Raw genomic sequence first — 57,267 nt, 5'->3', positions numbered from 1 at the left:
CCGCAATATGTTTATGATGCTCGCCCCAATTAATGACAAAAAGTAATAGGAGGAAATAATTATGCCAAAAATGAAAACTCATAAAGGTTCTGCAAAGCGTTTCAGAAGAACTGGTACTGGAAAATTAAAGAGAGCTCATGCTTATACAAGCCATATGTTTGCTCATAAATCCCAAAAGCAAAAACGCAAACTTCGCAAAGGCGCATTAGTGTCTTCCGGAGATTTCAAACGCATCAAATCGATGCTTCCTAAGTAAGAAAAAAATACATGGAAACAGATCGTAAACGTAATTAGGAGGGAATTATTATGCCACGAGTTAAAGGTGGAACAGTAACACGCAGACGTCGTAAGCGCGTCCTTAAATTAGCTAAAGGATATTACGGTTCGAAACGAACTTTATTTAAAACAGCAAAACAGCAAGTGATTAAGTCCGGTCAGTATGCCTACCGTGACCGCCGTCAAAGAAAACGTGACTTCCGCAAACTTTGGATTGCCCGTATTAATGCGGCTGCACGTTTAAACGACATTTCTTACAGCAAGCTAATGCACGGCTTGAAGCTGGCAGGCATTGACATTAACCGGAAAATGCTGTCTGACCTTGCAGTAAATGACGAAAAAGCATTTGCTCAATTAGTGGAAAAAGCAAAAGAAGCGTTAAAATAAACAGGAAAGGGTGAAATCGAATTCGATTTCACCTTTTTCTTCTTACAGGAGAGATTGGAATGGAATCTATCTTTGTCTATTTACTTGGAGTGAACGGAATCGTTTTCTTTCTTATGTATATTGATAAGCAAAAGGCAATCAACGGCCAATTTCGCATTCCGGAACGCACCTTTTGGCTGCTTGCCCTCCTTGGCGGAGCTGTCGGCGCATATATCGGGATGAACGTCTTTCGCCATAAAACGAAGCATCCATCTTTTCGCATCGGGATGCCTGTTCTAATCATTCTGCAATTGGTCCTTTTCTTATTTTTGTCATAATAGCTCGTCTCATGTCATATAGATGTTAAAGCGGTAGCATAAAAGGAAGGAGGGGACGCATGGAATTTCTCGAACAGTACATCATGACGGTCATCGAATGGGGAGGAATTCTTGCACCGCTATTATTTATTTGTTTTCATCTCATCCGCCCTTTGCTTTTTCTGCCTGTCGTCTTCATTTGTATTTCTGGCGGTGTGTTGTTTGGACCGATTCTCGGAACGATATATTCCATCATCGGAATAACGCTGTCGAGCATCATCTTTTACCGTTTAATTCATATCATGCCGAGGCAGCTGCAGCGGTTCCTGAAATTAAAGCAAAAATGTTTAGGCAAATATACCGAGCTTAGTGCAGCCCAGATTGCCATGTTGCGGCTGATTCCCTTTATCCACTTTCACCTGCTGTCCCTTTGTCTCGTCGAAATTACAAGCAACATGAAGGACTACACGAAACTTTCATTTCTTTCAAATATTCCCCTCGCATTAATCTATACATCCATCGGCGGCTGGATTTCCAATTTATCTCCCGTTTCCGTTACCGGCATGCTACTCATCATCCTTATTATGATTTACCTGTTGCGCAGGAAGGAAATAAGGATTAAGTGGGAAGATTTTTTCCAAATGAGTACGTAAATCAGAAAAGCGAAAGGTGTTTCAAAGCATTTATACTTGAAACACCTTTCGTTTTATTCTTCAATATGCGTTAAAAGCAATTGATTAATCGGATGATTCCATTTGATTTTTGCATGGGGATAGCGAATCAAAATTTCCCGTTCAAGGAAATAAAGATCTTCCCGGGTCAATCCGGCCAATTCCATCGGGTTGCGAACAGAAATATGAATATCTACTACTTCAAAGGCTTGTTCCGTCGTTCCTACATATTTCTCCCCGTCAAATAGACAGCCTTTATAAACGAAGTGCAAATTCTTTTTGCTGTTGTCCGGCTCGTCTAAAAAGTAAAATCCGTTCGTTTCTTTCGCTATTTTTAAACGCCGCTCCGGATTCCGCAAATAGGAAATAAGGGTGTAAAAGAGGAGAACTATGGCGATTATAATCAGTATGCGAAATAATATGATAATCATATTTATCGTCTCCCTGTCTATTATTACTAACCATACGAATGAAAACAATGTATGGTTTCACTATTTTTTAAAAAACATGCTACAATTTATATAAATTAAGAAAACAACAGGAAAAGAGGAGTTAAATCGTGGACTGGAACGAGCTATTTCAGATGCAGAAAGAACTGGACAGGCATATTGAAGAAAAACACGGCTTAAAAAGCAGGGATTTATTTGAAGAAAAGTATTTAGCTTTGCTTGTCGAACTTGGCGAATTGGCGAATGAAACCCGCTGTTTCAAGTTTTGGAGCAAGAAAGAGAGAAGCAGTCAGCCGGTCATCTTAGAAGAATATGTCGACGGCATCCATTTTCTCCTTTCGCTGGGTCTGGAAAAAAATTTCCGCTTCCAAGGAATGAAAGATAATGAAGGGAAAGAGCCAATCACGGAAACGGAGCAATTTAATAAAGTATTTGCCTTATGTCAGAAGTTTAAAGAAAATCCTGCTCCTGACACGTATGAAGCATTATTTTCCTCCTACCTCCTATTAGGGGAGTTATTGGGCTTTCAAGAAAGCGATGTAAGAGAGGCGTATAAAAAGAAGAATGAAGTGAACTATGAAAGGCAAAATAAAGGATATTAATGGAAAATAACGATATAATGAAAAAGAGAGAAAAGGAGGCATACATATGAAACTGGATGAAACATTGACGATGCTGAAAGATTTGACCGATGCTAGAGGGATTCCCGGTAATGAAAAGGAAGTGCGGGAAGTATTTGAACGATATATTTCTCCATATGCCGATGAAGTGATGAACGATAATTTAGGCAGTTCCATCGCGAAAAAAGTCGGAGATGAGAACGGTCCAAAAATTATGATTGCAGGGCACCTGGATGAAGTCGGGTTTATGGTTACCCGCATAGATGATAAAGGATTTGTCTATTTCCAAACGGTCGGCGGCTGGTGGAATCAGGTTATGCTCGCCCAGCGGGTAACGATTGTCACTGCCAAAGGAGATGTAACCGGAGTGATCGGCTCGAAGCCTCCCCATGTTTTATCTCCAGAGGCGCGGAAGAAACCGTACGATATAAAAGATATGTTTATTGACATCGGTGCCTCCAGCAAAGAGGAAGCGGAAGAGTTCGGGGTAAAACCGGGAGATATGATTGTGCCGTATTTTGAATTTACTCCAATGAAGAATGAAAAAATGCTGCTAGCCAAAGCTTGGGATAACCGGATAGGACTTGCCATTGCGATTGAGGTACTAAAACAGTTAAAGGATACGGACCATCCTAATATCGTTTATAGTGTCGGGGATGTCCAAGAAGAGGTAGGATTGCGCGGAGCTAAAACGGCAGCGCATAAAATACAGCCGGATATCGGTTTTGCCGTCGACGTTGGAATCGCTGGCGACACGCCAGGAATTAAATCCCATGAAGCAGACAGCAAACTCGGCAAAGGGCCGCAAATCATTCTTTATGATGCTTCGATGGTTTCCCATAAAGGCTTAAGAGATTTAGTCGTGGAAACAGCAGAAGAAAATAACATCCCGTTCCAATATGCTTCCATTGCCGGAGGAGGAACAGATTCCGGGTCAATCCATGTAACAGGAAATGGGGTTCCTTCCTTGTCCATTACCGTGGCAACCCGCTACATTCATTCCCATGCAGGCATCCTGCACCGGGATGACTTCGAAAATGCGGTAAAACTTCTTGTTGCTGTTATCAAAAAATTGGATAGAGAAAAGGTGCAGCAATTGATCTTAGCATAAGAAAGAGGGATTCCAGCAATTTTTGGAATCCCTCTTTTTTCTTGCCGTTATGCCATGTAGGATTGGATTACTTTATGAACATATTGTTGAGTCTCTTTAAACGGCGGTATTCCTTGATATTTGTCCACATTGCCCGGTCCGGCGTTGTATGCTGCCAAAGCCAGTGTAATGTTACCGTTATAACGGTCCAGCAATTGGCGCAAATATTTCGTGCCGCCCTCGATATTTTGTGCCGGGTCTAAAGGATTTTCCACGCCCAGGCTTTTTGCCGTTTTCGGCATCAGTTGCATCAGACCTAATGCTCCGGCAGAACTTCTTGCCGCTGCCCGATAATTGGATTCCGCCTGAATCACCGCGTGAATCAGCTTTTCATCCACTCCGTACTTTGCGCTGGCAGATTTTATGTAAGCATCATATGCCGAATTGGCCGGCAACAGCGGGGCAGACGGTTGCATACGGTAGGAAGGAAATATTCCTGCGTCATAAGCGCTGCTCTTATTATAGTTGTTGTTCGTTAACATCATCGCCCGGTTAATTTTTTCCTGCAATAGGAGCCGGAAAGTATCATCCTGAACCGAACCTGAACTTGCCGGTTTTCCTGATGCAAGTATAGACATAGCCTGAAATTGGATCATTTGCTGCAAATCACGAATTTCCATGTTCGTCCACCTTCTTCTGTCATTACCTTTATTGTAGCCTCACTTTTGCTAGGAATCAATCGGGAATTGCTAGAAATGGAATGGGAGATTCGTGAAAAATATTTTTATAGAAAGGGTCTTTGCCGATACATAAGACTCTATCGCATAGGGATCTTAATTCATCCATATCATGGGAAGTATAAATAATCATTTTGCCTTGGGAAGCCAACTGCTTTAAGTAGCGGCCGATTTCCGTACGGGACTTTAAATCAATTCCTGCAGTCGGTTCGTCCAATAGCAGCAAATGCGGATCATGGATTAGGCTAATCGCAATATTCAGTTTCCGCTTCATTCCCCCGGATAACGATTTTACCGGCTCGTCCCATTTTTCCAGCTGCATTTGCAGACATAACTCTTTCAGTTCCGCCATGTCTTTTTTTACCCAAGAGAGCTGCGCAAAAAACTGCATATTTTCTTTAACGGATAACTGTTCCCAAATGGCCAAATCTTGGGGCACAAAGCCAATTTGCCGGCGCAGCTCCTTTTTATCCGTTTGGTAACATTGATGATTAAGGGTAATCGTACCAGCATCGGCTTTTTGCACCATTGCTAAAATAGACAGCAAAGTAGATTTTCCCGCTCCATTTTCCCCGACAAGACCGACAATTTCCCCGGGATGGACGTTAAAGGATAGATTGTCAAAAATCATATTTTTTCCGTAAGATTTGGATAGTTTTTCCACGATAAGCATCATCTGTACATCCTTTCCTTTTCAATTAAAGCAGCACAAGTTGTGAAAGTGTTAAAAATATTTTTGCTTCCGTTGCGTAACGAGGAACAGGCCAAGGAACAAAATAACGAGCGGATGGAAATATTTTTCTTGCACTAGAGGGTAAACAGGGTGGACGAGCGAAATGACAGGATATGCTGATACGATTCCATCCGTTGGGATAATGACTCCGCTCGTAATGAGATAGACGCCGCTAATTAAAAGAACAGTCCAGTAATAAACATAGACAGAGCGATAGACGGCAGAAAGAATACTGGCAGCAAGACTAAGGGTAATCGTATACATCACCATACTCCATAGGAGAGAAAAAGTGATTTTTTCTTCATATAACATATGGAACATTGCTGCGGATAACAGACAAATGGAGACGAACATGAAAGTATAAACAGCAGTATGGAAGAAAACATATTGCTGGTAAGAGTATTTCATCATTGCATAACGGGAGAGAATCGCTGTTTTTTTCTCTTTAATTTGCCAGTCAAAGAGAAAGAAAATGCTGATGAACATGAAATAGCCCCATATTTCCCATAAGTTTCTGTTTCGCTCCTCATTTGTTGCATTCCCGGCAATTGAATTTAAATGGAACGTAGTCTCCAGCAACTGCTGCTCTGTCTGGATATCGCTAATTTTTTCTGTAACTTCTTCCCATGTCCATTTTCCGCCAGCCATTTGGTCGACAGTATAATATGTTTTTGCCTGGGCAGTTAAAGTTTGTACATAGGAAACAAGCATTTCTTTAATAGGTGTATAGGCAAAAGATCCATGATTGGAATATCCGGTAATAAGGCGGTTTCTTGCTCCGCTTTTAATCTTTTCGGCAAATCCGCTGTCAATGACAAATACGCTGTCCAATTCATGGCGCTCTAATTTTATGAGCGCTTCCTTTTCGGAAAGATTGAAAAGCCGAATATACGGCAAATCCGCTGCGGCTTCATAGAGCGAATCAGCCATAGGGGAGTCTTCTTTTTTTACGATGGCAATCGGCACCTTGCTGTCTTCCTGAATATTGGTGAAGAGCGTCATGGTGATAATCGTTGCAACGACGGGAAGGAAAAGAAATAAACTATTTGCCAGCCAATGTTTTTTCCAAAGGATCCATCGGGATTTAATTATTGATATCAAGATTGCAACCGCTCCTTCCACGAGGAAATGCCAAAAAGGATGATGTTGCCGCCGATTGTCATGCAAAGAAGGCAGAGAAAAGAAACAAATTTTCGTCCATAGAACACGATTTCCCTTACCCAATAAAATGCTTCATAAGAAAAGGAATAGGATGCCAATTCTTGCAGCCATATAGGAAAATAGATTGCCGGTATAATTGCCCCGCTAAAAAGAGAAATAACGACAAACGTGATTAACTGCAGGAACAGCTGTACCTTTTCCTGCGAAAACACGATTTCGATTATACATATACAGCAAAGGAAAAGCAGGCCGTGGAGGAAATAAATGACAAATATTTTCAGAAAATCTATCATTCCAAGCTCAAAGTCCAATAACAAATGGAGCGGTATAAATAATATTCCTGTCCAACTAATTGCAATGAAGAGGGACCAGATCATTCGCGACAATAAAAAGCTTAATTTTGTTACCCCATACAATCTCATTCTTTGGACTAACGGTTCATCTATTTCCCGGTATAGGTATAAGTAAACAAGCCAAAGCCAGCTCGTATAAATAATAAACAGTCCTCCAATGGAGAAATAGTTCATAGGAGAAGAAGTGGCTTCATTATTGGCAGTTTTTTCATGGATTACTTGTCCCGAACTTAATGTATAGAACACAAAATCTGTAAATTGCTGGAAGAGAAGATCTTGTAATTTTTCTTCATTTTTTCCCAATTCCGATGCGAAGTGATGGATGGTTAATATATTCGCCTGGGAGGAGCGAATATGTCTTGCGATGCTTTCTACTATTTCATAGATTAAGTGACTTTCCATTTGCTTATTCGGGTTGCCGATAACAGGCAAAACGGCAGATTTTCCTTCGTATAAATTGGCGGTAAAGTCTTTAGGCAGGATAATATAGGCGCTGATCTCACCTTGTTCCATCAGCTGTTCCGCTTCACTTTCCGACATTTCTTTAATACGGAACAAGCTGTTCATTTCTTCCGACTGTGCAAAAAGCCGGACGATGCCCTCGGTTTCCGGTGTATCGTCATGGTCAATTAATCCGACGGTGATCCTATTCTTTTCCTGCGGATGAATCAAGAAGGCAATCAGTATGGCAGAGAGAAGCGTAAACAGAACCGGAAACAGGAAAAGAAGAGGAAGGCTTCGCCATTTCCTCTTAATGTTTTTCCCGTCCAATTGTAAAAATAAGAGCAGCTGTTTTCCCATATGTCTTGTCCTTCCATTATTATTTTTCTCTGTTAAAAGGAACTGCCGGTTAAATGATTAAAAATCCATTGCTGAAATTTTGCCATAAAGTCCTTTTCCCAAAATTCTTTCCGTTCTTCCGGCTCCATGTTTCCGATATCAATAGTATTCGGAAAAGAGGGAATGACGACTTCGGAAATTTCCTTTGCCTTTTGATCCACCGTTATCCCAAACCATTGCTGCTCCGTTTTGTTATCCTTCATCGCAATCGTATATTCTCCTTCCATCCGATCCGCATCATAATGAGCTGTACCTTCCCAGGAAAGAGTTTGGCTCGTATTGCCATCTTCTATTGTAAAATTGCGTACAAATTCCTTTTCTCCGTCTGTGCTTTTTTCTTCCCCTTGATAAGCAAGCAAATACGGTCCAAACTGCATTTGCATGTCGTCTTCAGCTTTCCCCTCTTTCCAGGATAAGCTGCCGTTTAGCTCGATCGTTCCAACGGAATAGGCATCGCCAAAGTCGAATACGTAGTCCATCGTTTGTTCTTCCTTCGTCCAGTTTTGCGTTCCTTCCAGCGTTAAATAAAGATATTGTTTCGTTTCCGGAGCATATTCAAATTGAAGCTTTCTTTTGACAATGAGATTGTCTTTCGTCCAAATGGTGGAAGTAAATCCTTCCGGCATCTTCCAATTTGGCAGCATTTGAAGCCATTCTTCCAGCACTGTGTCCATATCTGTCTTTTTGCCGTCAGCTGCATAAAGGGAAGAAAATTGTTTTTCAGCCCATTGTTTAAATGCTTCGTCTTCCTTCATTTGCTGCAGCAGATAGGTGAAAACATCGATGACTTGCTTCTCCGTTAACCGAAGCTCAATTTTTTCTGTGTTTATCGAATTTCCATTCATATCAATCGTTTCATCGGTTAAAGTGAATGCTTCCTCCGGCAATTTTTCGTATAACAACGTTCCATATTTATGGAGGTATTGTGTTCCTTCGAGCGCATTTTTTCCAAATAAATCGCCAAATTCAAACGTTTCCTCCCCGGTAAAGATGAGGGGATCCAGCTGGTGCAAAACGGTTCCTGTATCTTCATATTGAAGCTGCACGGTTTCATCCATAAACGGGAAGTTCATATTCATCATTTCTTCATTTAAATACAGCTGAAAACCTTCCACCTTCATTCCTGCGACATTCAATTGCAAATCCGCCGCCATTTTTTCCTGCTCCAAATCGGTTTGGGCTGTTATCGTCAATGCAGAATGGCTTAATAGTTGTGCAGGATTGAAGCTTGCATTTGGCTCAGTTGTTAGGGGAAGGGAGAAATCTGCTCCTACCATTATCGTTTGCTCCGTCGGTTTTGTTTGCTGCATTTCATTCCAGTGGATTTCTTCTTTATAGCGGTCGGATAAAGCTTCATTCAATATGTTGAACGTTTCTTTTTCCGCTAAAAAATATGCCTCTTTAGGGGAATTCGAAGTTAATACAAGAGCTGCCACTCCGCCTCCGATTACAAATACAAACAGCAACAGGATGGTTAGCACCCGATTTTTTATGTTGCTTTTATGGCGGAAAGAATATGTCATGTTTGTCCTCCTCTCAACGGTACACAATGCATGTCCTTCATACTGATACATGTATATTATGAAAGGAGATAAAAGATTCACGGATTCTTTTTGAGGCAGCAAAAAACGCAAGCATGGCTTGTCATGCTTGCGTTCCGATAAAACAGTCCATTATTTTATGAATTTGTAGCCTCTTTTACCCCTTGTTCCAGCGCTTCGACCATTTCTTCCCTTTCCTGTTCATTCGACTGATTCCAAATTAATTCAAATAATACGCCAAGACCCGGGAGCATCTTTTCTTCTCCTGCCTCGATTGCATCGACGATAGTTGCCCGCAGCTGCTCCTGGTCATTTGTTTGCAAATTGTGCAAAATTGCTTTTCGAATATTTAAATCCAATTGTCCAGCTCCTTTCGAAAAAATCACATTTCATAAACTATCGATAGTTTGACCAATTTATGTGAAAATATGTATGATAAGAAAAGAAATGAAACGAAGGATGGACAAAATGATTACTTCGACGAAAAATGAAAAAGTAAAATATTGGAAAAAATTGCAAACGAAAAAAGGCAGAATGAAAGAAGGGAAATTTTTTATCGAAGGTTACCACTTAGTGGAAGAGGTGGTAAGCAGTGATTGGAACGTAGAAGAGCTGATTTTTGCTGAAGGCACGCCAATTCCTGACTGGGGCAAGAGTTTACCGATTCAGCACGTTCATGGAGCGGTATTCAATCATCTTTCCCAGACGAAAACGCCTCAAGGAATTGCAGCAGTCGTACATATCCGGGAGGAGCCGGAGATTGTTGGAGCCCCGCTATTGTTAATTGATGCGATTCAAGACCCGGGAAATTTAGGGACGATTATCCGTACGGCAGATGCAGCCGGTTTTTCCGGCATTATTCTCGGCAAGGGAACGGTGGATGTTTTCAACGATAAAGTCATTCGTTCGACCCAAGGCTCTCTTTTTCATATTCCGATAATGCAAGGAGATTTGGAGGAAGCCATTCCGAAGTTAAAAGCGGAAGGTTACTCCGTTTGGGCCAGCGCATTGGAAGGGGCGGAAATTTACAATACCGTCTCTCCTGATGGGAAACTCGCCCTTATTTTAGGCAATGAAGGAAGCGGAATACAAAAGCCGCTTCTAAAGCTTGCAGACAAAATTGTGAAAATCCCGATCTATGGCAAGGCGGAATCGCTCAATGTCAGCATTGCCGCAGGAATTTTAATGTATTACATGAAAGGATAGTTGCAACTTTATTTTAAATTCAATATAATGTATTCTAAATGGAAAATATAGCAAAAGCGAAGAACGAGCCGGATAGTATGAATCATTCGGTTAAGGGAGAAAATGTCATAGACTGGGAGCATTTTCACCGAATCCATACTGTCATTTCACTCGGGAGCTGGCACTTGGACCTTAAGAAAATGGATTGTCCAGTTCTTAAGTAAAGGTGTACCGGAAACATTTCCGTTATCTGAATGAAGTTGGGCATGTTTTGCCAACAAGGGTGGTATCGCGATGAAACCTCGTCCCTTATATTGGGATGGGGTTTTTTATTTTAGCTGAAGGAGGAAGTAAAGTTGAAGGAGCAATTGGAACAAATTCAAAAGGAAGCGTTGGAGAAAATTGCCGCTGCGGAAACGATGAATGAATTACAGGAAATCCGCATTGCTTATTTAGGAAAAAAAGGTTCCCTGACGGCTGTATTAAAAGGAATGGGAAAATTATCGAAAGAAGAGCGGCCGATTGTCGGGGAAGCGGCAAATAACGTCAGACAATCGATAACCGCTTCATTGGAAGAGAAAACCGCACAATTGGAAGAAAAAATGATGGAAAAGCAATTGGAAGAAGAATCCATCGATGTGACCCTTCCGGGAAGACCTGTACGAGTTGGGGGTCCTCACCTGTTAACGAGCATTGTAGAAGAAATTGAAGACCTGTTTATCGGCATGGGGTATGAAGTGAAAGAGGGACCGGAAGTCGAAACAGATTATTTTAATTTTGAAGCATTGAATTTGCCGAAAAATCATCCGGCTCGGGACATGCAAGATTCCTTTTATATCACGAATGAAATTTTGCTGAGAACCCATACATCCCCGATGCAAGCGAGGACGATGCTGGAATATAAAGGGGTTAAACCGGTGAAAATGATTTGTCCTGGGAAAGTGTATCGCCGGGATACGGATGATGCAACCCATTCCCACCAGTTTACCCAAATCGAAGGACTGTACGTCGACAAAAATGTGCGAATGAGCGATTTGAAGGGTACGTTAAGTATTTTCGCCAAAAAAATGTTTGGCGAAGACCGGGAAATCCGTCTCCGTCCAAGTTACTTCCCGTTTACCGAGCCTTCCGTGGAAATGGATATTTCCTGTAAAGTATGCCACGGCAAAGGCTGTAACGTATGTAAAGGCACCGGGTGGATTGAAATATTAGGCGCAGGAATGGTTCATCCGAAAGTGTTATCCATGGCCGGATATGATCCGGAAGTGTATTCCGGCTTTGCATTTGGAATGGGGCCGGAACGGATTGCCATGCTGAAATACGGAATTGATGATATTCGCCGTTTTTACACGAACGACATTCGCTTTTTAAAACAATTTCACCATGCGTAAAGGAGTGGGAATCGTATGCTAGTATCGATGAATTGGTTGAGGAAATATGTCGATTTAGGGGATATTACGCCAGAGGAACTGGCAGAAAAAATAACGAAATCGGGAATTGAAGTAGAAGGAATCGAATATGTAGCCGGGAAACCAGAGAACGTTGTTGTCGGTTATGTAGCATCCTGTGAACAGCATCCGAATGCGGATAAACTAAAACTTTGCCAGGTGGACGTCGGTGACGAAACGCTGCAAATTATTTGCGGCGCTCCGAATGTTGCCAAAGGACAAAAAGTGGCCGTTGCCAAGCCGGGGGCTGTCCTTCCAGGCGGCATGAAAATTAAAAAAGTAAAACTGCGGGGAGTGGAATCGAATGGTATGATCTGTTCCTTGCAGGAATTAGGATTCGACGAAAAGTTTATCCCGCAAGATGCGGCAAAAGGAATATTTATCTTTCCAGAAGATACCCCGGTTGGGGAAAGCGTTATTCCGTTATTAAATATGGATGATGCCATATTGGAACTGGATGTTCTGGCGAACCGCAGCGATGCGCTAAGCATGCTTGGTGTCGCCTACGAAGTTGCAGCAATTTTAAATAAGGAAGTGACGCTGCCAGACGAATCCGTCGCTTTTGCGGAAGAAAAAGCGACAGATTATATTTCTGTCAACGTGGACGCTCACGATCTGAATCCATACTATGCCGCATTTATGATTAAAGACGTGGAAATAAAGCCGTCGCCATTATGGATGCAAAATTACTTAATGGCAGCAGGAGTAAGGCCGATTAACAATGTTGTCGACATAACCAACTTTGTTTTAATGGAATATGGTCAGCCTCTCCATGCTTTTGACTATGACCGTTTTGGATCAAAAGAAATTCTAGTCCGCCGTGCCCGTGACGGGGAAACGATGGTAACGCTGGATGATCAGGAAAGAAAGTTAACCGAAGAACAGCTTGTCATTACAAATGGCGCCGAGCCGACAGCTTTAGCAGGGGTTATGGGCGGCGCCAACTCGGAAGTGCACGATGGAACGAAAAATGTGCTCTTGGAAGCAGCTTATTTTGACGGGGCTTCGGTACGGAATACGGTAAAAATGACCGGACTCCGCAGCGAATCGAGCACACGGTTTGAAAAGGGTGTGGATCCGAACCGGGTGAAAAATGCAGGTCTTCGGGCATGTCATCTCCTGGCGAAATATGCAGGAGGAACGGTACTCGCCAATGCAGCTGAGTTTGATCAGCTGGATCGTTCGGAAAAGACAGTAACAGTAGCAACGGAGGCCGTGAATGAACGGTTAGGCACAAATATTAGCGACGAAGAGATCGGAGAAATTTTACAACGGCTTCGTTTTCCATATACGAAAGACGGTTCCGTCTTTACGGTTCAAGTGCCGACCCGCCGCCGGGATATTGAAATTTTTGAAGATATGCTGGAAGAAATTGCCCGGATGTACGGTTATGATAAATTGCCGTATACGCTTCCTGCAGGTTCTTCCCAGGCAGGAGGATTAACAGATGAGCAGCAATTAAAACGCAAAATCAATCAATTTTTGCAAGGCATTGGCTTGATGGAAACCCGCACTTATTCGCTGACGAATGATGACCGGATTCATCTATTGCTGAGCCCGGAAGTAAAAGAACAAAATCCGGTCCCAGTACAGCTGCATATGCCGATGAGTGAGGATCATAAATATTTGCGTTTAAGCTTGCTGCCGGAAATTCTGGCGTCCGTGTCCTACAATTTGGCGAGAAACCAGCAAGATATTGCCTATTATGAAATCGGGTCTGTCTTTATTTCTGATGAAGAGAAATTAACAAAACAGCCGAAAGAACAATTGCGTCTGGCTGGAGCAATAACCGGAAAATGGGTTGATCAGCCTTGGCAGCAAGAAGTGAAGAAAGTTGATTTTTATGTTGTGAAAGGGATAGTCGAAGGGTTAAGCGAACTGTTGCAAGTGCCCGTATCCTTCCATCAAGACAAAGTGGATGGGATGCATCCGGGCAGAACCGCCTTACTGAAAATCGGGGAAAAGCCTGTCGGGTTTATCGGACAAGTCCATCCATTGCTCGCGCGAAAGATGGACTTGAAGGAAACGTATGTATTTGACATTAATCTGGAAGAAGTTTTCACAGCTTACGCGAAGCAATTAGCCTACCATTCGATTCCGAAATATCCTTCCATTACAAGGGATATTGCCTTTATAATGGATAAGGAAGTGCAGGCTGGGGCGGTACTGAATTATATCGAAAGTGTCGGGGCGCCATTAGTGAAACAAGTGCGCATTTTCGACGTGTACGAAGGCGAAAATCTGCCGGAGGGCAAAAAGTCGGTCGCTTACAGCCTGTTATTCCAGGACCCGGAAAAAACGCTGAAAGATGACGAAGTGGAAGAACGTTATAAAGAAATCGTCGAAAAAGTCAACGGTCAATTTAACACCTATGTCCGATCCTGACGGAAAAAGGGCACTCCTTTTGGAGGCCCTTTTTTCATGGTCATGTTATAAATATTTGTTTGCTTTTTCCGTATTGGCAAAGTGGATTTTCCCGCAATAATGTAATGTTTCTTTTCCTTTGTTACGGATAATTTCGGCAATCGCCCGATCTACCTTTTCCGACGCGCCTTTCGGCAATGGAATCCCAACTTCTTTCGATAAACGTTCCATCTCTTCCACAAACTTCGCTCTTGCGATAATCGAACTGGCTGCAACGGCAAGGGAGTAACTTTCTGCTTTCGTAACAAAGTAAGTATGCTCCAGTAACCGCTCGCCTTCAGAATGAATATACCTCTCAAATACTTGCGGCGTGCAAAATTGGTCGATGACGATGCCGTCATAGCGTTGGTTCCCGATTTTTTTCTTTAATTTTTTTATCGCATGGTGGTGAAGCATCGCTTTCATTTTCCCTTGGGACCATCCTTGGCGCTGCAGGCGGTTATATTTTTCATTCGGCAAAACGAGCAGGGAGTAAGGAATTTCTTCTTCCATCAGTTTTAGCGCCAATTGGGAAATTTTATCGTCGGACAATGTTTTCGAATCTTTAATCCCAATTTCTTGCAGCAAGTTAATGTTCGCTTCATTCATATATACCGCGCTCACTGTAATCGGCCCGAAGTAGTCCCCGGTTCCTGCTTCATCAGAGCCTATATGGGAGCTTAAATATAAGCTGTTTTTCGGAGTAAAGGGGGACGGCTCGTTCCGTTCATGTTTTTCCGTCGTTTTACTTTCTCCTTGGGGCCACTTCTCTATTTCTGCTTCCGGATGTCTGCCTTGAAAAAGCACCTTGCCGGACTTATAGGCCGTGATGACCGCATCGGGTGTTTGCGCACTAAAAATCGCTCCTTGCGGCTTGCTGCGCAAACTATCCTGATAGTGCCGTTCCATTTTACGGATTGTCTCCAATGGAAACTGGCAAACAATTTGTCCCATATAAAACACACTTCCCTCAAAATTCGTTAAGACGACTATAGCAGATTATTATTTAAAAAGAAATATTTCTTTTTAAAATAACCACTTCATGGTAAGATAAATGATAGAATTTTTTAGCGGGGGGCTTTTTCCGTGAGTGAAGAGAAGAAACAGCGAGTAACCGTTGAAATACATAACCGAACATATACTATCGTTGGAGAAGAGCCGGCCAGCCATGTAAGACTTGTTGCCAGTCTTGTTGATCAGAAAATGAAAGAAATTCAGGATGCAAATAAACATCTGGATATGGCCAGCCTTGCTGTACTTACAGCTGTCAATACGATGAACGATTATTTAAAACTAAAAGAAGATTATGCCAGATTACTAGGTTCCGTAAAGAGAGAGGACAGATAAATGATTGATCTTTTCTTATTTTTCATCTTGTTATTTGGATTTTTAATCGGATTAAAACGGGGATTTATTTTGCAGCTGCTCCATTTAGTCGGGTTTATCATTGCTTTTATTGCCGCTGCTGCCTATTACGATGACGTTGCATCCCATATCGCTCTTTGGATTCCGTATCCAGAACTTGCTGACGACAGCGCTTGGGCCATATTTTTACAAGCGTTGCCATTGGAAAAAGCTTTCTATAACGGAATTAGCTTTGTCTTAATTTTCTTAGGGGTGAAGATTATACTGCAAATCGTTGCCTCCATGTTGGACATTGTTGCATCGATTCCCTTGCTGAAAACGGTCAATAAGCTGCTCGGTGCGGTTTTAGGCTTTTTAGAAGTGTATTTAATTATTTTTATTCTTGTTTACATATTCGCCCTTGTCCCGGTAGCAACGGTACAGGAGTATATTAATGATTCCAGCATTGCCCTCTTTATGCTGGAGAAAACACCATATTTTTCGGAGAAAATTTTACAGCTATGGTTTTAAGGCTGATTCAAGTTAGTAGTTATACGATTGTAAGTTTTGTACAATAGTATTAACTGCTTAAGAATCAGCCCTTTTTTTGATGATAGATGAAAGCAAGGTGAAGCAAATGGAAGTGAATAAGAAAGATGTTATTCGGCTGTTGGAGAAAATTGCTGTTTACTTAGAATTAAAAGGGGAAAATCCGTTTAAAATAGCAGCCTACCGCCGGGCGGCACAAGCTTTGGAGCGGGACGTCCGTTCTTTGCAGGAGATAGACGACTTTACTGGAATAAAGGGGATCGGCAAAGGAACAGGGGAAGTAATTACGGAATATGTCGAAAGCGGCCAATCCTCGCTGTTAAAGCAGCTGGAAGAGGAAATTCCTCCTGGATTAGTTTCCTTGCTCAATGTTCCTGGTTTAGGCGGTAAGAAACTGGCCAAGTTATATCAAGAATTACACGTTACCAATGCCCAAACATTAAAGGAAGCGTGTGAAAGCGGGAAGGTGGAACAGCTTCCTGGATTCGGCAAAAAAACAGCGGAAAAAATTTTGCAAGCTTTAAAGGAAGCGGGAAACCGGCCAGAACGGCTGCCGGTAGCCTCTGTCCTTCCTCTTGCAGAAAACCTGGAAAGTGCCCTTTCGCAAATGGAATATGTGGAACAGTATTCCCGGGCAGGCAGCTTGCGGAGAATGGAAGAGTTCGTAAAGGACCTCGATTTTCTTATTGCAACAAGCCGTCCGGAAAAGGTGAAGGAAGAACTTTTAAGTCTTCCGAACATAAAGGAAGTAATCGCCAAAGGAGATACAAAAGTATCGGTAACGATGGAAGACGTATACAATGTGAACGTCGATTTTCGGCTCGTGTCACCGGATGCCTTTGCAACTGCTTTGCACCACTTTACCGGATCAAAGGAGCATAACGTCCGCATGCGGCAATTGGCAAAGGAAAGAGGAGAAAAAATTAGCGAATACGGTGTTGAGGTGGAAGAAACAGGGGAAGTGCGCACCTTTTCGTCGGAAAAGGAGTTTTTCCGCCATTTTGGCTTGCATTTTATCCCTCCGGAAGTGCGGGTGGATAAAGGAGAAGTCGAAGCATTTAAGGAGGATATATCCTTAATCAGCGCAAAGGATATAAAAGGCGATTTGCATATGCATACGACGTGGAGTGACGGGGCTCAGTCGCTGGAAGAAATGGTGCTGAAGTGCCGGGATAAAGGATATCAATATATGGCGATTACCGATCACTCCAAGTTTTTGCGGGTTGCCGGGGGCTTAGATGAAACAAGGCTTCGGAAACAGCGGGAAGAAATAGCGTTGCTTAACGAAAAATATAAAGATATCCACATTTTTTCCGGCGTGGAAATGGACATTTTGCCCGACGGCCGGCTTGACTTTGCTGATGACTTTCTACAGGAACTGGATTTTGTTATTGCGTCGATTCATTCCGGTTTTCAACAATCGGAGGACCAAATTATGAAACGACTCTTTAACGCGATGGAAAATCCTTACGTTACAATCATTGCCCATCCGACCGGCAGGCTCATCGGCAGAAGAAACGGATATGCGGTGAATTTGGAAAAGGTGATTCAAAAAGCGAAGGAAACGAATACGGTATTGGAAATAAACGCAAATCCGAATCGGCTTGATTTAGCTGCAGACTGGGCAAAGCTCGCCCAAAGCGAAGGGGTTTTCCTGGCGATTAACACCGATGCCCATAGTTTTCATATGCTTAAACATATGGAATATGGCGTAAAGACGGCGAGAAAAGGCTGGATTAAGAAAGAGACGGTCATCAATACGTGGGATGCAGAAAAATTGCAACGTTTCTTTCAATCCGGCAAAAAATAATTAAATCGATCGGAACGAACATACATCCACGGTCTACCTCATCCATAAAGGAGCATAAATTCATGAATAAACGAGTTTTAAAAGTACTTGAGTTTGATAAAGTGCGAAATCGGCTGGAAGCTCATGCATCTACTTCATTAGGGAAAGAATTGGTGCAAAGTTTAGAGCCTTCCTCGGACTATGACGAAGTATTACAACGGCAACAGGAAACCGATGAGGCGGCACAAATTGTCCGACTGGATCGCCATCTCCCGCTTGGCGGAATATCCGATATCCGTCCAAGCATCAAGCGGAGCCAAATCGGGGGAGTGCTGTCGGCAAAGGAATGCTTAGACGTTGCCAATACGATATATGGCGGACGACAAGTGAAGAAATTTTTCGAACAGCTGGAACTGAATCTCCCGTACTTAAAGTCATTAGCCGAGCAGATTACTCCATTAAGGGAATTGGAACAAAGGATAAAACATTGCATTGATGACCAGGGGAATGTGGCCGATGAAGCTTCGATGACCTTAAGAACGATCCGCAGAGAAATCCGTTCGCTGGAGGATCGGATTCGCAGCCGCCTTGAACAATATACAAGAACAAACAGCAAATATTTATCCGATGCGATTGTAACGATACGCAATGACCGTTATGTCCTCCCGGTAAAACAGGAATACCGCAGCATCATTGGCGGGGTTGTTCATGACCAGTCTGCCTCGGGTCAAACGTTATTTATGGAACCGAAGGCAGTTGTGGAACTGAACAATCAGCTGCAGGAAAAAGTGATGAAAGAAGCAGAAGAAATAGAGCGGATTTTAAGGGAATTGAGCAGAGACATCGGGGAAGCTGCAACATTATTGACAGAAAATGTGGCGGCATTGGCGCAAATCGATTTTATTTATGCCCGGGCACTGTTCGGCAGGGAAATGCGGGCGGTAACCCCAAATATAAACAATGAAGGCGTCATTAAAATGCAGCTGGCACGTCATCCTTTAATTCCGTTAGAAGAAGTTGTCGCCAATGATATTGCCATTGGGGAAGATTATACGGCCATTGTCATTACCGGGCCTAATACCGGCGGGAAGACGGTCACGCTGAAAATGGTAGGTCTATGTACGCTTATGGCCCAAGCCGGACTGCAAGTCCCAGCCTTGGACGGCTGCACGATTTCCGTATTTAAAGAAGTGTTTGCCGATATCGGGGATGAACAGTCGATTGAACAAAATTTAAGCACCTTTTCTTCCCATATGACGAACATTGTCGATATTATCGGCCGTGTCAACCATGAGTCCCTCGTCCTCTTTGACGAGCTCGGATCTGGAACCGACCCGAGCGAAGGGGCAGCCCTTGCGATGGCAATTCTCGATGAGGTAATAGACAGAGGCGCCCGGGTTATCGCAACAACCCATTATCCCGAATTAAAAGCATACGGGTACAATCGGAAACAAGTAGTAAACGCATCCGTAGAATTTGATGTGGAAACATTGCAGCCGACGTATCGGCTCATGATCGGAATTCCGGGCAGGAGCAATGCCTTTGAGATTTCCCAACGGCTTGGATTGGACGAACGTATTATCCAGCGGGCGAAAGGACTTATCGGCCTCGATTCAAAAAATGTGGAAAACATGATCGCTTCGTTGGAACAATCTAAGCTGCAGGCGGAAAAAGATTACGAAAAAGCCCACGAGATTCTTGCTGAAAGTGAACAGCTGCGGGAGGAATTGCTGAAGGCGTGGAACCAATTCCAGCATGAAAAAGAAATTCTCTACAAGAAGGCGGAAGAAAAGGCTGAAAAGGCAGTACAAAAAGCAAGAGAAGAAGCGGAAAAGATTGTTGCTGACTTACGAAATAGGCAACACCAAGCCCAATTTAAGGAACATGAATGGATTGAAAGGAAAAAATTGCTGGATGAACTGGCACCGGATTTAACGGATAAACAAGAAAATACAGAGACAAGACGAACTGAACAAAGGGAGCTTCACCCGGGTGATGAAATTATTCTTACAACCGTTAATCAGAAGGGCGAAGTGCTGAAAAAGGTAAGCGACAATGAGTATATCGTTCAAGTAGGAATTATGAAAGTAAAAGTGGAACGGAAAAACCTTCAGTTTGTCGGCAAGAAAAAGCAAGAAACCGAAAATCCGATCGCAACAATTAAAGGCGCAAACTACCATGTCCCTCTCGAACTGGATTTGCGCGGGGAAAGGTATGAAGATGCGCTGCGAAAACTGGAGAAATACATTGATGACAGTTTGCTTGCCGGTTATCCGAAAGTAACGATTATCCACGGAAAAGGAACCGGCGCCTTGAGAAAAGGGGTACAAGAATTCGTAAAAAGCCATCCGTCCATCGCAGCTTTCCGGCCGGGAGGCAGCGGAGAAGGCGGCAGCGGCGTTACCGTTATTGAATTTAAATAATATCCGATGCATTCAGTATTCTTTCTGAATGCATCACACTTACATGGAGGAAAGGGAGATCGCCATGTCAGGATTTTGGGAAAATATCATCGTCATTACAGCAGCAAGATATAGTGTTGTTATTCTTTGCACTTTAGTTTTCTTAGCAATATTTGAACTCGTAACTTCCTATAAAAATTGGGAAGAAATTCGGAAAGGCAATTTTGCCGTTGCCATGGCTACGGGCGGAAAATTGTTTGGCATCGCTACGATTTTCCGGTTTTCCATCGAGCATAATGATACGATTTTGCAAAGTATCGGCTGGGGCGCATACGGGTTTCTCTTATTATTGATCGGCTATTTTATTTTTGAATTTTTAACGCCAAACATTAACGTAGATGAAGAAATCGGAAAAGGAAATAAGGCAGTAGGGTTTATATCCATGCTGATTTCCATCGGTCTATCCTTCGTCATCGGAGCAAATATCAAGTAGAACGTTGTACATGAAGGGAGAAAACATCGTGGTATTTGAAAGATTAGCAAAGATTCTTATTGTAGTAGCCATTTTATTTATTATTGCCGGGATTTTATATTTTCTCTGAAAAAAATAATTAAATAAAATTTCAAAAAATAGAAATTAATCGGTATAATGGTTATAGTATAGATATAAAGGAGGAGATGCAATGGAAAAAAAACCCTGGCATAACCATTATCCGAAACAAATCCCGACGAGCATCAATTACTCGGAAAAGCCGCTTCATTATTTTTTGGCCGAAACCGCTGAAAAGAACGGGGAATTGAAAGCGCTTCATTTCATGGGCAAGGAACTGACCTATAAGGAACTATTTACGCAGGCAAGAAAAATGGCGAGTTACCTCCAATCCCTCGGCTTGCAAAAAGGGGACAAAGTCGCCATTATGCTGCCGAACTGCCCGCAATCGGTCATTAGCTATTACGGGGCGCTAATGGCTGGAGGAATTGTCGTCCAAACGAATCCGCTTTATACGGAACGGGAACTGGAATTCCAGCTGTTGGATTCGGAAGCGAAATTTATCGTTTGTTTAGACATTTTGCTGCCGCGGGTATCGAAGGTACGGGACCGGACGGATGTAAAGCATACGATTGTTACCGGAATTAAGGACTACTTGCCTTTTCCGAAAAATTTAATTTATCCTTTTATCCAAAAACGGCAATACAATATGGTTGTGAAAGTAGAGCAAACAGAAAATCAGCACGTCTGGACGAGGATAATGGAACAGGCAGGGACCGATTATGTTGAGCATGACATCGACCCGGTGGAAGATCTCGCCTTATTGCAATATACGGGAGGCACGACCGGGAATCCGAAAGGCGTAATGCTCACCCACTATAATTTAGTTTCCAATGTGGAAATGTGCGATGCCTGGTTATATAAAACGAAAGCTAAGCCCCAGTCGGTATTGGCCGTATTGCCATTTTTCCACGTCTATGGCATGACGGCTGTCATGAATCTTTCCGTCATGAACGGATCGAAAATGATTCTAATGCCTAAATTTGATGCCCAAGATGTGCTGAAAACAATTGAAAAGGAACGTCCGACGCTATTCCCTGGCGCACCTACGATTTATATCGGCTTGCTGAAACATCCGGATATTAAAAAATATGATCTGTCCTCCATTGAAGCTTGTATTAGCGGATCTGCCCCGCTTCCGGTAGAAGTGCAGGAGCAGTTTGAAAAAGTAACGGGAGGCCGCCTCGTGGAAGGGTACGGATTAACAGAATCGTCACCGGTCACCCATGCTAATTTCGTATGGGATAAACGAGTGAACGGCAGTATCGGTGTGCCGTGGCCAGATACGGATGCGAAAATTTTTAAAATGGACGGAGACATGGAAGAAGCAGCAGCGGGAGAAATCGGCGAATTGGCGGTAAAAGGTCCGCAAGTGATGAAAGGTTACTGGAAGAATCCGGAAGAAACGGACCGAGTGCTAAAGGACGGATGGCTTTTTACCGGGGATTTAGGCTACATGGATGAAGATGGGTATTTCTATGTCGTTGACCGCAGAAAAGACATGATTATTGCAGGCGGCTACAATATTTATCCGAGAGAAGTGGAAGAGGTGCTCTACGAACATGAAGCAATTCAGGAAGTAGTCGTTGCCGGCGTGCCGGATCCATATCGCGGGGAAACGGTGAAAGCTTATGTCGTGTTAAAAGAAGGAGCAAACGTGACGGAGGAAGAGTTAAACACCTTTGCGAGAAAACATTTGGCAGCCTATAAAGTGCCGCGAATTTATGAATTCCGTGACGAATTGCCGAAAACTGCCGTCGGGAAAATTTTGCGGAGAAAGTTAGTCGAAGAAGAAAAGGAGATTACTTCCGTATAGAAGGAAAGGGTTAAAAAAGAGATAAACGGAGAATTATATTGACAACGAATGTTGTTATCCTTTATCATCAATAATGAATGATGATTCATTCATTATTGATGTTTTTTTATTATTGTTAAGAAATGAAGGAGATTAAAATGAAAAATAGACCAAAATATCGAAAAATTATTGAAGCAGCAGTTCAAGTCATCGCGGAAAATGGCTTTCACGGCTCCCAAGTGTCCAAAATTGCAAAGGCAGCCGGGGTGGCCGATGGGACAATTTATCTTTATTTCAAAAATAAAGAAGATATTCTTGTCACCGTGTTTCAAGAAAAAATGGGTCAGTTTATCGAAAAAATTAAAGAAGAAACCGAACGGAAAACGTCTGCCGATGAAAAGCTATATACATTAATTGAAATGCATTTTAGCCAATTGTCGAATAATCCCCATTTGGCGATTGTTACCCAATTGGAATTAAGACAATCAAACTATGAGCTGCGCAGGCAGATCAATCAAGTGTTAAAGCCATACTTGAACATAATTGATCAAATTGTCCAGGAAGGAATGGAGCAAAAACTGTTCCGGGAGCAATTAATGATACCGGTTGTCAGACAGATGATTTTCGGAACATTGGACGAAATTGTGACAAATTGGGTAATGAAGGAAAGGAAATACGATTTGATGGAGCAAGTACCCCAAGTACACCAGCTATTACTAGACGGAATATCGGGAATTAAGAAATAAGTTTAAATTTTTGATAATTTCCGCTATAATGAAAATAAAGGAGGGATAGGATGACGACGGTTGCGTACCATTTGGAAAATAACGTCGCATATGTAACGATTCAAAGTCCTCCGGCAAATGCGCTTTCGACGAAAATCATACAGGAATTAGGCGAGATTTTGGATCGGATAGAACAAGAAAAGGCGGCGAAAGCAATTGTTCTCTCGGGAGAGGGGAGATTTTTTTCCGCAGGAGCAGATATTAAAGAATTTGTATCCTTGCAGGAATCATCGGATTACAGGAAGTTAGCCGAAAATGGCCAAAACTTGTTTCTGCGCCTGGAAAATTTCCCGGTTCCAGTGATTGCTGCAATACACGGTGCAGCATTGGGCGGCGGCCTGGAGCTGGCGATGGCATGCCATATTCGCATCGTGACGGAAAATGCGAAGCTTGGTCTTCCTGAATTAACATTAGGAATTATTCCCGGATTTGCCGGAACCCAAAGACTGCCTCGCTATGTAGGAAAAGATAAGGCGTACGAAATGATACTTACCGGGAATCCGATCACAGGCAAGGAAGCCTATCACTATGGCCTTGCTACAAAAGTAGTGGAAGAAAATGAGTTACATAATGTGGCCAAGGCAATGGCGGAACGGATTGCCTCCATGAGCAAGCCGGCAGTTCAGCGTGTGATGCGATTAGTTGCATTAACAGAAAACGAACCGATTGAAAAAGGGATGACGGAAGAAGCGATTGCCTTTAGTGAAGTTTTTGGCAACGAGGATGCAAAAGAAGGGGTACAAGCATTTTTAGAAAAGCGGAAGCCAGTATTTCAAGATAAATAAACAGTGGGAGGTTTACAGATGGATATTTACGTTTTAATGAAGAAAACATTTGATACCGAAGAAAAAATCAACGTATCCGGCGGCAGAGTTGAAGATGACGGTGCGGAATATATCATCAATCCGTACGATGAATACGCCATTGAAGAGGCCATTAAGCAGCGGGATGAGCATGGCGGGGAAGTAACCGTTGTCACCATCGGCGATGAAGATTCGGAAAAGCAGCTTCGTACTGCTTTGGCCATGGGTGCAGATAAAGCGGTCCTGATCAATACCGAGGACGATTTGGAAGATGGAGACCAGTATACGACGGCGAAAATTTTGGAAGCGTTTTTTGAAGATAAAGAGCCAGACTTAATTCTTGCAGGAAATGTCGCCATTGATGAAGCAAGCGGACAAGTCGGGCCGCGTGTGGCGGACTTGCTGGGAATTCCTTACGTAACGACGATTACCGGATTAAAAATTGATGGGGATAAGGTAACGATTGAAAAGGACGTAGAGGGAGACGTAGAAATCATTGAAACTACGCTGCCGCTATTGGTTACTTGCCAGCAAGGATTGAACGAACCACGATATCCGTCCCTTCCAGGAATTATGAAAGCGAAGAAAAAGCCGTTGGAAGAATTGGAGCTGGATGATTTAGACCTCGATGAAGACGATGTGGAAGCGAAAACGGAAACGGTGGAAGTGTTTTTGCCGCCTGAAAAACAAGCGGGACGAATTTTGGAAGGGGAACTGAAAGAGCAAGTGAAAGAATTAGTTGCCCTATTAAAAGATGAAGCGAAAGTACTATAAGGTGCAGGCAGAAGGGAGAGAATAAAATGAGTAAAATTTTAGTCGTTGCAGAAAGAAAAGATAATGAACTGAGAAATGTTTCCTTTGAAGCAATTGCTGCTGCGAAAAAGATTGATGCGGATGCCGAAGTAGTCGGAGTTGTTTGCGGTGAGGACGACTTAGAAAGTCTTGCCAATGATTTAATCTATCATGGCGCAGACCGGGCCGTAACTGTGAAACACGACAATTTGAAAACGTATACTTCGGAAGGGTACAGCCAAGCAATACTAGCAGTTATTGAACAGGAATCTCCGGATGGCATTGTCATGGGCCACACATCCATTGGCAAAGATTTATCACCGAAGCTTGCCAGCCGTCTCAATACGGGACTCGTCTCGGATGTCGTAGATATTGAAAAAGATGGGGATCAGCCTGTCTTTATTCGCCCGATCTATTCCGGAAAAGCATTTGAAAAGAAAGTAATTAAAGACGGGTTAACTTTTGTTACCATTCGTCCAAACAACATTGCGAAATTGGAAGAAGATCCATCCCGCAGCGGTGAAATTCGTTCCGTAGATGTGGATGTGAAAGATTTAAAAACGATCGTGAAAGAAGTTATTAAGAAAGCGTCTGACGGGGTCGATTTATCCGAAGCAAAAGTGGTTGTTGCCGGCGGACGCGGAGTGAAAAGCAAAGAAGGATTCAAGCCGCTTTACGAATTGGCCGAGGTTTTAGGCGGTGCGGTCGGGGCATCCCGCGGAGCATGTGATGCGGAATACTGTGACTATTCGCTGCAAATTGGACAGACAGGGAAAGTCGTAACTCCGGATTTATATATTGCGGTGGGAATTTCCGGCGCGATTCAGCATTTAGCAGGAATGTCCAACTCGAAAGTTATCGTTGCGATTAATAAAGATCCGGAGGCTAATATTTTCAATATTGCCGATTACGGCATCGTCGGCGACTTATTCGAAGTAGTGCCAATGCTGATTGAAGAATTGAAAAAAGTAAAAGTTGGGTAAGGAATGGCGGCCTTTTACGAGGCCGTCTTTTATCGTGAAAAAATAATCGCTGCCTTTGGAATAAGCAAAGTATTAGGAAGTACATAATAATGGTGATATACTAGATTTAAATATTTTATCTTTTATTCGAGGAGGGTATAACGTTGGCAATTGAAAATGTTACAGATCAAAATTTTGCAGAGCAAACATCAAAAGGGTTAGTATTAGCCGATTTCTGGGCACCATGGTGCGGCCCCTGTAAAATGATTGCACCTATTTTGGAAGAAATTGACCAGGAAATGGGTGAAAAAGTAAAAATCGTCAAGCTGGATGTAGACGAAAATCAGGAAACAGCAAGCAAATTTGGTGTGATGAGCATTCCTACCTTGTTGCTATTTAAGGATGGAAATGTCGTTGACCAGGCAATTGGCTATCAGCCGAAAGAAGTGTTAGTCGATTTAATTAACAAACATGCATAAAAGCAGAACAATCCCTTGTTACATTGGTGACAGGGGATTTTCTAAAGTTTAGCAATTTAAAGGAATGGAACATAATGAATAAAATCATTCAGGAAAAACTCGCCATTTTGCCAGCGCAGCCGGGCTGTTATTTAATGAAGGATAAACACGGAACGGTCATCTATGTCGGCAAATCGAAGACATTGCGCAACCGTGTCCGTTCTTATTTTACCGGGGCCCATGACAAGAAAACCCAAAGGCTCGTCCAGGAAACTGCTGATTTTGAATATATGGTCACGTCTTCGGAAGCGGAAGCACTCATATTGGAAATGAATTTGATCAAAAAATACGATCCGAAATACAATGTCATGCTAAAAGATGACAAATCTTATCCTTATTTAAAGATTACGACCGAACGTCATCCGAGATTGCTCATAACGAGGAAAGTTAAAAAAGATAAAGGGAAATATTTTGGACCTTATCCGAATGTGCTCGCTGCAAAGGAAACGAAGAAACTGCTGGACCGTCTTTACCCGTTGCGGAAGTGCAATAATCCTCCCGGCAGGCCTTGTCTTTATTATCATATGAACCAATGCTTGGCCTGCAGTGAAACGCCGCCGTCCAAAGAGGAATACCAGGCCATCGTTCAAGAAATTACGTCCTTTCTTCAAGGGGGCTATAAAGAAATTAAAAAGACCCTTGAGAAAAAAATGTACGAAGCAAGCGAGGAAATGAATTTTGAACGGGCGAAAGAACTGCGGGATCAGATTCAGCATATTGAAGCGGTAATGGAACGCCAGAAAATGACGTTAAACGACGAAGTGGACCGGGACATTTTTGGGTACAGCTATGATAAAGGCTGGATGTGCGTTCAAGTGTTTTTCGTCCGGCAAGGGAAATTAATCGAACGGGACGTTTCCATCTTCCCGTTTTTCGACGATGCGGACGAAGCCTTTCTCAGTTTTATTGGCGCATTTTATTTGCATAAGCAGCATATTAAACCGAAGCAAATTCTCGTGCCAATCGGTACGAATGTCGACTTGATTAAAAAATTGCTCCATGTCGATGTCCATACCCCTTTTCGCGGCAGAAAGAAAGACTTAGTTGAATTGGCGATGAAAAACGCGAAAATAGCTTTGGAAGAAAAGTTCCATCTGATTGAGCGGGATGAGGAAAGAACGATTCTCGCTGTGGAAAAATTAGGGGAAGCGATGAATATAGAAACCCCGCATCGGATTGAAGCATTTGACAACTCTAATATCCAAGGAACAGATCCGGTATCGGCCATGGTCGTTTTTATTGATGGAAAACCGAGCAAAAAGGACTATCGAAAATATAAAATAAGATTAGTAGAAGGTCCTGATGATTATGAAACGATGCGAGAAGTCATCCGCCGCCGGTATACGAGGGTATTAAAGGAAAACCTTCCATTGCCGGATTTAATCGTCGTTGACGGGGGAAAAGGGCAAATGAATGCTGCATTAGACGTGCTGGAAAACGAATTGAATTTAGATATCCCTGTTTGCGGATTAGCAAAAGATGACCGGCACCGGACGAGCGAATTGTTATATGGGAATCCGCCCCAACCGGTGCCATTGGCCCGAAATTCTCAGGAATTCTATTTAGTCCAGCGCATACAGGATGAGGTGCACCGCTTTGCCATCAGCTTTCACCGGCAGCTGCGGGGAAAACACGCCTTCCAGTCTGAATTGGACAAAATCCCGGGGGTAGGGGAAAAGCGAAGAAAATTACTTTTTACCCATTTTCAGTCTATTGAAGAAATAAAAAAAGCTAGTGTGGAAAATATTACGAAACTGGGAATTCCTAAAAATGTCGCTGAAAATATTATTGACCATTTAAATCAGCCTAAAAACTAAGCAAGCTGCTTTTTCCGTCAGGAAGAGCAGCTTTTTTATGTCATTCTATATAGAAGCAATCAAACTTCACTTGATGAATCCGTTTATGTATTTCTTCTTGGCATTCGCATTCTCTCTCCGTAATTCGTTGTACCGCTTCTGCCAGAAATCCAGCTTCCAGGCGAAAATCAACGTCCAGCGGTCCCTTTAGGCGCAAAACGATGGAATCATCCAATAGGTGAAAGGTAAGCTGTTTCTTCTTTTCCTTTACTAGTTCCAGCCGGCCCCATCCAAGAATGGAGAAAATAGAATAAATATCTTCCAATGTTTCAATCTCGAACTTTCTTGCCAGACTTTTTCCCATGAAATAAAGCATCGTATCCCGTTCTTTTCCTAATATATCAGGCAAACCGATATATCGGATCATATCGTAACCCGCTCCGGAGGCGTGCAATTGTTTCAAATCATCTATTTTCAATAACTTTGTTGACACCAATGTTCATCCCCTTCAGTTCAAGCTGTCAGTACATAATATTATCTAATTAATTCCAATTTTAATCAAGATTCCTAGTCTTGATTGTTTGTTCAGAAGGGTGGTACTTATTTGATTATTTTCCTATAAACAATATAGTGAATGTTTTCAGATATTTGCGGGAAAATTGCCCGGGGTCTCCTTGACGCTTTATGGAGTTAGAAGTACAATAAAGTTGTTTAAGAAATGTTCAATTTTTTAAAAGAAGTCTTGATAAAAGCGCTTTACTTAAAAAATTGAACAGGGAAGACTATAATTCTACTAGAGGGGGGATACATGGTGCAGAATCGTGAATTCTTCAACAGAAGACTACATTCTTTATTAGGTGTTGTTCCGATTGGAATCTTTTTGGTACAGCATTTATTCATCAACCATTTTGCCGTGTATGGTGAGGAAAGTTTTAATAAGGCGGCCGGCTTTATGGCGAACCTTCCATTTGTATTGCTGCTGGAAATTTTCGTCATTTATTTGCCGCTCTTGTACCATGCAATATTAGGGGTATATATTGCATTTACAGCAAAAAACAATACGAAACGATTTAGCTTTTTCCGTAACTGGATGTTCCGCTTGCAGCGCCTAACCGGGATTATTACGTTAGTATTTATCGTTTGGCACGTTTGGGAAACTCGTGTCCAAGTAGCCTTAGGCAATGCGGAAGTGAATTACAGCTTAATGGAAGGCATCCTGTCGAATCCAATTATGTTCTGGTTTTATATTATTGGGGTTATATCTGCTGTATTCCACTTAGCCAACGGCTTATGGGGCTTCCTCGTATCCTGGGGAATTACACAAACGCCAAAATCGCAGCGGGTTGCTACGTATGCAACATTGATCGTATTTTTAGTAGTGAGCTATTTAGGCGTTCGGACATTAATTCAATTTGCTTACGGAGTATAATTGACTGACAGAGAAGGAGAGTGAGTACTATGTTGAAGAAGCGTAAAATTGCTGTTGTCGGTGGTGGGTTGGCAGGACTGATGGCAACCTTGAAAGCTGCTGAAGCAGGTGTAAGCGTAGATCTATTTTCTATTGTTCCAGTAAAACGATCTCACTCTGTATGTGCTCAAGGTGGTATTAACGGTGCGGTTAATACGAAGGGGGAAGGGGACTCTCCTTGGATTCACTTTGATGATACGGTGTATGGCGGAGACTTCTTGGCAAACCAGCCGCCAGTGAAAGCAATGTGTGAAGCAGCGCCTGGAATAATACATATGTTTGACCGGATGGGAGTAATGTTTAACCGTACTCCGGAAGGGTTGCTAGACTTCCGCCGTTTTGGAGGGACTCAGCATCACCGTACTGCATTTGCAGGAGCAACGACAGGACAGCAATTACTATATGCATTGGACGAACAAGTTCGCCGATATGAGGTAGAAGGACTTGTCACGAAATATGAAGGCTGGGAATTTATCGGGGCCGTACTCGATGAAGACGGAGTATCCCGCGGAATCGTCGTTCAAAATTTAAAATCCCACGAGATTCGAGCATTCCGTTCTGATGCGACGATTTTTGCAACAGGCGGACCTGGAATTATCTTCGGCAAGTCCACAAACTCGATGATTAATACCGGATCTGCTGCCAGCATCCTTTATCAGCAAGGGGCAAAATATGCAAACGGCGAATTTATCCAAATTCATCCGACGGCAATTCCAGGGGACGACAAACTGCGTCTCATGAGTGAATCTGCCCGTGGAGAAGGCGGCCGCATCTGGACGTATAAAGACGGGGAACCATGGTATTTCTTGGAGGAGAAATATCCTGCTTACGGTAACTTGGTGCCTCGGGATATTGCTACCCGGGAAATTTTTGATGTCTGTGTAAATCAAAAACTCGGAATTAACGGGGAAAACATGGTATATTTGGATCTTTCCCATAAGGATCCGGAAGAGCTGGATGTTAAACTTGGCGGTATTATTGAAATTTATGAAAAATTCGTGGGTGAAGATCCGCGTAAAGTTCCGATGAAGATCTTCCCGGCTGTGCATTATTCGATGGGCGGATTATGGATTGATTACGATCAAATGACGAATATACCGGGAATTTTTGCTGCTGGAGAATGTGACTACTCGCAGCATGGAGCAAACCGTCTCGGTGCCAACTCCTTGTTATCTGCCATTTACGGCGGTTCTGTTGCTGGTCCGAAAGCAATTGAATATATAGAAGGACTGGAAAAACATGCAGAAGACTTCTCCTCTCAATTATTTGATAGTCGCGTACGTGAAGAGGAAGAGAAATTTGAGCAAATGCTGAAGATGGATGGCAATGAAAATGCTTACCAGCTGCACCAGGAGCTTGGACAATGGATGACGGACAACGTCACCGTAGTACGGGAAAATCCGAAACTGCTGAAGACAGACGAGAAAATTCAAGAGCTGTTGGAACGCTGGGAAAATATTAACGTCAACGATACATCCCGCTGGAGCAACCAAGGGGTAATGTTTACCCGTCAATTGAAGAACATGCTTCATTTAGCACGGGTTATCACATTAGGTGCATATCATCGGGACGAAAGCCGCGGGGCACATTATAAACCGGAATTCCCTGAACGTAATGATGAAGAATGGCTGAAGACAACAATCGCTGAATTTGATGCTGAGAATGAAGCGCCTAAATTCAGCTATGAAGATGTAGATGTTTCCTTAATTAAGCCGAGGGTACGTGACTATACAAAAAAACATTAATACAGGGGGGAGCAAAGGAAAATGGCTGAACAGCAAAAGACAGTAACGTTTATTATAACACGGCAAGACAGTCCGGATTCAGAACCATACGAAGAAACGTTTGAAGTTCCTTACCGGAAAAATATGAACGTTATTTCCGGATTGATGGAAATCCAAAAAAACCCGGTAAATGCTAAGGGAGAAAAGACTACTCCGGTAGCATGGGATATGAACTGTTTGGAAGAAGTGTGCGGAGCTTGTTCCATGGTCATTAACGGGGTTCCGAGACAGGCTTGTGCGGCTCTTGTAGATCAATTAGAGCATCCAATTCGCCTGGAGCCGATGTCCACCTTCCCAGTAGTCCGTGACTTAGTCATTGACCGGGAAAGAATGTTCGATGCGCTGAAACAAGTTAAAGCTTGGATTCCGATTGACGGAACCCATAACTTAGGACCTGGCCCGCGGATGCCGGAGAAGAAACGTCAGTGGGCATACGAATTGTCCAAGTGTATGACTTGCGGAGTTTGTCTCGAAGCATGTCCGAATGTGAACGATAAATCCAACTTTATCGGACCTGCTGCTATTTCTCAAGTGCGGCTCTTTAATGCCCATCCGACTGGAGAAATGTATGCAAGCGAACGGTTAGAAGGACTCATGCAAGACGGCGGAATTACCGGCTGCGGCAACTCCCAAAACTGTGTTCAAGTTTGTCCAAAAGGAATTCCATTGACGACATCGATTGCAGCGATGAACCGTGCGACAAATATTCAAGCATTTAAAAACTTCTTCGGAAGCGATAATGCCCATTAAGAAAAATAGCCCTTTCCTTTCAGGTAAGGGCTGTTTTTATATTTACTAACCGAATCAATTGTCAGGAGTGGAGACGTTGAAAAAAATACCATATATTGAAGACTTTGAACAATGGAAAAAGGAATTTCATTTTTTTATTCCGATTAAAGTACGGTTTTCGGAAACGGATATGTATCAGCACGTCAATAATGTCTCGGCCTTTATTTATTTCGAAGAGGCGAGAATTGATTTTCTTCAGCACATCGGATTTATGGAAGAAATGGCAATCCATGAAGGAGCAGTTATCGTTGCCGATTTGCAATGTGATTATCATCGGCAAATGTTTTTTAACGAGAAATTAAAGGTTTTTGTCAAAACGAATTCTGTCGGTCGTACATCCTTTGATTTGCATTACATGACAACAAACGAAAAAGAGGAAATTACTTTAACCGGAAGAGGACGTGTCGTCTTTATTGACGCTCTGACCGGAAAGCCAAAACCGCTCACTGAATCGATGAAAGAAAAATTAAAAGAGAAATGAGGAAAAACCGGTTAATTTTACCGGTTTTTCTGTATACATGCCGCCAAGCCGTAGAACGGACCAGTGTTACACAAACCATACGTAAAAGAGGAGTACGGTGAACTGATCCTAGAGCTTTAACTCACCCATGCGGAGTAGCTCTACAACGGCTTGTGAACGCCCCTTCACTCCTAATTTTTGCATAGCATTTGATATGTGGTTACGGACTGTTTTTTCTGATATAAACAATTCCTGGGCAATTTCTTTTGTTGTTTTGTCTTGTACCAACAGTTCGAATACTTCTTTTTCGCGTTTAGTCAATAATTGCTTCGGTTTATACTCGTTGTCCTTCAAATGTTAACCCCTCCTTGCTCTCCATAGAGCTGCATGTGTTGAGGGAAATTATTTAGTCAATATTAGCTTATGTCGGGGAAAGAAATAAGTGCGGATATTTGTCACAAAATAAGCTTTATTTGTACATATTTCCCTTGATTTATTATTGATGGCAATGTGATTGGGACAATAGCCATTTTTCAAAGCACTAAACCGTTATTGATAACAAAAATTATAGCTTTTCATAGGCACAAAATCATGTTATCTATGATATGATATTCCATAAAGAATGGTGTGGGGGGAAAGTCTTTTGCATAAACAAAGTGTTTCATCAGAAATTGTTACGATAGAAAAACGATTACGCTATATATCTGGAATGCTTAAGCGGAATGGAAGAAAAATTCTCCATCATTATCCGATTACTTCCCCCCAATTTGTCGCACTGCAGTGGCTCTTGGAAGAAGGAGATCTGACCATCGGCGAACTGTCCAAAAGAATCGGGCTTGCGTTTAGCACGACGACGGATTTAGTGGACCGAATGGAGAAAAATGCATTAGTGGAGCGAATTCGGGATGATAGTGACCGGCGGGTCGTCCGAATTCATTTATTGGAGAAAGGGAAAGTCATTATCCATGAGGTGATCGAAAAAAGACAGCAATTTCTCGACAGTGTGCTCGACTATTTTTCTGAAGAGGATGTAAATGAGTTAAACCGTTTACTGGAAAAGTTATACGTGCAGATGAAAAAAGTGAGTGAAGAGAACACCAAGAAGAAAGGAACAGACATCAGTGAAGAAAGCAATCGGAATCATTGATTCAGGCGTAGGAGGGTTAACCGTCGCCCACGAATTTATGCGCCAGCTACCGAAGGAAAATCTCCTATATGTTGGAGATACGGCCCGGTGCCCCTATGGCCCCCGGCCGCGGGAGGAAGTAATCGACTATACGTGGGAAATGGTCGAATTTCTTCTCGATAAAGATATTAAAATGTTGATTATTGCCTGCAATACGGCAACTGCTTTTGCGCTGGACCAGCTGAAACGAGAACTTTCAATTCCGGTTATCGGCGTCATTCAGCCCGGTGCCAGGGCAGCAATTAAAGTAACCCGAAATAATCATGTCGGAGTCATCGGAACCGAAGGAACAATTTATAGCGGTGCATATGAAAAAGAGCTGCAGAAAATAAAGAGCGATATTCATTATTACGGCTTGCCTTGTCCTCCATTTGTTCCGATGGTGGAAAAAGGAATCATTTCAGGCAACGAGGCATTGAAAATTGTCGATACCGTGCTGGAGCCGCTTAAAGAACAAGAAGACTTGGATACGTTGATTTTAGGCTGTACCCATTATCCCATTATCAAGCCGATCATTCAGGAAATAATGGGTAATGAAATTAGCATTATTTCTTCCGGCGAAGAGACGGCGAGAGAAGCAAGTACAATCTTAGATATGCAGCATCTATTAAATGATGATGAGGGAACGCCGGAGCACAAATTTTACGCAACGGGGGAAAGGCATGTTTTTGCGCAAATGATTCATCGTCTATTCTGTCAATTTCCCGACAAGCAAATTCAAATTATGCAAACGAAGCTGGCAAAAAGGATGTATTGATTTACATCCTTTTTTTATGTCCATACTTGGTCTATTTTTCCTTAAGGCTCGTATACATAATAGTACAAACCATCGTAGGAGGTATGGACATGAAAAAGAAAATATTTGTACTTGGCGGTACAATTATCCTTTCCCTTTCGCTCGCAGGATGTTTCCAAGGAGAACAGTCTATGGATGAAATGGATCCGCCGCGGGAAAATGCGGAACCGGTGAATAATTTAGAAGAGATCCCGTCAGATAAAACGGAAGAAAATAAAGAGGCGGAGGAAAGCAGTACAGCAACAGTAGAAAGGGAACTATATTTATTGGATAAAAACGGGATGGTAGCAGCTCAGACGCTGCAATTGCCGGAAACGGATCAAGTAGCGTCCCAAGTGCTGGAATATTTGATAAAGGACGGTCCGGTAACGGAACTTTTGCCTAACGGTTTCCAGGCAGTGTTGCCTGCAGGAACGGAAATTTTAGGAATGAATTTGCTGGAAGACGGGACATTGATTGTTGATTTATCCGAGGAATTTAAAGACTATCAGCCGGAAGAAGAAGTGCAAATATTAGAAGCAATGACGTTTACGTTAACCCAATTTGAAAACGTAGATCGGGTACAGCTGTGGATAAACGGCCATCATCAGGAAGCGATGCCTGTTGCGGGAACCCCGATCGGAAAAGGATACTCCAGAGAGATGGGAATCAATGTAATGGCGTCGAACACGCCGGATTTATTAACGAGTGAGCCGGTGACAATGTATTATCCGCAAGAACAAAACGAAAACCGGTATTACGTTCCGGTAACCCAATATATTGAAGAAAAGGACGGCAACTTATACCGGGGAATTATCGAGACGCTTTTAGACGGTCCGGGATATAGCGCCAACGTGAAACACGTATTTAATACGAATGCACAGCTATTGGCTGACCCGGTGCTGGAAGATGGGGTTTTAAGTGTCCTGTTTAATGAAGGAATTTTAAAAGACAGCGAGAAAGCAGTTATTTCCGATGACGTGATGGAGACGATCGTCCGTACGCTGACGGAACAAGAGGGAATCGAAGCAGTAGATATTAAGGTGGAAAGCATCGAACAGCTCGTAAACGAAGACGGAGAAGTATATGAGGAGCCAGTGTCCAAACAATATTTCACCCCGACCGAACAATTATAAATTATAATGATAAGGAGAACTTGGCGTTTGCTAAGTTCTTTTTTCTTCTGTTCCTATAATTCATGGCAAAACGGGATTAACGTGTTGATTTTGCAGAAAATATGGTAAGCTAATGATGAAAATAAGGAGGAATTATGATGCGAAAAGAAAATAGGGAAAATAATGGGCTCAGACCCATTTCAATCATACCGGATTACATTATCCATCCGGAAGGCTCTGTATTAATTACGGTCGGCAATACGAAAGTAATTTGCAATGCAAGTATCGAAGACCGGGTACCGCCATTTATGCGGGGACAGCAGAAAGGCTGGATTACGGCAGAATATGCCATGCTGCCAAGAGCAACAGCCCAGAGAAACATTCGGGAGTCCTCCAAAGGAAAAGTGAGCGGAAGAACGATGGAAATTCAGCGTTTAATCGGAAGAGCACTCCGCTCCGTCGTCAATTTAGACGTCATCGGCGAGCGGACAGTATGGGTTGATTGTGATGTTATTCAGGCGGATGGCGGAACAAGGACGGCGTCCATTACCGGAGCTTTTGTTGCGGTAGTACTTGCTTTCGGCAAGCTTCTCGAAAACAAAGTAATTGATAAAATGCCTGTTCTTGATTATCTCGCTGCAACGTCCGTTGGCATTTTAGCTGATGGAACGCCAATTTTGGATTTAGATTACGAAGAAGATTCCCAGGCAAATGTTGACATGAACATCGTCATGACCGGCTCTGGCAAATATGTGGAAATTCAGGGGACAGGAGAAGAAGCGACCTTTACCCCGGAAGAGTTGCAGACGATGCTGCAGCTTGCAAATAGCGGGATTAAAGAAATAATTGAGGTGCAAAAATCGGCTTTAGGTCCTTTAGCAGCAAGAATCGGGGAATTGCGTGAAGAAAACAGTTGAGGTGAAGAATGAAATGGATGAATTAATCATTGCAACGAAAAATGCGGGAAAAGCAAAAGAGTTTCAGCAATTTTTTGCCCAATTACATATTCGCGTCAAATCTTTATTAGATTTTGACGATCTTCCTGAAGTGGAAGAAACAGGGACAACTTTTGCGGAAAATGCCAGGTTAAAAGCAGAAACGATTGCGGAACTTTTGAATATGCCTGTGCTGGCAGATGATTCGGGATTAGAAATCGATGCGTTACAAGGAAGACCGGGAATTTATTCGGCCCGATATGCCGGAGAAGATAAAGATGATGAGGCAAATATCCGAAAAGTATTAGAAGAAATGCAATCAGTCCCGATGGAAAATCGCACCGCCAGATTTGTCTGCGTATTGGCGTTGGCGGAAAAAGGAAAGGAAACGGTCATTACGGAAGGGTATTGCGAAGGGAAAATTGCTCTTCATCCTGCCGGAGAGAACGGATTTGGCTACGATCCAATTTTCATTCCAGAGGGATATACAAACACGTTGGCTGAATTAGACCCTTCGGTGAAACAAGAGATTAGCCACCGGAGACATGCGATGGATCAGCTGCAAGCTCTTTTGCAGCAGAGAAAAGATTAATTTGGTTGTTGGCGAGAAAAATCAAGCCAAATTTCAGTTAGAAAGGAACACTGGTAACGATGGGATCTGTGTTGATTCTTAGTGACAGCCATGGCTGGAAACAGGAAATTACGGAAATTGTTTCACGGCATACGGTGGATAAGATTATCCATTGCGGGGATTCGGAATTGGATTTTGATGCACCGGAACTGGAAGGCATGTATAAGGTGAGGGGAAACTGTGATTTTGACACCCGGTTTCCAACCGAAGAAAAAGTACATATTGATGGACTAAACTTTTATATTGTCCACGGCCATTTGCACCGGGTAAAAGAAGGGCTTCTCACGCTCAAATATCGGGCGGAAGAAGAGGATGCCGATATTGTCTGCTTCGGCCACACCCATATTGCAGGTGCTGAACAGATCGATGAACTAATCTTTATCAATCCCGGAAGCATCCGCTATCCGAGAATGCGCAAAGAAGCGACCTATGCGGTTATTTCTTGGGATGATAAAAGCAAAGTGCAGATTCGTTTTTTTACCGTTGACGGAAATGAATTAACCAGTCTTTCGCTGGAAGGAAAGTTGAAATAATAATTGTGTCCTTCTCAACTAAGTTGGGAGGGATACTTATCTTCTTATGATAAAATTTGGCAAAAACGGTTGACAAAATTTTGGGAGATACATATAATATAATTTGTCCGTTAAATTTAAAGCCTAATAAAAACCAATACGCGGGTGTAGTTTAGTGGTAAAACCACAGCCTTCCAAGCTGTTGTCGAGGGTTCGATTCCCTTCACCCGCTCCATATGTCCCAGTAGCTCAGCAGGATAGAGCAACGGCCTTCTAAGCCGTCGGTCGGGAGTTCGAATCTCTCCTGGGACGCTACTGAAAGGGCGTCAAAGCCCCGTCAGACAAGCCTTCTAGTACGGTAGTTGAATCGGTCATGAACCGGTCAACAAAGCCGTGCTAGGAGGCTTATTTTTATGACGAAAAAGAAACCTTTCCTTCACGTTGACGGCAATCTCTCCGATCTAGGTCTCTCCAATTTATCCGAGGTATATAAGTCGAAACAGTCTGAACGTAAGCTTAACGACGGCTTTCCGGTGGAAAAAGCATTAAGAACAGTTATAAGACAGATGAAAGCCGCCGGATTAAGAGAACGAACAATAAGCGATTACGACTTACATATTAATAACTTCTTTAACGTTACAGGCGTTCAATATATGGAAGAACTTAATGCAAACCATATATATGAATGGCTTGCCTCTATGAACGTTAGTAACTCCACAAAATTAATCCGATTAAAGTGTTTAAAGGCGTTTTTAAACCGTTGCTTTGATAATGGATGGCTAGAATCAAAATTTTGGAAAAACATCAAAATTAAGGTAGATACGCCTATCAAAGAGGGGACTACTGAACGCGATATTCAAATGCTACTCTCTTTACTCGATTTAAGTAAATTTGTAGAATTGCGTGACGCTGCCGCCGTTTTATTGATGTATCAAACTGGTATTCGTATCGGCACACTTGCGCGGTTAGAACATAAACACGTCAACCTCGACTCTTGTTTACTGGTTATTGACGGCGGAATCGTTAAGAATCACGAAAACATTTATTTACCGTTTGACGATGTTCTCGCGCGTTTATTGGCAGTCTTAATGGACCAAAACGAAATTATAAGACGAGAACGAAATAAGAGGAATAATCTATTGTTTATTACGAAAAACGGGGATTCCGTATTAAGGTCACCTACAAATAATCATATCTCGAAACGCCTGAATATGTATCGCAAAGAGTACGGACTTAAAAATATAAATCCGCACGCGCTACGTCGGGGATTTGCGAAAAACCTTCTTAAAAAAGGGGCGAATATCTCTTTAATTTCGAAAGCGTTGGGCCATAGCGACTTAGCCGTAACCACAAGATACCTTCACTTAGGAAAGGAAGAAGTTGCAGAAAGCCTACGGAAATTTTTGTAATAATCAAATATTAAAAAAGAACAAAAAAAAGAGGCGCTGCATACTTTTCGTATACCTACGCCCAATTCCATATACCGTAAGTCTAGTATATCGAAAAAAACGGATAAAATCAATATTCTGTTCGTCCGACCACTGAATCGAACATATGTTCTACAAAAGTGCATTAAACGGCGGACAGGAAAGGGCTAGAACGGAAGGACGGAGTAGAACGGGGACAGGGCAGCCGGCGCCTCTAAACGGGAGGCAATCGTAATGAAAAGTGAAACAAAGTACGAAGTTTTAACCTTTGAAAATCTCAAAAAATACCGGTCATTCGAGAATATCTCGGATATGGACGAGGCTATTTATGCATATATTGAACGGTTAAGAGCCGACGAAGTGCCGGAATCAGCTATTGAGGTACTACGTTTTTTAGGGCGTTCAAGCCTTCGAATTACAGGCGTTTCATTCGCTAAGTACGAGACTATCGGGAAAGCCATAGGCAAGTCGAGAAGTACCGTTATAAGAGCGATAAACACACTTGCAGAATACGGAATGATTGATCGTATCGCAACGGTTAAAAAGTGGCGGGGAAGAAGTCGGAAAAAGTCCGTCAATATCATCGTTATTAATCCGACCATGCAACAAGTGGAACCGCAAAATGAAACCGCAATGGAATACGAGGAAAACCGTATGGACAAGCCTTCTTATGAAGAAAACGCAGTAGAACCAGTTTTTTCTAATCATAATAATACAAATACATTAAAAGCTACGGCGGACAATAAAGCGGAGAAAGAGCCGGGCATAGAAAACCATCCCCGCAGCCTTCGACAAGCAATTCCGGCAGTAATTTACGAAGCTATGGCGCCTTATTTTGACGCTAACGGACTATACAAAGCATACGGTACTTTACTCAGAGCAAAGGCGAATATTGATCGTACTATAGCCGTAGAAGAACACGGAGCTGACTACGTTGACGTATTCTTGAACGTAATCCGGAAGTACAAACAAGGTTATGTACGGAATTTAGACAGTTACCTTTATTCCGCATGGAATCGGTTATCGGCCGAGATTAGCAGGCGGCTAAAATGGACGGAGGATGAAGGCGGAGGAATACTCGCGTTTAATCCGTACTAATTTTAATCCGTACTACCAGTAATCCAGTAATCGTAATTTTAATCGGTACTAATCGGGTGTGTAAAGTAAATTTACTTGACATAATTCGGCATATAATTCGGCATATAATAGTAGAAACCGGAATCATTACGAATTATTACGAATTATTCCCGTTACAAATTTACTCGGCTATTTAACGTTGGTTCTTCGCTGGTTCTTCGCTGGCTCCTCGCGGGTTCTTCGTTATTTAACGTTGTTTGTACGCAGCAGCTATTACGTTTAGTTTTACGTTTAGTTTACCGGGCGACGCATTCACGGCGAACGCACCCGCCAAAACTCGAGGGGCAGCGGCGGAAGTTAGTCGGAAATTGCCGGAACTTGCCGGAAATGGAGGAAATGGAGGAAACGGACGTAAGTAAATAATCGTTAACGTTGCGGCTATTGCGGTTGTTGCGGTTATTTGCAGCTATTGCGGTTATTTGCAGCTATTGCGGTTGTTGCGGCTATTGCGGTTGTTGCGGCTATTGCGGTTGTTGCGGCTATTGCGGTTGTTGCGGCTATTGCGGTTATTGCGGTTGTTGCGGCTATTTTCTTCTATTTGCGGAAATTTTACGGCGGATCCCCGCTATTGTTCCCGCATATCCCGCATATCCCTAATATCCCGCATATTCCGCATGGTTCCGCCAGATTGGCTTTTTATTAGGCGTTAAATTTAACGGAACTATGTATCTCTGGGCGGAAAGACACGAAAAAAAGACGGATTTATTTTTCCGCCTTTATTTTTGCGTATAAAGTCGAACGTTTGACGCCGGTTAGTTTGCAGATGTAAACGTTAGAAACGTTATAAATACCTAATCCAAGGCCAAAGGCCTTGCAAGTTTGCCTTGCAAACTTGGATATATCCATATCCGATATATTCGATTATAACGGGATAACGGCATAAACGAGGATAACGATATAAACGATAATAACGGATAATAACGATATAAACGATAATAACGGATAATAACGATTAAAACGTTAGAAACGGCCTATAACGTTATTTCCGGTTATTCTCGGTTACTCCGGTATATGTCGATATAGTCCCGTTAAAATGTCGTTAAAATATCGTTAAAATAACGGTCAATGTGTAACACGTAAAAGCCGGCTGCTATACGGACGGAGATATAATGCGGTTTGTGCCGGTTCCGGGGATATTATGGCGTGGTTTCGGCGGATTCCTTCATTATATGGCGAAAAATGACGGCTAAAACGTACGAGGCGAAATGAGGCCGATTAGGAGCCGGTTAGAAGCCGGGTTGTCGGCGGATAAGGTAGACGTATTTACACGGTATGAAAGCGTCTGTGTGAGCGTTTATGGCGACGTGTGGCGACGTGTGAGCGTTTATAGGCGTTTTATGCCGTATGTTACCGGGCAGCGCGTTCACGGCGCACGTACCTGGAAAAACTCGAGGGGCACGTCGTTAAATAACCGTCGAAATAGTCGGACTATTCCTGATAGTGTCGTTTATTACGGCAAAATCCGTCGCAAAATGGCCGTCGTTTTATCGTGAGAGACGGGAAAACGGCTGCACCGGATGGCCGGAAACGGCGAGAGGCCTTGCGGCGCAAGCGTTTGAGCCGTGTTGCATCAGGGCAAAATTGGTTTACATAATGTATGTTATCGGAAGTAGCTTATGTTTGAATTTTCAGAAAATTCAGGCGGGGGTCGGTATTTCCGCGGCCGCCCTGCCGGGTGAGCGCAAATTTGCGCCAAAATTTTCGAAATCCGAGGTCAAAATTTCGAGGAATAAAGCGCTAGTTTATCGAACCTTACCTCGGAAGCCAAGCGCTAGCCGCTCGAAAAGCAAGCGCTAGCCACAACTTCCCTAGCCGTAAAAATTTTCCGCCAAAATTTCGAAGTTCCAGGGCGGAATTGAGCGGAGCTGAACGAAGTTGAACGGGAATGAAACGTACTTAAACGGAACATAACGAATGCATAGTGATTTGAGCGATTTTTGCCGAGGAATTAGCCGTTTTCTTTACGAGGTAGGGGAATCGGTCTTGAAACGGTAAAAACGCCTAAAAGCACGGAAAATTTAAGCGAAAACCGGGTCTCTACCGGAACCTACCGAGCCTCTACCGGAACCTAACGGGTCTCTACCGAGTACATAATGTTTTAAGCGATTTTTACCGTGGATTTAGCCGTTTTCTTTGCGAGGTAGGGGAATCGGTCTAGGAACGGCAAAAACGCCTAAAAGCACGGTAAATTTAAGCGAAAAATTACGTTAAATAATTCGTCGAAAAACACCGGACTATTCGTACAGTTCGTAAAGTAAAGTAAAGTAAACGGAGGAACCGGCGCAAACATCCTAGTAATTCGCCAAGCCTGCCGGTTTAAACGTTTAAGCGCCGTCATTCTTTTACTGGAACAAGTGTTAATAGATCGCTTATATCTATATCCAACGCGATACAAATTGCTGCTAATGATTCCCGTTGATAACGCCTAGTTTCATCGTGGTACATACGTCTAACTGTTTCAAATTTAAGTCCCGACTTTGTCGCAAGTTCTCGTATTGAGATTTCGTTCTCTGTTCCTTTTCTAGCGTCAAGAATCGCTTTTAAGTTACATTTTACGTCGTAAATTCGTCTGTTTTCGTCAAAATTAGGTTTGTTCATTTTTCTATTTCCTCCCAATCCGATTATTATTCACTCTTTGATTATAAAAAATGGTTTACCGGATAACAACGAAAAGTAGTTGACATTGAAAAAATTATGTATTAGAATAAATATCGACTACAAAACGTAGTCAAAATAAATCTGAAAGGGGATAACAAAATGGAAGAAAATAAGCCGGATAAATTGAATTGGTGGGACGGTAAAGTGAACGGCGCAGCCGTAAAATGGTTTGAGGGCGACGCTTACGTCCGCTTACAGGATTACGAGGCGTTACTTAAAGAATTAAAGGCGGAAAAGGAGGCGGATTAGATTGACGCAGTTATTTTGGATTAGCGCAGCAGGCGAGGAACAAAACGAGATCATGCCGGACTTACTCGCAATTTACGACTTTTTGCAGTTTGACGTAAGGCAGCGGACGAATAACGAGGAATGGGCGGCGGAGTTACTGGCGGTAGAATCGGCACTAATCGAAGAATATTTTAAGATTCACTCGCTGCCTGCCGGACTAGTCGATAGCTTAAAGCGGATTGACTGAGGCAATACGAATTTATGCGAATTTATGCGGATAAAAGTTTTTCACGGTTGGCGACGTGGAGGACTTTCGAAGGCGACTCTCGTCGGAAGTTTAAAACGGAGTAAGGCGTTGGCGCGCCTTACGGAAAGGTGGTTATTCCTTTGGATTTAATTATATTTTACCACCGTACTATTCAGAGGTATACTCAAACCTCAACGGTAATCTACGTTAATGTACGGTAGCCTGCCGCGGAATTCATGCGACAGCTTTTCTCACCTTATCGAGCGCTAAATAGCCTCGATTTTAGGACGGAAAATCGCCCTCACTTCTATTTAAGTTATATTTCGATCCCGCACCGTCTCCCTGCTTTATCGCTCCCTCTTTCCAAGTGATAAATTTGTTATCGACTTGTAAAAGTGCCCTCACTAACTAATAGCACCAAGGTGCCTATTTTTGGGACATTTAATTTAAATTTCCAATTAAAAAAGCCCTGTCCGTTTTACGTTTGAGTACACCTCTGAATAGTACGGTGGTAAAAGTGGTAAAAGCGGGTGATTAGTAGGTGATAGGTAAATTTCCGATAGGTGATAGGTAAAAATACGATAGGTGCTCGGTAAATCTACCTAACGTAACTATACTGTATTAACTAAACTATAATAACTAAACTTTAAAATAATACGACGAACGTAAGTGAAGTCGGAAAGAACTTGTTCTTTCGAGAATTGTAGACAATTCCCTTGCAAGCTAACGCTTGCCATTATACCTATTCCGGAGTTACTTATTCCGACAATTCCGGATATATAGGGCGATAAAGGCGGTTATTCCGGCTAACTCGGTTATTCCGGTAAGGGCGATAAAGGCGGTTACTCCGGACATAGAGGTAAAGGCGGACATATAGGGCGGTAAGGGCGATAAAGGCGGACATATAAGGCGGTAAAGGCGAAAAACTGAGCCTAGATATGCAATTCGGCAGCCGTAAAGCACACTATATTATGAGGGGAGTTTTTCGGGAAGGTCGAAAAAATTACGTATACATGGTTGTAAAAACCGGGTTTAGTTGGACTATATAATGAGAGGGCCGTGCCAGTCGTTAAATGACGGGCTTTTTTTTATTTCTTAAACGAAGAAAATCGGAATAGAAAGGAGTAAACGAGATGACGAAGGAGACGTTTAAATTAATCCGATGGTACTTGCGAATGAACCAAGAGCAATTTGCCGAGTACTTAGGCGTAACTTATTCGACAGTCGCCGCAATTGAATCGGGAGAGCGAGGAATTTCAGAAAACGTTCGAGGTAAGATTGCGCATAAATTTGACGCAAGTGATCCGGATTTTTTGGAGTACGTTAAGCGGTATCAGGCGCTGCACAAAATGCCGGAGTAGTTCCGGAAAAGTAGCCTCGGATACGAGCGAGCGCGAAAGCATATGGCCGAGGATAACGGGCGCAACGGATAAAGGCGGATATAGGCGAATATACGGATATAGCGAATATAGCGAATATACGGATTAACTTATTCCGGAGTTAATTAATTAACGAATAATCCGTAATATATGGATAACACGACGAACGTAAGTGAAGTCGTTAGGCGTTAGCCTAATGCATTGTAAACAATGCACGGAATATGACGTGGAATTGTTCACAATTCAAAGGTGCTAACGCACCTGCAAGCTAACGCTTGCTGCTATACCTATTCTCCGGAGTTACTATTTTCGACTTAGAAGCCGGTTAAGGCGGTAAAGGCGGTTATTCCGGCTAACTCGGTTATTCCGACTAACTCGGTTATTCCGGTAAAGGCGGTAAAGGCGGACATATAGGGCGCAGCATTATAACGGAAAGGCTTTCGCCTTAAACGCATATCCTGGCGGTATATGTATCTATTTTCGGCGGTAAAAAAAGCTAATTACGATACTGATATAGAAGATGAACCAAATTCTGAAAAAACGGCTGAAACCGTTGGGGCGCAACGCCTCGACGGCTTTTTGGATTGCACCCAAAAACCCTCCTATTTCTTCAAAAATGCACCCAAAAACCCTCCTATTTTTTGAGGACGGAAAAGGAAAGGAATGAACGAGTTTGACTAAGAGAGTGAGAGATTTTAAGCGGGAGCAGTTAATATGGAAAAGCGCAAGCCCGGAATTAAAAAGTAAAGCGCTAAAAATGACGCAAAACTTCGTTATGATTGACGGTCAAGCGTATGACCCGGAAACAGGCGAAAATATCACGGACAGGATTCACGTTGAACCGGTCATATCGGCGGCACAGAGAGAAGGACACCAAGTAATCGAAACGTTAAGACGCCATGAGCAGGAGAACGGCGGCTATGTGTTCGCCTTTTTCTACGAGATGCAGGAACTAGCCGAGCGATTCCCGAGCCTTAGCCAGTCCGATTTGGCACGGTTAATGTTCATCGGAACCTACGTCTCTTACAACGAGGGCGACCCATCGCATGGATATTTACGGCACGATAACGGCGTTCCAATTAACAAAAAGTCTTTGGGCGAGTTGTTACAGATGAGCCGCAACAAATATAGCGACTTTTACGCGAAGTTAATCGAAGAAAATATACTTGTTGAACTCCCCGAGGGCCTAGCGATGAATCCAACGGTGTTTTACAGGGGCGAAAACCTGGACGCAATTAAAGGCGATTATCAATATACGAGGGTTTTTCGGAAAACCGTCCGAGAACTTTATTCGAAGTTTGACGGGCGTTCAATCAAAAAATTGGGCGTTGTTTATTCGGTGTTACCTTACGTTAATTTTAGTTTCAACATCATTTGCGATAACCCACACCAAGTTATCGACGGAAAAATACAACCGATGAAATTAAAAGAACTAGCGGAGAGGTTAGGATATAAAGACTATAAACACCTGCTAAAAACGATGCGGGAGATTAAGTATAAAGATCAGCCTGTTTTCAAGTTCGTCGATGACGGCAAAGACCGGCGCAGCAGTTACATCGTCGTCAACCCAAGCGTCATTTACGCCGGAAATGGGAAGCACTTAGACGCAATTAAAGTACTTTTCGACTTACCTATTAGCTGCCGATGAAGCGGTTTTTCCTGCCGCCGCGGAGGCAGTCAATCTTTTTAATACACCGCAGGAAGGAGTGAGCGAGTGATGGAAGTGTCGAAACTTAGCGTTCTAGTCGAATATCTTAAGGCGCTAGCTGCGCTCAAAGCAGCCGGACACCATACGAACCTAGAAATAAACTCGACAATGGACGCAATCGAGCGAGAATTAAAAAAATCAAACTAAAAGATTGAGGGAGAGATTGAGGGAATGAATGAATTATTAACGCAAGCAATCGAAAACAGCAAGGAAATAAGCGGAGAATTAAACGATTTAATCGCAAGAATTGACGTTTTCACGGAAGGGGTGAGCGTCAATGACTAAGGTTTGCACGAATTGCAAGACGGAAAAGAAGCTCGAACAATTCTATGCACCTTCCCGCAGCCATTGCATCGACTGCGAGCGACGAGCGGCCAAGGAACGGATGAAACGGTATTATGCTACTTTCCGAGGAAAGGCTGCGCAAGCACTGAACGATTCACGTAAAGCCGTTAAACGGATTGAACGCGAGCAAGGCGTGAAAGTCGAGGATGATTTAACGATTTACGAGGTATTGTGGATTTTTTCCGAGCCTTGTTGCGCCTATTGCGGAAAGGAAGTACCGGAGCAAGATCGGACACTAGACCATATTACGCCGATTAAATACGGCGGAAGTAATACGTTTGATAACGTAATGATGGCGTGTAGGTCATGTAATAGCGCAAAGGCGGACAGGCCAGTATACGACTTCATTCACAGACAGCAAAATATCGAAGCTACCAAACAATTAGTCGAGCGGGTAGCAGCGCGACGGGTCACTAGTTATTATGACGTATTGGACGAGTGGGAGCAACAAGCGACCTACTACCACGTTGAGCAAGTGAAGGAGAGGCTGCGCAAAAGAATGAGGGAGTATCGCAGGAAACAAGCAACAACGCAAGTAGAAAAGTGACGTTTTTTAAGCTAAACATAGCCCTAGAAAGCGATTAGAGACGATTAGAGACGTTTTAATTTTCGTCAAGGTATTTCTTTATGAAATGCTAAAGTGACGATTTTTAACAAGGATAACGGAGGGATTACATGATTGAAGATAAGCGAAATAAACGAAGAAACAGCGGCAACCAACGGAGCCAACGAACCAACCGCAATCCCAAGCGCCGGAACAAACGCAAGTTCAAGCAATATAATAAGAACGGCATACCAATGTTGACGCCACGTCCGCCTCGTTATTTAAGGCGCGACGGAGAGGAGTAACAATGCGGCTACCTAAGTTAAAGGGCGTTAAGGTCATCGACAAAGGCGACAAGCCGCGTTATCAGGATAGCGACGTGTGGGAGAAGTCGTCGGACATCGTCGTGTATAACCTCTATGAGCAAGACTGGTGCGACTTAAAAGCGGAAGGCTTGACCCATATATTTGACGACGACAAAGCCGAGTTTGACCGTAGAAAAGTGGCTTTTTACGGAGGCAAAGGAAAACTTGCCAAGAAATACAAGGCGTATGCGATTACCTGGGGCAACGAGGTTGGCCTAGGTATCGAAGAATATGATGGAGACGAAACGTTATCAATCGCAAGCATTTACCTTAATCCGAGGCCAAGCAACAAGGAATTATTCGATATAGCAGCGCGGCACGTTATCGAAGGATTAGAATCGGGCGAGTATACCTTACTCCGGGTTACTAATCCAATCCGGGCAAAATATCAGTGGATCCAGCGATACAACGGGCAAATATTCGTTAAACGAGAGCCTAGCGCCCATATGCCGTTTATTCAAGCAAGGCTACTCGCACAGGACGCGTTACAACGAAAAACAACGATTATTGAGAAGTTTGGCGGCGGGTTAACGTATAAGCACAAACTTCCCGGAAAAGGGGGCGAGTAAGAATGCGGGGATTCTTCGCAAAGAAAGACGGGGCATTCGATGACGAAACAATGGACGGCTTAGTCCGAGCCTTTGTTGAGATAAAGCGGGTTGACCGTACAAAACGCAAAGTAAAGATGACTATTACCGATTGCGGTACCGGAAAAACGGTTTATAAAGCCGAGTATTATACAGCGGTAAAGACCGACTTTGCAGCGTATAACAACGCATGTGATGACGCTAAGCAAGTAATCAAGCGCGAGAATTACGTTCTTTACGGAGAGATCGGAACAAATGTTGAACTACCAGTCATTATTACGGCAAGTAGACGAATGCGATAAATGCGATAAAAGAAAAAACTAAGGGGGAAATGTGATTATGACGATTAATATCAAAGACAAATATCAAAAAGAAGTTGAGAAGGCGGTTAAAAAATTCCGGCGAGACGTCGAAAAAATCAAAACAAGCGAAAACCCATACTATCATGATGAAGCGGTAAGAGATTACGAGATTCAGCGATTAAGGGAAGAACTTGAAAAACAAGTTAACGAAATAAACAAACAATTCAACGCGGAAATAGACGCAAAAATCGAAGAACTGGAGCCAATCGCAGCAAAAAGCTTTTTTAAGCCGACAGAAACGGACAAGCGCCTAGTTGACGAGTTTGTGTCGGAGTTTTTGGCGGATGCAAAACTCGCCTTTTCCGATTCTGAGAAGCTAGACGCCTTCGAAAAGTTCGAGGAAAAACTAGGATTTTTGGACGAAAACGGGCTGTCACTCGTCCGCAAGCGCCTGCCGGAATTATTTGACGCTTTAAGCGATGATACGACGCTACAAAGCAAAATCCGCGGACTTAATAGAACGTTAAAAGAGCTGCAAACTACCGAGAAAATGGCGCTGGAAGAATTAAAGGAGCAAAAAATGAACGGCATAGACGCTGCATTCCGGAGGCTCCGGCTAATTCATCCCGCTTTCAGCGACTACAAATATAATCGCTATAATAACGCTAATCGATAATGTCGTTTTCCTGCGATGAAGGCGGATTGTAAACCCGCCGGAGCAGGATACTGCGTACAAGGGGATAACGTCGGTAGGCAGGAACTATTCGGCGTATATCCGAGCAAGGGCGGGGAGTATCCCGCCTATTTTTTCGTAAACGGGGGAGATTGAATGGAGTATATTCAACGCAATACAATCGTGACCTCAACGGAGGAGTACAATTTATTAGCGGCAGCCGTCAAGGAAAAGGGCGGCCATATCGTCCATGCATTCACGTTGCGCCACCAAGGCGCCGGAATATCGGTTCAATACATGATTCCGGTAAGGCGGGAAGAAACCAGCGAATAATTCTATTAAGAGTAAGAGTAAGAGCGTCTCGCTTTCGGGCGGGGCGCCTTCTTTTTTGTCCGCATGTATGTTGCTAGGGCGCATTTAAACGCAATTTTTAACGGTTAGTCGGGGAGTTGTCGGGGCAAGTGCAAAATAAGCCTTGACGCTAACGTCTATATTGCGGTAAAATTGGTTAACAAAATTAAACGGTCAGTTGACCGGTAAATGAACGTCTCAACAACCGTATTATTAAGGACGAGCCAAGATGGAACGGGAGTTCGAATCTCTCCTGGGACGCTACTAACAAACACGTCAAAACGCTGATATATCAAGCTATTTGACGTGTTTTTGTTTTTGGGTAAAAATTTTCAGAAAATAGAAGTTTTTTATACTGTTTTACACTTTTTTTCACAAGGATGATCCAAGTTACGTATTAAGAATGGTTAAAATTCTTTATTTAAGAAATAATTATCCCATCAACAAAATTCAAATTACCATTTTTGCCATTGACGAACTTGTGATACCCTCAAATTAAATTTATTTGTTTAAATCATGTTAGTGATAATTTTTTAGTTTTATCTAATTATTGGCAGTATAAAGTCATCTCTTGATTAATAACTCCTCATTTGAAATCAAAGCAAAAATGGTATTGCTTTTCAGTCTCATAATCATGAAGGGAACCACTAAAGTTCGTGATTTTAATTGCTCTTTTATTGGTTATACGGTATCTGAGGGTGCTATTTTTTATTTCCTTCATGCTGTTTATTACTAATTTTAGATGAACTGGATACTTTCATAGCTAACAAACCAATCATCCCACCAATCAGAATTAATATTATGTCTAGAAAAATTTGCCAACCTTGAAATGCTGAAATATAATTTACTAAAAACCAACTTTTGCCACCATCAGTCAAATGGTTGATTAATCCACCTATTCCTTGGATAAGGAAAAGTAAACTTAATCCGTTAAGAATTTCTTTCATCCTTGAACACCTCATTTATTTTTCTAATTTAAAATTCCTCTAATCCCTATATTGAAAAAAACAACTCCAACTAATCCTACTGCTCCTAAGATTGAAGAAATGGGCAACTCATTTAATTTTGATCTAATTTTATTTAAAAAAGATTGTAGTTTTTCTTTGAACAAAATATTTATCCCTAATAAAAGTAGGGAAGGAAGCACCATAACCATGTTGTACCCGATAATAATTGGAACAGAAGAAGCAGGCTTCATTGCTAGATGATTCATTAATGAAATAGAATAGAAGTAGGGCAATGCTGTTACAAATTCTGTTAGAAAAATGATGATGCCTAAAACAACCATGCCTCTAATGGTTGTTTGCCGTGGAATCCAAGAAGTGATTCGTTGAACCGAATTTTTGCTTGGTTTCATGAAGCTAATGAAAACGAGAATGGCTCCAGCAACAGTATAAAACCAATTGATAAAATCAAATTCAGAAATTTGTTCGATCAACTTCAATAGAGTTTCTCCACCAAAATACAATAATAAACCTGTTATGAAATATCCTAACTGTACAATGAATATAAACACAAGTAGTCGAGAAGGTAACTGATTTGGTTGTGTGAGTAATAAATAGCCGGTTACACCAAGCACACCAGGACTTAAAATATCAATTAATGCACATATGGATATAATCATTAGAGCTACAGAAAACTCTAAGGATGAAGATGGCATGATTGTTTCAATTATTTGAATCAAAAATTTAGTACCCCCTTGGTATTGTGTGGTATTATTTAAATAACACAGTGTGCTAAAAAGATAATAACACACTGTATTAAAAAAGGGAAGTGATTTTTTCTGTGCCAAAAATTGTAAATCACGATCAAAAGAGGAAAGTAATTGCTGAAGCTGCATGGAAAATTGTTGAGAGTGAAGGGTTTGAAAAAGCATCTATACGAAGAGTAGCCGCTGAGGCTGGGATGTCTCCAGGAGCTTTGCGACATTATTTTTCAACAAAAGATGAAATGTTAATTTTTATAATGGACTACTTTTTCGATATTGGGAAAAAACGTTCCGACCATAAAGAATGGTCAAAAGATCCATTACAGGCAGTTGAAGAAATATTACTAGAACTTGTACCAATCGATGAAGAAAAGAAGATTGAAACAAACGTTTGGTGGATTTTTGCACTACGCTCCCTTACAAGTGAAGTATTAAAAGAGAAAAAAGAAGAATTGACGAACGGTACATATGAATTAGCAAATTCAATATTGGAAATTTTAGCTCTGAAAGGGTTACTCTTGGAATCAATTGATGTAGAGTTAGAAAAAAGTCGCTTAGCAGCATTCATTGAAGGACTATCCGTTCATGCATTATTAAGACCTGATGTTTATACACCTGAAAAGGTGAAAGAGGTAATCAAATATCATTTAGAAACACTTTGTAATAAAGGAATCGTAAAATGAATTACATAAAAAGTTAGGAAAAATGCCTTTAAATTGGTAAATAAATTTAGGCAGTATTCTTCTTGTAAACGAGCACATTATTTCAGCTCGCCATTTTCATTTTAATTCGGCAATAAATCTGAAATAATGTGCTTATTTTTTCAATTTAAATCGGATTATGCAAAAATCTGTTCAAAATATTTCAGCTAATCATTTCAATAAAAGACCCCTAAAAAGGGGCATCTATACATATATAATCATGTATATTTATTCGAACTTTATAAATCTCATTAGGATGGAGGATAAACTTTACGTCTTGATCCAGAGTTACAAACCAATCCAAATCTTTTTCTAGGACTGCTTTAAAATATCTATTTTGAATCCTAAGATCAAAGTGGTATCCTTGTTCAATCCAATAGGCCTGCTGACCTATCCACACACGCCATTCCATTTCTTCATGATTATAAACCAATATTCCTCTTTTCATATTCCAATATCCTCTATGGCTAACCTAACTACTTCTTCGTCAATCTGTTCTTTTTTTAATTGGAACCCAAATAACAGGCTATTTATCGTTATTTTATTAATCACTCTTGGCCAACCTTGAGAACGTAACGCAATGGCTTCTAGTGCGGATTCAGTAAATATTGGCATTTTTGCACCAGCGATTTTTAGATGGTGATTGATATATAAAACAATCTCTTCCTTTGGTAAGGGTTGAATCTCATATTTCATGATCAACCTTTGTGACAACGGGCGATGATGATTCATTGTTAAACGTGTCTTTAAATGTGGTAATCCTGCTAAAATCAAGATAAACGGGTTGGTGGAATCCATTTGAAAATTAAACAATAAGGCGATATCCTGTAAAAATGCATCCTTTGCTAAATGCATTTCATCTAAGATAAATACAGGTGTTACTTTTCTTTCCTTGTCCATTCGTATGATTCCTTGTTGGATCTGTCGGAACAGGTCTACTTTTCGATACTTTGGTTCTTCACCTAACCCATAGGCTAGTCCACGATAAAAATCCATGACACCACCTGTTGATAATGGAAAATAAATTACGTGGTATAATGATGGATTTAACGACTCCTTAAACGCTCTTAATGTAAATGTCTTACCAGCACCTGGATCACCAATAAGAAGACCAATACCTTTTGATTTCTGTAAATATGTTAACGCATTTAAAGCTCCTTGATAATCTGAAGATAAAAATGCATCAGATGGACGTAAATCTTTCGAAAAGGGTTCTTTGGCTAAAGAATAGAAGGATTTATACATGTCGATTCGCCTCCTTTGATTCTTCCGCTAGTTGGGTTAAAGAAAAAGGAGAACGAACTCGCTTGACACGGGCGTTATCTGTTAAAGAAACAGGCTTTGCTTCAGCCACTTTCTTATTATCTTCGAAAATAAAAACGCCAGTATCATCTATTCGTAAATCCACAGAGTATCCAATAAATTTGGCTGGAACCTCATAAAGTTGTTTGTTTAGGCTAATCGTTCCATCCGCCTTCACCTTTCGGTGGACTCGTTTCATAAAGATAACATCCAGAATGGATGGATCATCTAAAAACGTGATATTTTCTAATTGAGAATGAAAGACTTCATGCGGAGTTTTACCGTCTAATGATGCATGAACCCTTCGATGATAGTCCTCCTCTAGCCATCTCCAGAATCGTTCATTTAGCTCTTCTAAGGATCCCACTGGGTCTGTTTCTAATAACGGATAGAATCTTGTCTGTACTGTTTTGAAGAACCTTTCAATTTTCCCTTTACTTTGCGGATCATAAGGCTGTGTATGGGTTAATGTAATCCCAAGTTGAGCACATGCATACTGTAATGTTTCAGATCGATAGATCTTTCCGTTATCTGCATAAATCATAGTAGGTTTTCCTCTGCGAATTAAAGCCTCTTTTGTTACAATTCTGAGCCCATCAAACCCTTCGGACGTAAAAAACTGTGCATATGGAACTAACCTTGAACAGTCATCGATATAAGCAATTAAAAACGTCTTTTTTACTTTGCCTTTAACTTTGATATAAGGACCATGTGATAAATCAGCTTGCCATAATATGTTCACTTTCTCATAGGCAAATCGTTTTCTTTCAGGTGCTGCAGAAAAAATTTTTCCTGCAAGGTTGTATTTTTTTAATAAACGGTTTATAGTAGAATATGATATTTGGTTTTTGGTGATTTCTCCTTGTTGGATGAGATGTTCATAGAAAACACTCACCGGCATATGGAGAAATTTTTTTCTTATGGCTAAAATATGATCTTGATCATCTGGCGATAATCTTCTCGAGTTTCCCCGATCTGCACGCATCTTTGGTTTTAATGCTTCAAATCCGTGCCTACGATAATTAAGCAGCCATTCTTTTATCGTTTTCACAGCTATTTTTCGTTCTCCATAATAAGGGATTTGGTGGACTTTACCTTCCAACTCTTCAAAATAGGCTTTTGGATCCACTTGGCCATTTAATAGTGGGGCTATTAAACCATAACGAAATAAGGCAATTTGTTCTCTTTCTTTCTCAGTCATCGATTTCTCCTCCTTTTTTGATAAAAGAGGACGACCGGTCATCCCTAATCTTATTCTACTTTTTTCGTCATTATTTGAACACGCAAAAGGTATGTGGGACGATAAAAAATTTTTTCGAATCAAAATATCAGCGAATTAATTTGACATAAAATAGGAAGATAAATGTCCCCATGAGCTTCGTAAGAAGGACGATTCACCAAAATTACGAATCATTTTCAGATATTTTTTTGCTTCCTTTTTTATATCACTAGAAACCCCTATTATTTCCCCTAAATATACAAAGAAACTATGAATCCAACTTATATTTTTCCGATAACGAAGCCAGTGAAAAGCGAGTAATTGACGGCTTCCTTTCGTCTTTTTGTTCTGTAGGAACTGTTCCATTCTCTTTAAAATAAGATCCAAGCTATGTTGGAAATAAGGAATCAGAAGGTCTGGAATAATCGAAAAGGTCTTTTTACAAGATAAACAAATAAGTCTGCAAATAGGAATCTCAAATACAACATCATCAGTTATGGCGTAACGCCAATAATAACCATGTCTGTGCAGATTTCCTGAAGCTATACAGTGACAGTTCGGACACTTATCAAAAATAGGGAAGTTGTTCATTTTTCCCCTTTTTGCATATTCCTCAAGACTAATACCAAAATCATGTAAAATAATCATAAAAAATACTCCCCCGTTCCAATATGCAAAAAAATTAGCACATTTTCCCGGCAGAGTACATACCTAAATCCGGAAGAATTTGAAAATTCTATAACAAATTTAGAGGATATAATATGGAAATTTACAGTATTCTATTGTATGCTGCTTTTTATATTATCGGATTTTTCCTGAAATCTGAATTTCTTATTGAATAAACTGGGCTAAAATTATGTGTGTATGAACATTATTTTTAAAAATTCCAAGTCCCCATAAATATGCTGCATAAACAATGATGCTTATTCAACTAACTGCGACAAGAGTTCAGTAGTGAGGTTTTATGCGTTACACTAAAAAAGAACAAATGTTTTATTCCTATGTGACGGGGTGTTGTTGAATGAATAATAGTAATACTAAGTTGGTGTTTTATGGTGCTGTAAGTTTAGACGTTGACAATTTTTAAGAGTTTATTGAGGAACGTGAAAAATTAATTTATGAAAAATTATCCCAATTATTACTTTGATTCCATGAAATTTATTATTTTTAGTTAGGAAATATCAGAGAGGAAATCTATTTTGTTTTATATTTTATCCTTGAACAAAAGATATATTTAAACGTTCTCCTGGGACGTCATTAGGTGAAATTAGAGTTCCGCAAGAAAATTGGAAAACATGCCCAAACGTAGATGTATCAAGCGATTAAGCGTGTTTTTGTTTTTGGGTAAAAATCGAAGAGAAAAGCAGTTTTTTATACCGTTTTACTAATTTTTTACACAAGATTTTTATTAATATTAAACTAACGAGGCAAGCGTATAAAAAATCAATAAAATTGTATTGTAAAATTATTAATTAATGGGAGGAGAAAATTTTGAAATGGATTAAGGAAAAGAGAGTAGAATTACAAAGAATAATAGATAGTATTAATCCCGAGTTCGACAGTAAATAGGCACAAATTCACTTTTTAATAAAATGTATTTCCTATGATATCAATCTTTTCGTGGATTTGTGCTTAAAATTTTTTGAATTTTACATAGGCACACGTTTAATAAAATTTGTGTTTACATTATAATGTTTATGAATTATAATATAGGCATGTATATTAGAAGGGTGACTCGCAAAAACAAAGATGGATCAAGAGTTTCGTACATACATTCAGCTCGCTCAAAACGTGTGGGATCCGAAGGCCAAATATGCGAAAGCGAAGGTGATTTATTCATTCGGTCGTGAAGATGATCTCGATATGGCCGTACTCGAACGACTGGCCCAAAGTATCAATCGATTCCTCACACCCGAAGAGGCACTGAAGTCGAAACAAAAAATTAGAGATACAACTGAATTTTTATTCCGGTCTGTCAAGCAACTGGGTGGCATTTGGCTATTTGATCAGCTTTGGAAAAAATTAGGGATGGATACGATTCACGAAGAGATTTTTAAAGAGCGCAAGCACGAAATCAATTTAGAACGTGCCATTTTTGCAATGGTCGCAAACCGTGCGCTTGCCCCTTCCAGTAAATTAGGAATGGAAGAATGGATATCCGAAGATGTCTATCTCCCTGGGCTTTCAAGTGTTCATTGCCATCAGCTTTACCGTGCCGTGGACGAGTTATTGGATGCCCAAAGCTTGTTGGAAGATCGTGTATTTGACAATGTTTCCAACCTGTTCAATCTGGAAGTTGATCTTCTCTATTTCGATACGACATCCAGTTACTTTGAAGTCGCCCCCGACGAAACCCCGGAAGATGACGATTTTCGGCTTCAAGGATACTCGAAAGATAAACGTCCGGACCTCGTACAAACGGTGATTGGACTAGCGGTTACACGTGAAGGCATTCC

General features: G+C 41.8%; 64 protein-coding genes, 2 tRNA genes and 1 pseudogene (1 of these 67 only partly in view). 49 read left to right on the top strand and 18 right to left on the bottom strand.

Translation table 11 applies throughout. The features are described from left to right. The 5 genes in view from infC to IEV18_RS05185 are tightly spaced (at most 59 nt apart) and all read left to right on the top strand, a layout consistent with a single transcriptional unit that may run on beyond the window. Positions 1-46 carry the final stretch of a translation initiation factor IF-3 gene (gene infC, locus IEV18_RS05205; protein ID WP_188391323.1) on the top strand. Its footprint begins 461 nt before the window's first position, so only the last 46 of its 507 coding nucleotides appear in the window; its start codon lies off the left edge, out of view; it ends in the stop codon at positions 44-46. Between the two features lie 15 nt (positions 47-61). Next, positions 62-256, top strand: a complete 195-nt coding sequence (gene rpmI, locus IEV18_RS05200; RefSeq protein ID WP_188391318.1) for a 50S ribosomal protein L35 — start codon at positions 62-64, stop codon at positions 254-256. Positions 257-306: 50 nt separating this feature from the next. Next, complete coding sequence (rplT, locus tag IEV18_RS05195; protein ID WP_188391317.1) at positions 307-663, top strand: 50S ribosomal protein L20; 357 nt, start codon at positions 307-309, stop codon at positions 661-663. 59 nt (positions 664-722) lie between these two features. Beyond that, positions 723-980, top strand: coding sequence for a DUF1294 domain-containing protein (locus tag IEV18_RS05190; protein ID WP_188391316.1), 258 nt, complete (start codon positions 723-725; stop codon positions 978-980). A 59-nt stretch (positions 981-1,039) separates the two neighbouring features. Next, positions 1,040-1,612: a TVP38/TMEM64 family protein gene (locus IEV18_RS05185; protein ID WP_188391315.1), complete on the top strand. Its 573-nt coding sequence runs from the start codon at positions 1,040-1,042 to the stop codon at positions 1,610-1,612. Between the two features lie 53 nt (positions 1,613-1,665). On the opposite strand, the gene IEV18_RS05180 is transcribed toward IEV18_RS05185, so the two are convergent. Further along, positions 1,666-2,061, bottom strand: a complete 396-nt coding sequence (locus IEV18_RS05180) for a sigma-w pathway protein ysdB (RefSeq protein ID WP_188391314.1) — start codon at positions 2,059-2,061, stop codon at positions 1,666-1,668. 128 nt (positions 2,062-2,189) lie between these two features. Here IEV18_RS05180 and IEV18_RS05175 point away from each other — a divergent pair, with 128 nt between their 5' ends. Together IEV18_RS05175 and IEV18_RS05170 are read left to right on the top strand one after the other, a co-directional pair. After that, positions 2,190-2,681: a dUTP diphosphatase gene (locus tag IEV18_RS05175; protein ID WP_188391313.1), complete on the top strand. Its 492-nt coding sequence runs from the start codon at positions 2,190-2,192 to the stop codon at positions 2,679-2,681. Between the two features lie 46 nt (positions 2,682-2,727). After that, positions 2,728-3,810: a M42 family metallopeptidase gene (locus tag IEV18_RS05170; protein WP_188391312.1), complete on the top strand. Its 1,083-nt coding sequence runs from the start codon at positions 2,728-2,730 to the stop codon at positions 3,808-3,810. Between the two features lie 47 nt (positions 3,811-3,857). On the opposite strand, the gene IEV18_RS17515 is transcribed toward IEV18_RS05170, so the two are convergent. The 6 genes from IEV18_RS17515 to sspI form a co-directional block, all read right to left on the bottom strand. Further along, positions 3,858-4,469 (bottom strand): lytic transglycosylase domain-containing protein, encoded by a 612-nt coding sequence (locus tag IEV18_RS17515; RefSeq protein ID WP_188391311.1) that lies wholly within the window; start codon positions 4,467-4,469, stop codon positions 3,858-3,860. Positions 4,470-4,524: 55 nt separating this feature from the next. Continuing rightward, positions 4,525-5,199, bottom strand: a complete 675-nt coding sequence (locus IEV18_RS05160) for an ABC transporter ATP-binding protein (RefSeq protein WP_188391322.1) — start codon at positions 5,197-5,199, stop codon at positions 4,525-4,527. 51 nt (positions 5,200-5,250) lie between these two features. Next, positions 5,251-6,360, bottom strand: coding sequence for an ABC transporter permease (locus IEV18_RS05155; protein WP_188391310.1), 1,110 nt, complete (start codon positions 6,358-6,360; stop codon positions 5,251-5,253). Next, entirely contained in the window at positions 6,357-7,574 is a 1,218-nt protein-coding gene (locus IEV18_RS05150) for an ABC transporter permease (protein WP_188391309.1), read from the bottom strand. Before IEV18_RS05150 ends, IEV18_RS05155 begins: the two co-directional genes overlap by 4 nt. A 32-nt stretch (positions 7,575-7,606) precedes the next feature. Further along, positions 7,607-9,136, bottom strand: a complete 1,530-nt coding sequence (locus IEV18_RS05145) for a DUF6583 family protein (RefSeq protein WP_188391308.1) — start codon at positions 9,134-9,136, stop codon at positions 7,607-7,609. 155 nt (positions 9,137-9,291) lie between these two features. Beyond that, the gene (gene sspI / locus IEV18_RS05140; RefSeq protein ID WP_188391307.1) at positions 9,292-9,513 is read right to left on the bottom strand and encodes a small acid-soluble spore protein SspI; all 222 of its coding nucleotides are present in this window, start codon (positions 9,511-9,513) and stop codon (positions 9,292-9,294) included. Positions 9,514-9,622: 109 nt separating this feature from the next. On the opposite strand from sspI, the gene IEV18_RS05135 reads away from it, so the two are divergent. The 3 genes from IEV18_RS05135 (at position 9,623) to pheT (ending at position 14,172) form a co-directional block, all read left to right on the top strand. Then, entirely contained in the window at positions 9,623-10,360 is a 738-nt protein-coding gene (locus IEV18_RS05135; protein WP_188391306.1) for a TrmH family RNA methyltransferase, read from the top strand. Positions 10,361-10,695: 335 nt separating this feature from the next. Beyond that, positions 10,696-11,730: a phenylalanine--tRNA ligase subunit alpha gene (gene pheS, locus IEV18_RS05130; RefSeq protein ID WP_188391305.1), complete on the top strand. Its 1,035-nt coding sequence runs from the start codon at positions 10,696-10,698 to the stop codon at positions 11,728-11,730. Positions 11,731-11,745: 15 nt separating this feature from the next. Further along, the gene (gene pheT, locus IEV18_RS05125) at positions 11,746-14,172 is read left to right on the top strand and encodes a phenylalanine--tRNA ligase subunit beta (RefSeq protein ID WP_188391304.1); all 2,427 of its coding nucleotides are present in this window, start codon (positions 11,746-11,748) and stop codon (positions 14,170-14,172) included. Positions 14,173-14,217: 45 nt separating this feature from the next. On the opposite strand, the gene rnhC is transcribed toward pheT, so the two are convergent. Next, positions 14,218-15,144, bottom strand: coding sequence for a ribonuclease HIII (rnhC, locus tag IEV18_RS05120; protein ID WP_188391303.1), 927 nt, complete (start codon positions 15,142-15,144; stop codon positions 14,218-14,220). A gap of 132 nt (positions 15,145-15,276) precedes the next feature. Between rnhC and zapA the strand changes: the two genes are divergently transcribed. The 12 genes from zapA to uvrC all read left to right on the top strand — a co-directional run bounded on the left by zapA (position 15,277) and on the right by uvrC (position 28,296). Further along, complete coding sequence (gene zapA, locus IEV18_RS05115; RefSeq protein ID WP_188391302.1) at positions 15,277-15,537, top strand: cell division protein ZapA; 261 nt, start codon at positions 15,277-15,279, stop codon at positions 15,535-15,537. Beyond that, entirely contained in the window at positions 15,538-16,065 is a 528-nt protein-coding gene (locus IEV18_RS05110; RefSeq protein ID WP_188391301.1) for a CvpA family protein, read from the top strand. 106 nt (positions 16,066-16,171) lie between these two features. Beyond that, complete coding sequence (gene polX, locus IEV18_RS05105; protein ID WP_188391300.1) at positions 16,172-17,893, top strand: DNA polymerase/3'-5' exonuclease PolX; 1,722 nt, start codon at positions 16,172-16,174, stop codon at positions 17,891-17,893. Positions 17,894-17,955: 62 nt separating this feature from the next. Further along, a complete protein-coding gene (locus IEV18_RS05100) occupies positions 17,956-20,295 on the top strand; it encodes an endonuclease MutS2 (RefSeq protein ID WP_188391299.1) in 2,340 nt (779 codons plus the stop codon). A 64-nt stretch (positions 20,296-20,359) separates the two neighbouring features. Continuing rightward, a complete protein-coding gene (locus IEV18_RS05095) occupies positions 20,360-20,767 on the top strand; it encodes a DUF350 domain-containing protein (RefSeq protein WP_188391298.1) in 408 nt (135 codons plus the stop codon). Between the two features lie 190 nt (positions 20,768-20,957). Then, positions 20,958-22,640, top strand: a complete 1,683-nt coding sequence (locus tag IEV18_RS05090) for a long-chain-fatty-acid--CoA ligase (RefSeq protein WP_188391297.1) — start codon at positions 20,958-20,960, stop codon at positions 22,638-22,640. 137 nt (positions 22,641-22,777) lie between these two features. Continuing rightward, positions 22,778-23,365 carry a fatty acid metabolism transcriptional regulator FadR gene (gene fadR / locus IEV18_RS05085; RefSeq protein WP_308421541.1) on the top strand — a complete coding sequence of 196 codons (588 nt, stop codon included), beginning with the start codon at positions 22,778-22,780 and terminating at the stop codon, positions 23,363-23,365. Positions 23,366-23,415: 50 nt separating this feature from the next. After that, the gene (locus tag IEV18_RS05080) at positions 23,416-24,189 is read left to right on the top strand and encodes an enoyl-CoA hydratase (RefSeq protein ID WP_188391296.1); all 774 of its coding nucleotides are present in this window, start codon (positions 23,416-23,418) and stop codon (positions 24,187-24,189) included. An 18-nt stretch (positions 24,190-24,207) separates the two neighbouring features. After that, positions 24,208-24,981 carry an electron transfer flavoprotein subunit beta/FixA family protein gene (locus IEV18_RS05075; RefSeq protein ID WP_188391295.1) on the top strand — a complete coding sequence of 258 codons (774 nt, stop codon included), beginning with the start codon at positions 24,208-24,210 and terminating at the stop codon, positions 24,979-24,981. 26 nt (positions 24,982-25,007) lie between these two features. Continuing rightward, positions 25,008-25,982 (top strand): electron transfer flavoprotein subunit alpha/FixB family protein, encoded by a 975-nt coding sequence (locus IEV18_RS05070; RefSeq protein WP_188391294.1) that lies wholly within the window; start codon positions 25,008-25,010, stop codon positions 25,980-25,982. A 143-nt stretch (positions 25,983-26,125) separates the two neighbouring features. Then, entirely contained in the window at positions 26,126-26,440 is a 315-nt protein-coding gene (gene trxA, locus IEV18_RS05065) for a thioredoxin (protein WP_188391293.1), read from the top strand. Positions 26,441-26,514: 74 nt separating this feature from the next. After that, positions 26,515-28,296 (top strand): excinuclease ABC subunit UvrC, encoded by a 1,782-nt coding sequence (gene uvrC, locus IEV18_RS05060; protein ID WP_188391292.1) that lies wholly within the window; start codon positions 26,515-26,517, stop codon positions 28,294-28,296. 40 nt (positions 28,297-28,336) lie between these two features. Here uvrC and IEV18_RS05055 read toward each other — a convergent pair whose 3' ends face one another. Continuing rightward, complete coding sequence (locus IEV18_RS05055; protein WP_229733552.1) at positions 28,337-28,768, bottom strand: YslB family protein; 432 nt, start codon at positions 28,766-28,768, stop codon at positions 28,337-28,339. A 315-nt stretch (positions 28,769-29,083) separates the two neighbouring features. On the opposite strand from IEV18_RS05055, the gene IEV18_RS05050 reads away from it, so the two are divergent. The 4 genes from IEV18_RS05050 to IEV18_RS05035 all read left to right on the top strand — a co-directional run bounded on the left by IEV18_RS05050 (position 29,084) and on the right by IEV18_RS05035 (position 32,797). Continuing rightward, a complete protein-coding gene (locus IEV18_RS05050) occupies positions 29,084-29,704 on the top strand; it encodes a succinate dehydrogenase cytochrome b558 subunit (protein ID WP_188391291.1) in 621 nt (206 codons plus the stop codon). Between the two features lie 29 nt (positions 29,705-29,733). Further along, entirely contained in the window at positions 29,734-31,488 is a 1,755-nt protein-coding gene (gene sdhA / locus IEV18_RS05045) for a succinate dehydrogenase flavoprotein subunit (RefSeq protein WP_188391290.1), read from the top strand. Positions 31,489-31,509: 21 nt separating this feature from the next. Continuing rightward, entirely contained in the window at positions 31,510-32,277 is a 768-nt protein-coding gene (sdhB, locus tag IEV18_RS05040; protein ID WP_188391289.1) for a succinate dehydrogenase iron-sulfur subunit, read from the top strand. A 76-nt stretch (positions 32,278-32,353) separates the two neighbouring features. After that, positions 32,354-32,797 (top strand): acyl-CoA thioesterase, encoded by a 444-nt coding sequence (locus IEV18_RS05035; protein ID WP_188391288.1) that lies wholly within the window; start codon positions 32,354-32,356, stop codon positions 32,795-32,797. Positions 32,798-32,905: 108 nt separating this feature from the next. On the opposite strand, the gene IEV18_RS05030 is transcribed toward IEV18_RS05035, so the two are convergent. Next, positions 32,906-33,130: a helix-turn-helix domain-containing protein gene (locus IEV18_RS05030; protein ID WP_010651078.1), complete on the bottom strand. Its 225-nt coding sequence runs from the start codon at positions 33,128-33,130 to the stop codon at positions 32,906-32,908. Positions 33,131-33,419: 289 nt separating this feature from the next. Here IEV18_RS05030 and IEV18_RS05025 point away from each other — a divergent pair, with 289 nt between their 5' ends. The 11 genes from IEV18_RS05025 (at position 33,420) to IEV18_RS04975 (ending at position 41,137) form a co-directional block, all read left to right on the top strand. Further along, positions 33,420-33,923: a MarR family winged helix-turn-helix transcriptional regulator gene (locus tag IEV18_RS05025; RefSeq protein ID WP_373281889.1), complete on the top strand. Its 504-nt coding sequence runs from the start codon at positions 33,420-33,422 to the stop codon at positions 33,921-33,923. Further along, positions 33,898-34,719, top strand: a complete 822-nt coding sequence (gene racE / locus IEV18_RS05020; RefSeq protein ID WP_188391286.1) for a glutamate racemase — start codon at positions 33,898-33,900, stop codon at positions 34,717-34,719. Before IEV18_RS05025 ends, racE begins: the two co-directional genes overlap by 26 nt. Before the next feature lie 89 nt (positions 34,720-34,808). After that, positions 34,809-35,873 carry a GerMN domain-containing protein gene (locus IEV18_RS05015; protein WP_188391285.1) on the top strand — a complete coding sequence of 355 codons (1,065 nt, stop codon included), beginning with the start codon at positions 34,809-34,811 and terminating at the stop codon, positions 35,871-35,873. A 137-nt stretch (positions 35,874-36,010) separates the two neighbouring features. Next, positions 36,011-36,769, top strand: a complete 759-nt coding sequence (gene rph / locus IEV18_RS05010) for a ribonuclease PH (protein WP_188391284.1) — start codon at positions 36,011-36,013, stop codon at positions 36,767-36,769. Between the two features lie 13 nt (positions 36,770-36,782). Continuing rightward, complete coding sequence (locus tag IEV18_RS05005) at positions 36,783-37,379, top strand: XTP/dITP diphosphatase (protein WP_188391319.1); 597 nt, start codon at positions 36,783-36,785, stop codon at positions 37,377-37,379. Positions 37,380-37,438: 59 nt separating this feature from the next. Next, complete coding sequence (locus tag IEV18_RS05000) at positions 37,439-37,951, top strand: metallophosphoesterase (protein WP_188391283.1); 513 nt, start codon at positions 37,439-37,441, stop codon at positions 37,949-37,951. Between the two features lie 140 nt (positions 37,952-38,091). After that, positions 38,092-38,165 (top strand) — tRNA-Gly (locus IEV18_RS04995). Positions 38,166-38,168: 3 nt separating this feature from the next. Next, a tRNA-Arg gene (locus IEV18_RS04990) sits at positions 38,169-38,242 on the top strand. Between the two features lie 101 nt (positions 38,243-38,343). Further along, positions 38,344-39,339, top strand: a complete 996-nt coding sequence (locus IEV18_RS04985; RefSeq protein ID WP_188391282.1) for a tyrosine-type recombinase/integrase — start codon at positions 38,344-38,346, stop codon at positions 39,337-39,339. A gap of 252 nt (positions 39,340-39,591) precedes the next feature. Continuing rightward, complete coding sequence (locus tag IEV18_RS04980; protein WP_188391281.1) at positions 39,592-40,455, top strand: helix-turn-helix domain-containing protein; 864 nt, start codon at positions 39,592-39,594, stop codon at positions 40,453-40,455. 439 nt (positions 40,456-40,894) lie between these two features. Continuing rightward, on the top strand, positions 40,895-41,137 hold the full coding sequence (locus tag IEV18_RS04975; RefSeq protein WP_188391280.1) for a hypothetical protein: 243 nt from the start codon (positions 40,895-40,897) through the stop codon (positions 41,135-41,137). Between the two features lie 1,691 nt (positions 41,138-42,828). Here IEV18_RS04975 and IEV18_RS04970 read toward each other — a convergent pair. Next, on the bottom strand, positions 42,829-43,092 hold the full coding sequence (locus IEV18_RS04970) for a helix-turn-helix domain-containing protein (RefSeq protein WP_188391279.1): 264 nt from the start codon (positions 43,090-43,092) through the stop codon (positions 42,829-42,831). A 159-nt stretch (positions 43,093-43,251) separates the two neighbouring features. On the opposite strand from IEV18_RS04970, the gene IEV18_RS04965 reads away from it, so the two are divergent. From IEV18_RS04965 to IEV18_RS04955, 3 genes are all read left to right on the top strand, one after another. Continuing rightward, complete coding sequence (locus IEV18_RS04965) at positions 43,252-43,401, top strand: hypothetical protein (RefSeq protein WP_188391278.1); 150 nt, start codon at positions 43,252-43,254, stop codon at positions 43,399-43,401. Between the two features lies 1 nt (position 43,402). After that, positions 43,403-43,627 carry a hypothetical protein gene (locus tag IEV18_RS04960; RefSeq protein WP_188391277.1) on the top strand — a complete coding sequence of 75 codons (225 nt, stop codon included), beginning with the start codon at positions 43,403-43,405 and terminating at the stop codon, positions 43,625-43,627. Positions 43,628-44,760: 1,133 nt separating this feature from the next. Next, on the top strand, positions 44,761-44,988 hold the full coding sequence (locus IEV18_RS04955; RefSeq protein ID WP_188391276.1) for a helix-turn-helix transcriptional regulator: 228 nt from the start codon (positions 44,761-44,763) through the stop codon (positions 44,986-44,988). A gap of 332 nt (positions 44,989-45,320) precedes the next feature. Here the strand turns inward: IEV18_RS04955 and IEV18_RS04950 are convergent, their stop codons facing one another. Beyond that, the gene (locus IEV18_RS04950) at positions 45,321-45,461 is read right to left on the bottom strand and encodes a hypothetical protein (RefSeq protein ID WP_188391275.1); all 141 of its coding nucleotides are present in this window, start codon (positions 45,459-45,461) and stop codon (positions 45,321-45,323) included. 218 nt (positions 45,462-45,679) lie between these two features. Here IEV18_RS04950 and IEV18_RS04945 point away from each other — a divergent pair, with 218 nt between their 5' ends. The 7 genes from IEV18_RS04945 (at position 45,680) to IEV18_RS04915 (ending at position 49,863) form a co-directional block, all read left to right on the top strand. Further along, positions 45,680-46,654, top strand: a complete 975-nt coding sequence (locus tag IEV18_RS04945) for a hypothetical protein (protein ID WP_188391274.1) — start codon at positions 45,680-45,682, stop codon at positions 46,652-46,654. Positions 46,655-46,991: 337 nt separating this feature from the next. Continuing rightward, positions 46,992-47,606: an HNH endonuclease gene (locus IEV18_RS04940; RefSeq protein ID WP_188391273.1), complete on the top strand. Its 615-nt coding sequence runs from the start codon at positions 46,992-46,994 to the stop codon at positions 47,604-47,606. Positions 47,607-47,734: 128 nt separating this feature from the next. Beyond that, a complete protein-coding gene (locus IEV18_RS04935; RefSeq protein ID WP_188391272.1) occupies positions 47,735-47,908 on the top strand; it encodes a hypothetical protein in 174 nt (57 codons plus the stop codon). Between the two features lie 2 nt (positions 47,909-47,910). Continuing rightward, positions 47,911-48,537, top strand: a complete 627-nt coding sequence (locus IEV18_RS04930; protein ID WP_188391271.1) for a hypothetical protein — start codon at positions 47,911-47,913, stop codon at positions 48,535-48,537. 2 nt (positions 48,538-48,539) lie between these two features. After that, positions 48,540-48,857 (top strand): hypothetical protein, encoded by a 318-nt coding sequence (locus IEV18_RS04925; RefSeq protein ID WP_188391270.1) that lies wholly within the window; start codon positions 48,540-48,542, stop codon positions 48,855-48,857. Between the two features lie 37 nt (positions 48,858-48,894). After that, the gene (locus IEV18_RS04920; protein WP_188391269.1) at positions 48,895-49,533 is read left to right on the top strand and encodes a hypothetical protein; all 639 of its coding nucleotides are present in this window, start codon (positions 48,895-48,897) and stop codon (positions 49,531-49,533) included. A gap of 153 nt (positions 49,534-49,686) precedes the next feature. Next, the gene (locus IEV18_RS04915; protein ID WP_188391268.1) at positions 49,687-49,863 is read left to right on the top strand and encodes a hypothetical protein; all 177 of its coding nucleotides are present in this window, start codon (positions 49,687-49,689) and stop codon (positions 49,861-49,863) included. A 719-nt stretch (positions 49,864-50,582) separates the two neighbouring features. On the opposite strand, the gene IEV18_RS04910 is transcribed toward IEV18_RS04915, so the two are convergent. Then, on the bottom strand, positions 50,583-50,828 hold the full coding sequence (locus tag IEV18_RS04910; RefSeq protein ID WP_188391267.1) for a hypothetical protein: 246 nt from the start codon (positions 50,826-50,828) through the stop codon (positions 50,583-50,585). 23 nt (positions 50,829-50,851) lie between these two features. Then, positions 50,852-51,565 (bottom strand): GAP family protein, encoded by a 714-nt coding sequence (locus tag IEV18_RS04905; RefSeq protein WP_188391266.1) that lies wholly within the window; start codon positions 51,563-51,565, stop codon positions 50,852-50,854. A 101-nt stretch (positions 51,566-51,666) separates the two neighbouring features. On the opposite strand from IEV18_RS04905, the gene IEV18_RS04900 reads away from it, so the two are divergent. Continuing rightward, on the top strand, positions 51,667-52,272 hold the full coding sequence (locus tag IEV18_RS04900; RefSeq protein WP_188391265.1) for a TetR/AcrR family transcriptional regulator: 606 nt from the start codon (positions 51,667-51,669) through the stop codon (positions 52,270-52,272). Between the two features lie 208 nt (positions 52,273-52,480). Here the strand turns inward: IEV18_RS04900 and IEV18_RS04895 are convergent, their stop codons facing one another. From IEV18_RS04895 to IEV18_RS04880, 4 genes are all read right to left on the bottom strand, one after another. Further along, positions 52,481-52,738 carry a DUF5348 domain-containing protein gene (locus IEV18_RS04895; protein ID WP_188391264.1) on the bottom strand — a complete coding sequence of 86 codons (258 nt, stop codon included), beginning with the start codon at positions 52,736-52,738 and terminating at the stop codon, positions 52,481-52,483. Continuing rightward, on the bottom strand, positions 52,735-53,535 hold the full coding sequence (locus IEV18_RS04890; protein ID WP_188391263.1) for an ExeA family protein: 801 nt from the start codon (positions 53,533-53,535) through the stop codon (positions 52,735-52,737). The genes IEV18_RS04895 and IEV18_RS04890 overlap by 4 nt, the downstream gene beginning before the upstream one ends. Continuing rightward, entirely contained in the window at positions 53,528-54,793 is a 1,266-nt protein-coding gene (locus IEV18_RS04885) for an IS481 family transposase (protein ID WP_188391262.1), read from the bottom strand. The genes IEV18_RS04890 and IEV18_RS04885 overlap by 8 nt, the downstream gene beginning before the upstream one ends. Before the next feature lie 135 nt (positions 54,794-54,928). Beyond that, positions 54,929-55,459: a DUF6431 domain-containing protein gene (locus tag IEV18_RS04880; protein WP_188391261.1), complete on the bottom strand. Its 531-nt coding sequence runs from the start codon at positions 55,457-55,459 to the stop codon at positions 54,929-54,931. A gap of 1,067 nt (positions 55,460-56,526) precedes the next feature. Here IEV18_RS04880 and IEV18_RS04875 point away from each other — a divergent pair. Further along, positions 56,527-57,267, top strand: a pseudogene (locus IEV18_RS04875) (IS1634 family transposase); the annotation flags it as partial.

Source organism: Compostibacillus humi (genome assembly GCF_014637175.1).
In the GTDB taxonomy this organism is placed as follows: Bacteria; Bacillota; Bacilli; order Bacillales; family Amphibacillaceae; genus Oceanobacillus; species Oceanobacillus humi.
This window is presented reverse-complemented; position numbering and strand designations above follow the sequence as displayed.

Excerpts from the sequence above, each read along its gene's own strand:
- rpmI (WP_188391318.1), top strand. The coding sequence starts at position 62 with ATGCCAAAAATGAAAACTCATAAAGGTTCTGCAAAGCGTTTCAGAAGA.
- rplT (WP_188391317.1), top strand. The coding sequence starts at position 307 with ATGCCACGAGTTAAAGGTGGAACAGTAACACGCAGACGTCGTAAGCGC.
- IEV18_RS05190 (WP_188391316.1), top strand. The coding sequence starts at position 723 with ATGGAATCTATCTTTGTCTATTTACTTGGAGTGAACGGAATCGTTTTC.
- IEV18_RS05185 (WP_188391315.1), top strand. The coding sequence starts at position 1,040 with ATGGAATTTCTCGAACAGTACATCATGACGGTCATCGAATGGGGAGGA.
- IEV18_RS05180 (WP_188391314.1), bottom strand. The coding sequence starts at position 2,061 with ATGATTATCATATTATTTCGCATACTGATTATAATCGCCATAGTTCTC.
- IEV18_RS05170 (WP_188391312.1), top strand. The coding sequence starts at position 2,728 with ATGAAACTGGATGAAACATTGACGATGCTGAAAGATTTGACCGATGCT.
- IEV18_RS17515 (WP_188391311.1), bottom strand. The coding sequence starts at position 4,469 with ATGGAAATTCGTGATTTGCAGCAAATGATCCAATTTCAGGCTATGTCT.
- IEV18_RS05160 (WP_188391322.1), bottom strand. The coding sequence starts at position 5,199 with ATGCTTATCGTGGAAAAACTATCCAAATCTTACGGAAAAAATATGATT.
- IEV18_RS05150 (WP_188391309.1), bottom strand. The coding sequence starts at position 7,574 with ATGGGAAAACAGCTGCTCTTATTTTTACAATTGGACGGGAAAAACATT.
- IEV18_RS05145 (WP_188391308.1), bottom strand. The coding sequence starts at position 9,136 with ATGACATATTCTTTCCGCCATAAAAGCAACATAAAAAATCGGGTGCTA.
- IEV18_RS05135 (WP_188391306.1), top strand. The coding sequence starts at position 9,623 with ATGATTACTTCGACGAAAAATGAAAAAGTAAAATATTGGAAAAAATTG.
- pheT (WP_188391304.1), top strand. The coding sequence starts at position 11,746 with ATGCTAGTATCGATGAATTGGTTGAGGAAATATGTCGATTTAGGGGAT.
- rnhC (WP_188391303.1), bottom strand. The coding sequence starts at position 15,144 with ATGGGACAAATTGTTTGCCAGTTTCCATTGGAGACAATCCGTAAAATG.
- IEV18_RS05110 (WP_188391301.1), top strand. The coding sequence starts at position 15,538 with ATGATTGATCTTTTCTTATTTTTCATCTTGTTATTTGGATTTTTAATC.
- polX (WP_188391300.1), top strand. The coding sequence starts at position 16,172 with ATGGAAGTGAATAAGAAAGATGTTATTCGGCTGTTGGAGAAAATTGCT.
- IEV18_RS05100 (WP_188391299.1), top strand. The coding sequence starts at position 17,956 with ATGAATAAACGAGTTTTAAAAGTACTTGAGTTTGATAAAGTGCGAAAT.
- IEV18_RS05095 (WP_188391298.1), top strand. The coding sequence starts at position 20,360 with ATGTCAGGATTTTGGGAAAATATCATCGTCATTACAGCAGCAAGATAT.
- IEV18_RS05090 (WP_188391297.1), top strand. The coding sequence starts at position 20,958 with ATGGAAAAAAAACCCTGGCATAACCATTATCCGAAACAAATCCCGACG.
- fadR (WP_308421541.1), top strand. The coding sequence starts at position 22,778 with ATGAAAAATAGACCAAAATATCGAAAAATTATTGAAGCAGCAGTTCAA.
- IEV18_RS05080 (WP_188391296.1), top strand. The coding sequence starts at position 23,416 with ATGACGACGGTTGCGTACCATTTGGAAAATAACGTCGCATATGTAACG.
- IEV18_RS05075 (WP_188391295.1), top strand. The coding sequence starts at position 24,208 with ATGGATATTTACGTTTTAATGAAGAAAACATTTGATACCGAAGAAAAA.
- IEV18_RS05070 (WP_188391294.1), top strand. The coding sequence starts at position 25,008 with ATGAGTAAAATTTTAGTCGTTGCAGAAAGAAAAGATAATGAACTGAGA.
- uvrC (WP_188391292.1), top strand. The coding sequence starts at position 26,515 with ATGAATAAAATCATTCAGGAAAAACTCGCCATTTTGCCAGCGCAGCCG.
- IEV18_RS05050 (WP_188391291.1), top strand. The coding sequence starts at position 29,084 with ATGGTGCAGAATCGTGAATTCTTCAACAGAAGACTACATTCTTTATTA.
- sdhA (WP_188391290.1), top strand. The coding sequence starts at position 29,734 with ATGTTGAAGAAGCGTAAAATTGCTGTTGTCGGTGGTGGGTTGGCAGGA.
- sdhB (WP_188391289.1), top strand. The coding sequence starts at position 31,510 with ATGGCTGAACAGCAAAAGACAGTAACGTTTATTATAACACGGCAAGAC.
- IEV18_RS05015 (WP_188391285.1), top strand. The coding sequence starts at position 34,809 with ATGAAAAAGAAAATATTTGTACTTGGCGGTACAATTATCCTTTCCCTT.
- rph (WP_188391284.1), top strand. The coding sequence starts at position 36,011 with ATGCGAAAAGAAAATAGGGAAAATAATGGGCTCAGACCCATTTCAATC.
- IEV18_RS05005 (WP_188391319.1), top strand. The coding sequence starts at position 36,783 with ATGGATGAATTAATCATTGCAACGAAAAATGCGGGAAAAGCAAAAGAG.
- IEV18_RS05000 (WP_188391283.1), top strand. The coding sequence starts at position 37,439 with ATGGGATCTGTGTTGATTCTTAGTGACAGCCATGGCTGGAAACAGGAA.
- IEV18_RS04985 (WP_188391282.1), top strand. The coding sequence starts at position 38,344 with ATGACGAAAAAGAAACCTTTCCTTCACGTTGACGGCAATCTCTCCGAT.
- IEV18_RS04980 (WP_188391281.1), top strand. The coding sequence starts at position 39,592 with ATGAAAAGTGAAACAAAGTACGAAGTTTTAACCTTTGAAAATCTCAAA.
- IEV18_RS04970 (WP_188391279.1), bottom strand. The coding sequence starts at position 43,092 with ATGAACAAACCTAATTTTGACGAAAACAGACGAATTTACGACGTAAAA.
- IEV18_RS04965 (WP_188391278.1), top strand. The coding sequence starts at position 43,252 with ATGGAAGAAAATAAGCCGGATAAATTGAATTGGTGGGACGGTAAAGTG.
- IEV18_RS04955 (WP_188391276.1), top strand. The coding sequence starts at position 44,761 with ATGACGAAGGAGACGTTTAAATTAATCCGATGGTACTTGCGAATGAAC.
- IEV18_RS04950 (WP_188391275.1), bottom strand. The coding sequence starts at position 45,461 with ATGCGTTTAAGGCGAAAGCCTTTCCGTTATAATGCTGCGCCCTATATG.
- IEV18_RS04940 (WP_188391273.1), top strand. The coding sequence starts at position 46,992 with ATGACTAAGGTTTGCACGAATTGCAAGACGGAAAAGAAGCTCGAACAA.
- IEV18_RS04935 (WP_188391272.1), top strand. The coding sequence starts at position 47,735 with ATGATTGAAGATAAGCGAAATAAACGAAGAAACAGCGGCAACCAACGG.
- IEV18_RS04930 (WP_188391271.1), top strand. The coding sequence starts at position 47,911 with ATGCGGCTACCTAAGTTAAAGGGCGTTAAGGTCATCGACAAAGGCGAC.
- IEV18_RS04925 (WP_188391270.1), top strand. The coding sequence starts at position 48,540 with ATGCGGGGATTCTTCGCAAAGAAAGACGGGGCATTCGATGACGAAACA.
- IEV18_RS04920 (WP_188391269.1), top strand. The coding sequence starts at position 48,895 with ATGACGATTAATATCAAAGACAAATATCAAAAAGAAGTTGAGAAGGCG.
- IEV18_RS04915 (WP_188391268.1), top strand. The coding sequence starts at position 49,687 with ATGGAGTATATTCAACGCAATACAATCGTGACCTCAACGGAGGAGTAC.
- IEV18_RS04910 (WP_188391267.1), bottom strand. The coding sequence starts at position 50,828 with ATGAAAGAAATTCTTAACGGATTAAGTTTACTTTTCCTTATCCAAGGA.
- IEV18_RS04895 (WP_188391264.1), bottom strand. The coding sequence starts at position 52,738 with ATGAAAAGAGGAATATTGGTTTATAATCATGAAGAAATGGAATGGCGT.
- IEV18_RS04890 (WP_188391263.1), bottom strand. The coding sequence starts at position 53,535 with ATGTATAAATCCTTCTATTCTTTAGCCAAAGAACCCTTTTCGAAAGAT.
- IEV18_RS04885 (WP_188391262.1), bottom strand. The coding sequence starts at position 54,793 with ATGACTGAGAAAGAAAGAGAACAAATTGCCTTATTTCGTTATGGTTTA.
- IEV18_RS04880 (WP_188391261.1), bottom strand. The coding sequence starts at position 55,459 with ATGATTATTTTACATGATTTTGGTATTAGTCTTGAGGAATATGCAAAA.